Source organism: Mesorhizobium sp. M7A.F.Ca.US.005.03.1.1, from assembly GCF_003997975.1.
GTDB lineage: Bacteria > Pseudomonadota > Alphaproteobacteria > Rhizobiales > Rhizobiaceae > Mesorhizobium > Mesorhizobium ciceri.
Genome location: NZ_RZRO01000058.1, coordinates 1 through 44,388, shown reverse-complemented (window position 1 = coordinate 44,388; position 44,388 = coordinate 1). Strand labels below are relative to the sequence as shown.

The 44,388-nt window shown below is 58.2% G+C and carries 34 protein-coding genes and 3 pseudogenes; 27 read left to right on the top strand and 10 right to left on the bottom strand.

Annotated features, from left to right (window positions below; genetic code table 11):
• The 6 genes and pseudogenes from EN990_RS36260 to EN990_RS22300 form a co-directional block, all read right to left on the bottom strand.
• A pseudogene (locus EN990_RS36260) lies at window positions 1-110 on the bottom strand (adenosine kinase); the annotation flags it as partial.
• A 100-nt stretch (window positions 111-210) separates the two neighbouring features.
• Window positions 211-1,386, bottom strand: coding sequence for a methionine adenosyltransferase (gene metK / locus EN990_RS22320; RefSeq protein WP_063169265.1), 1,176 nt, complete (start codon window positions 1,384-1,386; stop codon window positions 211-213).
• A gap of 57 nt (window positions 1,387-1,443) precedes the next feature.
• The gene (gene glyA / locus EN990_RS22315) at window positions 1,444-2,781 is read right to left on the bottom strand and encodes a serine hydroxymethyltransferase (protein WP_063169266.1); all 1,338 of its coding nucleotides are present in this window, start codon (window positions 2,779-2,781) and stop codon (window positions 1,444-1,446) included.
• 37 nt (window positions 2,782-2,818) lie between these two features.
• Window positions 2,819-3,163, bottom strand: a complete 345-nt coding sequence (locus tag EN990_RS22310) for a helix-turn-helix domain-containing protein (protein WP_082826567.1) — start codon at window positions 3,161-3,163, stop codon at window positions 2,819-2,821.
• Window positions 3,164-4,219: 1,056 nt separating this feature from the next.
• On the bottom strand, window positions 4,220-6,154 hold the full coding sequence (locus EN990_RS22305) for an HrpF/NolX family T3SS translocon protein (RefSeq protein ID WP_024505366.1): 1,935 nt from the start codon (window positions 6,152-6,154) through the stop codon (window positions 4,220-4,222).
• Window positions 6,155-6,455: 301 nt separating this feature from the next.
• Window positions 6,456-7,154, bottom strand: a complete 699-nt coding sequence (locus tag EN990_RS22300; RefSeq protein WP_024505367.1) for a secretin N-terminal domain-containing protein — start codon at window positions 7,152-7,154, stop codon at window positions 6,456-6,458.
• A gap of 187 nt (window positions 7,155-7,341) precedes the next feature.
• Between EN990_RS22300 and EN990_RS22295 the strand changes: the two genes are divergently transcribed.
• From EN990_RS22295 to EN990_RS22240, 12 genes are all read left to right on the top strand, one after another.
• Window positions 7,342-7,851 carry a nodulation protein NolB gene (locus EN990_RS22295; protein WP_024505368.1) on the top strand — a complete coding sequence of 170 codons (510 nt, stop codon included), beginning with the start codon at window positions 7,342-7,344 and terminating at the stop codon, window positions 7,849-7,851.
• A 9-nt stretch (window positions 7,852-7,860) separates the two neighbouring features.
• The gene (gene sctJ, locus EN990_RS22290; protein ID WP_024505369.1) at window positions 7,861-8,724 is read left to right on the top strand and encodes a type III secretion inner membrane ring lipoprotein SctJ; all 864 of its coding nucleotides are present in this window, start codon (window positions 7,861-7,863) and stop codon (window positions 8,722-8,724) included.
• Window positions 8,669-9,355: a nodulation protein NolU gene (locus EN990_RS22285; RefSeq protein WP_210326671.1), complete on the top strand. Its 687-nt coding sequence runs from the start codon at window positions 8,669-8,671 to the stop codon at window positions 9,353-9,355. Before sctJ ends, EN990_RS22285 begins: the two co-directional genes overlap by 56 nt.
• Window positions 9,352-9,975 carry a type III secretion system stator protein SctL gene (gene sctL, locus EN990_RS22280; protein ID WP_024505371.1) on the top strand — a complete coding sequence of 208 codons (624 nt, stop codon included), beginning with the start codon at window positions 9,352-9,354 and terminating at the stop codon, window positions 9,973-9,975. Before EN990_RS22285 ends, sctL begins: the two co-directional genes overlap by 4 nt.
• Window positions 9,972-11,330, top strand: coding sequence for a type III secretion system ATPase SctN (gene sctN, locus EN990_RS22275; protein WP_063169268.1), 1,359 nt, complete (start codon window positions 9,972-9,974; stop codon window positions 11,328-11,330). The genes sctL and sctN overlap by 4 nt, the downstream gene beginning before the upstream one ends.
• On the top strand, window positions 11,306-11,818 hold the full coding sequence (locus EN990_RS22270; protein ID WP_063169269.1) for a hypothetical protein: 513 nt from the start codon (window positions 11,306-11,308) through the stop codon (window positions 11,816-11,818). The genes sctN and EN990_RS22270 overlap by 25 nt, the downstream gene beginning before the upstream one ends.
• Before the next feature lie 89 nt (window positions 11,819-11,907).
• Window positions 11,908-12,936, top strand: a complete 1,029-nt coding sequence (gene sctQ / locus EN990_RS22265; protein ID WP_095769044.1) for a type III secretion system cytoplasmic ring protein SctQ — start codon at window positions 11,908-11,910, stop codon at window positions 12,934-12,936.
• On the top strand, window positions 12,929-13,594 hold the full coding sequence (gene sctR, locus EN990_RS22260) for a type III secretion system export apparatus subunit SctR (protein WP_029354851.1): 666 nt from the start codon (window positions 12,929-12,931) through the stop codon (window positions 13,592-13,594). Before sctQ ends, sctR begins: the two co-directional genes overlap by 8 nt.
• A 2-nt stretch (window positions 13,595-13,596) precedes the next feature.
• A complete protein-coding gene (locus EN990_RS22255) occupies window positions 13,597-13,872 on the top strand; it encodes an EscS/YscS/HrcS family type III secretion system export apparatus protein (protein ID WP_024505375.1) in 276 nt (91 codons plus the stop codon).
• 8 nt (window positions 13,873-13,880) lie between these two features.
• Complete coding sequence (gene sctT / locus EN990_RS22250; protein ID WP_063169270.1) at window positions 13,881-14,699, top strand: type III secretion system export apparatus subunit SctT; 819 nt, start codon at window positions 13,881-13,883, stop codon at window positions 14,697-14,699.
• Window positions 14,696-15,733 carry an EscU/YscU/HrcU family type III secretion system export apparatus switch protein gene (locus EN990_RS22245; protein WP_024505377.1) on the top strand — a complete coding sequence of 346 codons (1,038 nt, stop codon included), beginning with the start codon at window positions 14,696-14,698 and terminating at the stop codon, window positions 15,731-15,733. Before sctT ends, EN990_RS22245 begins: the two co-directional genes overlap by 4 nt.
• A gap of 355 nt (window positions 15,734-16,088) precedes the next feature.
• Window positions 16,089-16,892, top strand: a complete 804-nt coding sequence (locus tag EN990_RS22240; RefSeq protein WP_024505378.1) for a hypothetical protein — start codon at window positions 16,089-16,091, stop codon at window positions 16,890-16,892.
• 525 nt (window positions 16,893-17,417) lie between these two features.
• On the opposite strand, the gene EN990_RS22235 is transcribed toward EN990_RS22240, so the two are convergent.
• Window positions 17,418-19,532 (bottom strand): hypothetical protein, encoded by a 2,115-nt coding sequence (locus EN990_RS22235; protein ID WP_224570035.1) that lies wholly within the window; start codon window positions 19,530-19,532, stop codon window positions 17,418-17,420.
• 1,348 nt (window positions 19,533-20,880) lie between these two features.
• On the opposite strand from EN990_RS22235, the gene EN990_RS22230 reads away from it, so the two are divergent.
• From EN990_RS22230 to EN990_RS22205, 6 genes are all read left to right on the top strand, one after another.
• The gene (locus EN990_RS22230; RefSeq protein WP_081714433.1) at window positions 20,881-21,210 is read left to right on the top strand and encodes a hypothetical protein; all 330 of its coding nucleotides are present in this window, start codon (window positions 20,881-20,883) and stop codon (window positions 21,208-21,210) included.
• A gap of 71 nt (window positions 21,211-21,281) precedes the next feature.
• Window positions 21,282-21,524, top strand: coding sequence for a nodulation protein NopA (locus EN990_RS36255; RefSeq protein WP_224570034.1), 243 nt, complete (start codon window positions 21,282-21,284; stop codon window positions 21,522-21,524).
• Between the two features lie 117 nt (window positions 21,525-21,641).
• The gene (locus tag EN990_RS22220; RefSeq protein WP_024505382.1) at window positions 21,642-22,532 is read left to right on the top strand and encodes a hypothetical protein; all 891 of its coding nucleotides are present in this window, start codon (window positions 21,642-21,644) and stop codon (window positions 22,530-22,532) included.
• A 232-nt stretch (window positions 22,533-22,764) separates the two neighbouring features.
• Entirely contained in the window at window positions 22,765-24,828 is a 2,064-nt protein-coding gene (gene sctV / locus EN990_RS22215) for a type III secretion system export apparatus subunit SctV (protein WP_063169272.1), read from the top strand.
• 53 nt (window positions 24,829-24,881) lie between these two features.
• Complete coding sequence (locus tag EN990_RS22210) at window positions 24,882-25,424, top strand: tetratricopeptide repeat protein (RefSeq protein WP_082826568.1); 543 nt, start codon at window positions 24,882-24,884, stop codon at window positions 25,422-25,424.
• An 894-nt stretch (window positions 25,425-26,318) separates the two neighbouring features.
• On the top strand, window positions 26,319-26,789 hold the full coding sequence (locus EN990_RS22205) for a MucR family transcriptional regulator (RefSeq protein WP_024505385.1): 471 nt from the start codon (window positions 26,319-26,321) through the stop codon (window positions 26,787-26,789).
• Between the two features lie 228 nt (window positions 26,790-27,017).
• On the opposite strand, the gene EN990_RS22200 is transcribed toward EN990_RS22205, so the two are convergent.
• A complete protein-coding gene (locus tag EN990_RS22200) occupies window positions 27,018-27,230 on the bottom strand; it encodes a cold-shock protein (protein WP_008874821.1) in 213 nt (70 codons plus the stop codon).
• Between the two features lie 1,543 nt (window positions 27,231-28,773).
• Window positions 28,774-29,895 (bottom strand): DUF418 domain-containing protein, encoded by a 1,122-nt coding sequence (locus EN990_RS22195; protein WP_063169274.1) that lies wholly within the window; start codon window positions 29,893-29,895, stop codon window positions 28,774-28,776.
• A 751-nt stretch (window positions 29,896-30,646) separates the two neighbouring features.
• On the opposite strand from EN990_RS22195, the gene EN990_RS22190 reads away from it, so the two are divergent.
• The 7 genes and pseudogenes from EN990_RS22190 to EN990_RS22160 all read left to right on the top strand — a co-directional run bounded on the left by EN990_RS22190 (window position 30,647) and on the right by EN990_RS22160 (window position 40,807).
• On the top strand, window positions 30,647-31,105 hold the full coding sequence (locus EN990_RS22190; protein WP_224570033.1) for a response regulator transcription factor: 459 nt from the start codon (window positions 30,647-30,649) through the stop codon (window positions 31,103-31,105).
• Between the two features lie 244 nt (window positions 31,106-31,349).
• Window positions 31,350-31,782 (top strand): annotated as a pseudogene (locus EN990_RS22185) (helix-turn-helix domain-containing protein); the annotation flags it as partial.
• 619 nt (window positions 31,783-32,401) lie between these two features.
• Entirely contained in the window at window positions 32,402-33,061 is a 660-nt protein-coding gene (locus EN990_RS22180) for a response regulator transcription factor (protein WP_024505389.1), read from the top strand.
• On the top strand, window positions 33,058-34,386 hold the full coding sequence (locus EN990_RS22175) for a HAMP domain-containing sensor histidine kinase (protein WP_063169275.1): 1,329 nt from the start codon (window positions 33,058-33,060) through the stop codon (window positions 34,384-34,386). The genes EN990_RS22180 and EN990_RS22175 overlap by 4 nt, the downstream gene beginning before the upstream one ends.
• Window positions 34,387-36,336: 1,950 nt before the next feature.
• Window positions 36,337-37,641 (top strand): annotated as a pseudogene (locus EN990_RS22170) (pitrilysin family protein); the annotation flags it as partial.
• Window positions 37,642-37,650: 9 nt separating this feature from the next.
• Window positions 37,651-38,916, top strand: a complete 1,266-nt coding sequence (locus EN990_RS22165; protein WP_128311092.1) for a pitrilysin family protein — start codon at window positions 37,651-37,653, stop codon at window positions 38,914-38,916.
• Between the two features lie 415 nt (window positions 38,917-39,331).
• Complete coding sequence (locus tag EN990_RS22160) at window positions 39,332-40,807, top strand: NAD-dependent succinate-semialdehyde dehydrogenase (protein ID WP_095769043.1); 1,476 nt, start codon at window positions 39,332-39,334, stop codon at window positions 40,805-40,807.
• Window positions 40,808-41,591: 784 nt separating this feature from the next.
• On the opposite strand, the gene EN990_RS22155 is transcribed toward EN990_RS22160, so the two are convergent.
• Entirely contained in the window at window positions 41,592-42,107 is a 516-nt protein-coding gene (locus EN990_RS22155) for a DUF2285 domain-containing protein (RefSeq protein ID WP_224570032.1), read from the bottom strand.
• A gap of 793 nt (window positions 42,108-42,900) precedes the next feature.
• On the opposite strand from EN990_RS22155, the gene EN990_RS22145 reads away from it, so the two are divergent.
• Together EN990_RS22145 and EN990_RS36720 are read left to right on the top strand one after the other, a co-directional pair.
• The gene (locus tag EN990_RS22145) at window positions 42,901-43,356 is read left to right on the top strand and encodes a transposase (RefSeq protein WP_256748481.1); all 456 of its coding nucleotides are present in this window, start codon (window positions 42,901-42,903) and stop codon (window positions 43,354-43,356) included.
• 880 nt (window positions 43,357-44,236) lie between these two features.
• Window positions 44,237-44,365 (top strand): hypothetical protein, encoded by a 129-nt coding sequence (locus tag EN990_RS36720; protein ID WP_135907184.1) that lies wholly within the window; start codon window positions 44,237-44,239, stop codon window positions 44,363-44,365.
• The last annotated feature ends 23 nt before the right edge of the window (window positions 44,366-44,388 follow it).

Here is a 44,388-nt window from a genome sequence, read left to right as displayed (position 1 = left end):
AGGTTCATCGCGCCCTTGATGATGCCGTTGGTCTCGAGGAATTCCTCGTCGCACTGGGCGATGATGTCGACAATGGCATTGCCGATGCAAAGCACGTCATAATCCGGCATCAAAATCTCCGCCAAAACCCGAGCCGGCTTCTTGCCACGCCGGCCGGGCGTGGTCTCGCGAGTTGAAATGGGTTGCCGCATGCGCTTGATCCAGCCGCCCTCACGCAGCTGCCGGTCCGGCTTCACGCAGCAAATCGTCAGCTTTGTCCGTCTTCTCCCAAGTGAACTCAGGCTCTTCACGCCCGAAGTGTCCGTATGTCGCCGTCTTGCGGTATATCGGCCGTAAGAGATCAAGCATCTTGATGATGCCTTTCGGTCGGAGATTGAAAACCTCGAGAACAAGGCGCTCGATCCTTTTTTCCTCGATCCTTGCGGTTCCGAAGGTATTGACCATGACAGAAACCGGACTGGCCACGCCGATCGCGTAGGCAAGCTGAACCTCGCAGACCTCCGCAAGGCCGCTGGCAACGATGTTCTTCGCGACATACCGGGCGGCATAGGCCGCCGAGCGGTCAACCTTGGATGGGTCCTTGCCCGAAAAGGCACCGCCGCCGTGACGCCCGGTCCCACCGTAGGAATCGACGATGATCTTCCGTCCTGTGAGGCCGCAGTCGCCGGCAGGCCCACCGACCACGAACCGCCCTGTTGGGTTGACCAGAAATCTGATCCCCGAAGTATCCAGGTGGGCCGGCAGGACCGGTTTTATGATCTCCTCAATGACGCCTTCGCGGACCGTGGCTTGTGAGACCGCTTCGTCATGCTGCGTTGACAGGACTATGGTATCCAGCGCCACCGGGCGGAGCCCTTCGTAGCGTACCGACACTTGAGATTTCACGTCCGGACGCAGCCAGCCAAGCTGTCCCGCTTTCCGGACCTCGGCCTGTCTTTTCGTCAAATGGTGAGCGAGTTGGATCGGCAGGGGCATCAATGTATCCGTCTCGTTGCATGCGAATCCAAACATGATGCCCTGATCCCCTGCCCCTTGCCCGAGATCCTGCCCTCGTCCTTCATCAACGCCCTGGCTTATGTCGGGCGACTGCTCGGTGAGGGCCAGAACGACGGCGCAACGTCGACCATCAAAGCCAATCGCATCATCGTCGTAGCCAATATCGAGTATCGTATCGCGGGCGACTTGGCTGTAATCGATGTGGGCATGGCTGGTGATCTCGCCAGCCACAACGACCATCCCCGTCTTCACCAACACTTCACAGGCGACGCGCGCCTTCGGATCGGTGCGCAGGACCGCATCGAGAATGGCATCGGAGATGTTGTCTGCCATCTTATCGGGGTGTCCCGCGCCGACGGATTCGGAAGAGAACACGAACTGCCTGGTCATAAAAATGCCCTCGCTTCAAGTGCTGGAGTTAGTGAGGAGTTTCTGGATTGGGGTGGCTTATCGGTCGGGGATGCCGGGAACATCGAACGCAGTGCAGAAGTCGGCAACGTCTCTTCGTACGCTCGCATGAACTTCCTGGTCATCGGGCTGGCGGCAGACCGAGTCGATGAAAGCGGCGATCTGCACCATCTCCGTTTCGCGCATGCCCATGGACGTCACCGCTGGTGTCCCTAAGCGGATGCCGCTTGTCAGCGCCGGATGCCGCCGGTCGCCCGGGACCATATTGAAATTCGCAATGATGCCTGCACGCGATAAGCGCTCCGCATAGGCTTTGCCTGACAGCGACCGGTCCCGAAGATCAAGGATCAGCATGTGATTGTCAGTGCCCCCGGTGACGAGTTCATAACCTCGCTCCAGAAGTGCCTGGGCCAGAGCCTTGGCGTTGTGGACGATCTGCTGACCGTAGACACGAAAGGACGAGTTCGCTGCTTCCTGCAAAGCGACGGCAAGCGCGGCGATAGTATTCATATGCGGTCCGCCTTGCAGAAGAGGGAACACGGCGCGGTCTATACGTTTGGCCAGATTGTGTTTGCTCTTCGGATGATGGAGGGGCTGATAACGGTCTTCATTCCTTGATAAAATGAAGCCACCCCGGGGACCGCGGATCGACTTGTGAGAGGTGCTGGTGACCACATCGCAATGGGACACGGGGTTCGGATGCACTCCTGCGACAACCAGGCCGCAGATGTGGGCGATGTCAGCCACCAGATACGAGTTCACCTCCGAAGCAATTTCGGCCATTGCCGCGTAGTCAAAAATACGCGGATAAGCAGTTCCGCCGACCCAAATTAGCTTCGGGCGTTCCCGCTTGGCGGTCTCGCGCAAGTGGTCATAGTCAATTTGCTGTGTCTTTTCGTGCAGCCTGTACGGGACGCGCTGATAATCGCTGCCGGAAAAATTGACGGACCAACCGTGAGTCAGATGGCCGCCTTCGGGTAAAGGCAAGCCCATGACTTTGTCACGGGGGCTCAAAAGCGCGCGATAGACAGCCTGGTTGGCTGGCGAGCCTGAATAAGGCTGGACGTTGGCATGTTCACTGCCAAATAGCGCTTTCAGGCGCTCGATCGCGAGGGTCTCAAGCTCATCGACGATCTCGTTTCCGGCGTAGTAGCGCGCACCGGGGTATCCCTCGGCATACTTGTTGGTGAAAATCGACCCGGTCGCTTCCAACACCGCCGAGGAGGCAAAGTTCTCGGAGGCGATCAGTTTGAGAGTTGTCCGCTCCTGACGCTCCTGTCTTAGAAGCAGTTCGTGAACGCGGGAGTCGACGGCGGCTAAGTGAGGCCGCCCGTAAGTGTCGGGCTGCGCGATGGCGCCGCCGGCGGAGTTATCCATGGTAGTCGCGCTCCATTTGGACTGATCTATTTCACGATCAAGCAGGCGGTCCCTTCAACCGCGCGTCTTGTATTGCTTCCAGGCGTTGTAGGTCTCTTTTATGATGGCCATCATCGTGGGGCAGGAGATCGACCACCAATTGAGCCAGCTCGCCATCCTTGCCTCCTGCTTGCATATGGTACGAAGACTGCGGACGTTGTTCGTTGCAGCAAAGAAAGTTGGCTCTGACCAGCCGCCGAACGTGGCGTCGAACCTGCTCGCGAGGCAGACCGGTAATATCGGCCAGCTCGCCGACGGTTAGATCCGCATGCGCGCAAAGGCCCAGGATTCGAAGGCGATCAAGATGCGCTGCCGTCCTTAGGCGATTTACCAGTGTCAACATTGGTTAGCATCAACCCGGACGGGATGCAGCAAGCCGCTAGCCCTTCTATCCCCATCAATCCGCATGAGACCTCTCTCGTCATTTGCTGTAAATCCGCTGGTATGGATGCTAATGGAAGATAGATCACAGTCCTTTCTACGACTAAGACGCCAGATATTGGGGCTAATGTACCACCTGACAGGAGACTACACTCACGAACATTATGTGAATTTTTTTTAACGTTGCTGAGAATCAAGGGGGAGGTTTGGCGAATGTCTCGCCGTCGACTGTCGAATCCTGCCCGACGGGATTATAGGGTGCGTAGCCTGCTTGTCCTTTCCACATGACCAGCGACGATGGGGCGAAGGCGGCAGACATAGCTCTGGAGCATGCTGCGGTATCTTTGGCCTGAAGCCGAGGAAGGCGGACCGTGGCTTCCGCGCCGCTGCCGGGAGCCCGCGAACAGGCCAAGTGGATCAGCCGGGTGTTGCCGTCATAGAGCGTGAGACCCAAAGCTGGCCAGCCGCGCCCTGAGGCTGACGCACCGCTCAGCGTCCACCTTGCTCTCGAAGCCCATCGGCATAGCGCCGATAACGACTTGACCGCGTGCGTGTCGACGAGCGATCGGTGAGCGCAAGGATCGAGGGTGCAGTGCAGGATAATGCTGTTTTAAATCAGCGCTGTTTTCAGCCGACTGCCTTGAGCGTGGCACGAGGATATAGGCCCAAGGCAGGAGATCATCGTCTGCTGTTCGGGAGGCCGCCCTGGGCGCGCGACAGCCGTTCCTTCGGCTGCGCCGCTCCGCCACCATCCGCGCCGTGCCTTCCGGAGACCATTCCCGCTACCGGCCGGCGCCCGTGAAAACCTCGACCCGGCGCACCGGCTCGAGATGGCTGGGCTCAGCGTAACTCTGAAGTCGTCATATACCGAAGTCTTCACAGACTTCGGACATCCCCCTCACAGTCCGATCCAGATGGCGTCAGGAACACCGCTTGCGTTGATGCGGATGAACCCCTGCTTGTGCCACAATGACCCTTATGTCAGCGCGCGAGCCAAAGCTTCCGCGCAAGGCGACGGCTAGGATAAGGCAATGCCGACGAAGGGCACATTGCTTGCCACACTCTGGAATGATGGCATGCTCGGAAGGCCTAGGCTTTGCTCAGGGCCGCCTGCAAGGCGCGCTTTGAGGTTATTCACATAGCCTTCTGCGTAGTCCTGCGCCGTCGAGACCGAAAGATCAATGCCTGCCGCCAAGGCCTCTTCCATCAGGTGCTTTACGAGCCCATTTCGAATGGCCAGCTTGACCTCGGGGCCTGCGATAAGGCCGATCGCCTGCGCGGCCATATTGAGGCCAGCTTCCTCCAGCGCTCGCTTCATATCGCCTCCGTTAATGGCCGTACGCAGGAGATTGGCTGCTTGCGACTCAGCCTCGAGAACCATCGAGGCAAGATCGGCTACTTGTCCGAGGCCCGGAATGAAGCTGAGCAGTCCCACCGCCGTTGCCGCCAAGTCGAGCACTTTCGTCTCGATTTTGAGCACGGAGTCGACGACGTGCATGACGGCCCCGCCGTTCTTTTTGGCTGACTTAATGTCAGGCTGGTCCATCAGGCCCATCTTCATGTCCGCGACGGCATTCTGCTCTTCTGCGGTTTGGGCGCCGTGGGTGATTGGCTGCTGAACGTTGCGGTTCGCAGACGACATGTTTGTGCAAAAATGGGCAAAGTCTTTTTTGCTGATATTGCCGGAATCAACCGTATGCCCGCCGCCAAAGTCGAAGAATTTATGATGGGTCTTATAGCCCGTGATCGAATTGTTCAGGAGGCCAAACAAAAGAGGATCTGAAAGGAGCTGAGAGGCTGCTTCCCGCACTTTCGGATCAAGGCTCTTGTCGTCTTTCATTTTCGCCAGTTTGTCGCGAGTCAGAACACCGCTTCCAAAGAACGTGTCCTGATGGTCCTTGATCATCTCGACCGTATTCAGCTCAGTTTGCGTGAGGCTCATCGACGATGAGGCGACTTGCAGGAAATCCTCTTTGTGCATCTTCCCTTTCGAGCCACCGCACAACTGGTTCCAAGCATCGGGGTGATCGAGGAAATATTGCGCCGCCGCAATGACCTGGGGCGGAAATTTGCCGTTTTTCGATTCGCCGCCGACCATTTTCTTGAACTCATCCAGACTCAGGTCCTTGGACAGATTTTCGGAGTACCGGTAAAACTCCCGCAAGGCATCGCTCAAGGTCATGACCGAAGGCTGCAAACCTCCGCTGCCGTCGGATGGTATGTAGTTCTGCTCGTAGCTTCGCGCTTGGGCTTCCTGAAATGCAGCAACTTGTGGGTGGTGGTTTGAAAATCCGGCCAAGTCCTTGGCGTTGATCTTGCCTCCACAGCGGCCGTCGCCCTGCGAGCCAATCGCATAAAAAAGTCCCGAATCCTGCTGCAGTCCCTGGATCGCCGCTTTCAGATCCGGTGGCGTAGAGGGATCATTGGCTTTGTCGGTCAACGACTTCCAAGTAAGCGGGCATTGGTCCTTGTGACGGTTGAGTACCGCAACAATCTGCAACTCAGCCGTGGTCAGCGACCCACCGTTCCACGTGATTCCGGGGCTCGGCCTGGGAGCCGGCTCGATCTTCGGAGTGACGCCGAGCAGATGTTGGGCTTCAGTCGCCTTGGAGCGTTGCGATTGGTCCTCCTTGAGAGCCGCCCTCATATTTGGCGGCAGCAGATCCAGTGGGTGTTGCTCCAAGCCATTCAATGTCAAGACATCCGGTGCCAGATGGCCCAAAGGGTCCTGCCGCAATTTATCCATTGTCGAATCAAGATTCGACGCTGGCAGATCCCCTTGCGCGAAAGAGCCGGGCTTGTCTGCCAGCACACAAGTGGACAGCATCGCTTCGAAGCACGATGCACTTTGCTGATGCTGGGTCGCAAAATGGGAAACTTTCAGGCCCGGCCAACCCCTTGCGGACTGTAGCGAATTTGAGCGGTAGAAAGTTGAAAGATTACTGGCCGACATTATGCATCCTCAGACGTGACGTTGAAATCCCCACAAGAGACCCCGACAGAAGATCCCTTGCGTTTCACAAAATTCGACAATTCCAAGCGTCGGCAGGTCACGAATGCGCCTGCCCTGCCTTCAATTGCTGTGTTCCGGGCCGGCTCCAAGGTTCGGTCCAACACAATGGCCGGAGTCACCGCGAGAGCTGCCGGGACTCATCATGAGCGGATTAGCTTTCGAGAAACTGACGAGTTTGCGAAGAGTTCACAAAGGGGTAGCCGCAGTCATGTTCTTCAGAGCTGCGGGAAATCCTCAATGTTCATTTCTTGCCCAGCTCAGGCTTCCCGCCAACGCTATCCTGTTGTGGGATGTCAGAAGAATAAGAAGCATCCGGTCGTCCGTCGCGAACGACCGTAGTGGAGGAGCCGCGAAACAAGATCAGCACTGATTCCTTTGGCGTTGCCGCTATGTGAGTCTGCGCCTGCGCCTGCGCCACCAAGCCGTTAAAGGTCTGCTCCACGAGTGCGACGAAGCGCGGTGGACCGGAAACGAAGACGAGGCCATTGCCTGGCACGGGTTTGACCACATAGCGCTCGTCGGAGATATCAAGCTTGTCGAGAGCCCCCTTGAACGCATCGAAGCGAATCGACGTCATCAAAAGCATTCGAGTTTGCGATTCTTGTGCAGCAGACACATAGAGCACAAGGCCGTCATAGTACCATTGTAGACCGTAAAGGTTCGTCAAGCGGTCGAGGAACGCGCGCGGTGGCAAATCAGGCATACGTCCGCGAATTCGCCCCTTCACCGCAGGACTGATGTTGACCCTGATATTCAGGTTGTTGCCGAATTCCTGCAACGCTGCAGCGAGCTCCTGATCCAGAACCGTGTATCTATAGGGTGTCGCCGGAAGGGACAGCGGGACTGCATGCGCCGGGTGAATCCCGGTGGACAGAAAAAACCCGGCACAAAGAAGTCTCAAAACATGCAGGGTGACGGGTTGGATAAGCGTTCTCGGCATGTCGCACTGATAAACCAAACGCTGAAATCATCACAAGTGACTAAATTGCCGAAGAGATTTTAGATTGTCGAAATGACGCCGCCGTTAGTCAGCTTGTTGTCAGCTTGCCCCCCTAGGAGTGTTGCGCCGACACCGGGTGATGAATGGGCGGGGCTCGCCCGGTCAGAGAGAGCAACCGAGTCCTTACATGATGATGCCTGTCACGTCGATCTCTGCCACTCTAACGGCTGGCCTCCCCAGGGTCGGATCACCGTCGATTGTCGAGCAGGCCCAGTTTGAGCGCGCCTTAGGGCATGCAGCCGACTCGCTGAAAAACGATGCCGCCGCGGGGCCAGCGAGTGCGGCGCCAGTTGCTGCGGCGATGGATGTTCAGCGCGCGGCTGCGCCGACGAGCGGCATGGGCGATCGCGTGTTGCAGACGATTTCCTCCCTATATCCACACAACACTGTTTCCTTCCCCGCGCTCGACCATGACATAGCCCTTTCGAAGGGCGCTCTACCGGGACCGGCGCAGAAGCTTCCCGTTCCAGGTGAGGCGGGAACCGGAATCTCGGGCATTCCCCAACAAGGGCAAGACTTCGAAACGATGATGGCTGGTCTTCGGGATGTTTACAACGGCGTCACCCAGGTGGCGCTTATCTCCAAAGGCGTCAGCGGCGTCACATCATCCGTGAATAAACTTTTGAAGGAAGGCTGAACCGCGCGCATGATTGGCTTGGCCGAGGGCGAAATCATGCGTGGCCTGTCAGGGTGGCGGTCGGTTAGACTTGTCATGCTGCCAGTTCTCGTCGCCCTCACTGCTTGCAAAGCCGACCTCTACACGCAATTGCAAGAGCGTGAGGCAAATGAAATGCTCGCACTTCTTGAAGACAACGGGGTCGCCGCGATCCGGGTGGTCGCCAAGGATGGAACCAGCACGATCCAGGTTGACGAAAAGCTGCTCGCCTTCTCAATCAACCTTCTGAACGCCAAGGGGCTGCCGCGCCAATCCTTCAAGAACCTCGGTGAGATATTCCAAGGATCAGGCCTGATTGCCTCGCCGACCGAAGAGCGTGCCCGTTACGTGTATGCCCTGAGCGAAGAGTTGTCGCGGACGATCAGCGATATCGATGGCGTTTTTTCTGTACGTGTTCACGTCGTGCTGCCGCATAACGACCTTGTGCGAGCCGGTGCCACGCCATCCTCGGCCTCGGTGTTTATCAGGCACGACGCAAAAACAAATGTCGCGGCTCTGCTGCCAAAGATAAAGATGCTTGTAGCCGACAGCATCGAAGGCCTGTCCTACGATAAGGTGGAAGTGGTTTTGGTGCCGGTAGAACGTTCCGCACACGAGCAACGGCCCGATCCGACTGCTGTTTTGCCACAAGCATCACTACCTCTTCCTGCGCCACTTCTGGCGACCGTAACAGGTTTTGCCGCAGCCGTATTCGCCGTGGCCTGTTATCTCTTGATCGGCGTTGTTACGCGTCGGCGCAAGCAATCAACCGGCGTTTCCAAGGTCGAGGGGCGCCGGGATGCTTCTGCTGTCGAGGCCATTCGCAAAAGAATGCCTGCAATTGGACGTGGGTGACATCTCATTGCCAATGCCTATACAGACCGCCCGACCTGATGGTCCGCACTTTCCGGGCGCGAGCGAGCTTGCGGCTTCGGCCCATCCAACCCGTCTTGCGGCGCGTCTTGATCCAGCGTTATCGGCCGAAACGTTAGTGAAGTTGCAGAAGTGTTCCAGACTGCATCCAAGGCTGGCAGAATTGCTGGGCAACGATGACGTGGATCTGAACCACATCGGCTGCAGGCCGGACCTTCTACGCGGGCATGATCCATATCGAGCGACCCTTCTTGCTGGTAGTATCTGGCATGCCCGTTCGCTGGTCGCGTTTGTCTCTCAGCCTGAGCTTGCCATCCTTGTTAAACGCATCGGCGTGGATGCACACGCATTCGGAATCCGACACCTGCTGCATGCTGTTGACAAAAGACTGATCTCGGACCCAGAAAAACTCGCTCAGCAAATCGAATACGATGGACACGCATGTCTTGGAGCTTGGCTCCAGGACAGTTCAGCGACCGAGCGTAACCGCGTGCTTCTTCGATTGCCCGAGGGGACTGCCGCGGAGACTCCAGCACATGAGCATTGGACCGCCGCCGGCCAATTGCTTTCACTTGTAGTAGCTCATTTTGAGACAGAGACCCCGGTGAAATGACAGTCGAACTTTCCGAGGGGCCAATAGCGCCGCAGATGCGTCCAGTCGGACCACTGATACCCGCGAGCGAGCTCGAAACCTGGCACAGCGCCGCGCAAGCCCTTGCCGCGGCAGAACGGCATCGGCAGCGCGTTCGAAACTGGGCACGCGCGGTTTACCAGCGGGCGTGGGCGCGCGGCCACATGGAGGGCTCGAATGCAGGCACCGAGGAGATGGCAGGGTTGATTGCGGAGACAATCTCCGAAATCGCGCGACGAAAGGCGGCTCTGGAGCAGGAATTGCCGCAGCTCGTGATGGAAATATTGAGCGATCTTATCGGCGCTTTCGATCCGGGCGAGCTATTGGTGAGGGCTGTTCGTCACGCCATAGAGTGTCAATACAGCGGCGCCGACGTTTGCCTTCATGTTTCTCCCATGCAAGTCGACATGCTTGCACGAGAGTTTGCTCGATGCGACGGCCAGGATGGTCGACCAAGGGTGCGGATCGAGCCCGACCCGACATTGTCGCCGCAACGCTGCGTGCTGTGGAGCGAGTACGGCAATGTTGACCTTGGACTTGACGCCCAGATGCGCGCGCTGCGCCTTGGTTTCGGGACGCTCTGTGAGAAAGGCGAGCTATGAGAAAGCCCGTCCCAGAACATAACGCTGACGCCCACACTCGAGCTCTCGTTCCAGCAATCTCGTCTTTGAGGGCTGCGGCCAAGCGAATTGACACGCGTGCGGTGCGCGGTCGGATCACGCGGGCTATCGGCACACTGGTTCATGCCGTCTTGCCAGACACTCGTATTGGGGAACTTTGCCTCCTAGAGGACCCGCGAACCGGGCTGTCGCTCGAGGCCGAGGTGATCGGCCTGTCGGGTGATGGTGTATTGCTGACACCGATCGGGGACTTGGTGGGCCTATCCAGCCGCGCAGAGGTCGTGGCCACTGGCCGAATGCGTGAGGTGCCCGTCGGCGGCGATTTGCTCGGTCGCGTGATCGACAGTCGTTGCCGCCCATTGGACGGCAAAGGCGAAATCAAGACCGTCGAAACTCGGCCCCTGCATGGCAGAGCCCCCAATCCGATGACGAGGCGCATGATTGAGCGGCCATTCCCGCTTGGGGTCCGTGTCCTCGATGGTCTGCTGACGTGCGGCGAGGGCCAGCGGATCGGGATTTATGGCGAGCCAGGTGGTGGCAAGTCGACGCTGTTGTCACAGATCGTAAAGGGTGCCGCCGCTGACGTCGTCATAGTGGCGCTCATAGGCGAACGTGGACGGGAAGTTCGTGAATTCATCGAAAGGAATCTTGGTGAAGAGGGCCTTCTCCGTACGGTCGTCGTGGTTGAAACATCCGACCGCTCGGCGGTAGAGCGTGCGCAATGCGCTCCAATGGCGACTGCGCTCGCGGAATATTTCCGCGATCAAGGCCTACGCGTTGCTCTCATGCTGGATTCGCTGACGCGCTTCTGCCGCGCTATGCGCGAAATAGGCCTTGCTGCGGGTGAGCCGCCGACGCGACGGGGCTTTCCTCCTTCCGTTTTTGGCATGCTGCCAGGCCTGCTCGAGCGCGCCGGCATGGGTGAGCGGGGCTCAATCACGGCCTTCTATACGGTGCTTGTAGAGGGTGATGGCACGGGTGATCCAATCGCCGAGGAATCGCGTGGTATTCTCGATGGCCATGTCATCCTCTCACGCGCTATTGCGGCGCGATCGCATTTCCCCGCTATTGATGTGCTGCAGAGTCGCAGCCGCGTCATGGATGCAGTCGTTTCGGGGACACATCGCAAGGCAGCATCCATTTTCCGCGAGCTCCTGTCGCGCTATGCCGAGACCGAGTTCTTGATCAATGTTGGCGAATACAAGCCAGGTGGAGATCCCCTGACTGACCGGGCTGTCGCGTCAATCGACGAACTGAGGGAGTTTCTGCGCCAGAGCGAAGATGACGCGTCAGATTTCGAGGAGACGGTCGCATGGATGTCGCGTCTGACCGCGTAAACTGGATTCAGTCTTCGAGTATACGGCTTCTGAAGGAAATGCAAGAGCGTCGTGCCCTTGGCGAGCTGTCCAAGAAGGAAGCCCAGCGCGATGTGGCCGCCTCAGCCGTACAAAATGCCTCTAGGGAGCTTGCAATGATACAGCAACATTGTTCAAGAAAAGAAGCAGCGCTCTATCAGCATCTGATGTCACTCGACAACTTGTCTAGCGCAGCGCTCGACCGTCACCGCCTTCACACTGAACAACTTGCCGCTGAGATCAATTCCAGACGGCAGATGCTTGATGATACCCAAATCGCTCAAGAGGAGGCTGAGATGGCGGCGTCCAGGACGAGGGAGCTATGGGTCATATGTTCGGCGGCAAGGGACAAATGGCAACAAATCGAGGACGACGTGCGGCGCGCCGTCGAGACTCATTCGGAGGCCGCAGCCGAGATCGAGGCCGACGATGAGATACTGCTGAAATATGCGAGGGGGTCGCTTGCCTAAATGCCGCGCAACCGGATCCGACGGTCGCAAGAGGTCGTCCGAATGACACGACCGTGCAGTCTTTGATAGGCGCTGCGGTCACACCCGCCATGTTCGAACCAGTTCTGAAACTGTCCCACACGGTTGTCTCGTGGCTCAATGATACAGCAGCGCCGCGCACGCCGTTTCAAAGCCGGATCAACGAGGTGCCGCTATCGGTGCGAACGGCAGGGCTTGTCTGGCAGCAGGAACCTGCTGCCATTCCGATGCTTGACTGCGTCTGGAGAGTGGGAGCCGAAACGGTCATCTTGTCACTGTCGCGCCCGCTCGTAGAGGAGTTCATCACGACAGTGCAGAACGGCTTGGCCTTCCCTTCCGAGCCAACTGCTTCGCTAATTCTCGAACTCGCTCTGGAGCCGCTTGTCACTCGACTGGAGGAGACGACGCGTCTGAACGTGCAACTCGTGCGGGTATGCGAAGCCACGATGCTGGCTCCTCATCTTGAACTCGACATCATTTTCGGCGCGGTCAAGGGCAAGGGCCGTCTATTCCTGTTCACGCCACTTGACGGCTTAGTACCGCCTGCGTTTCGCGCGCTAGGCGAACTGCTTGCCCAGTTGCCGCGGCAGCTGGGCGGGCTGCCTCCAGAGCTCCCGCTCATTGTTGCAGGAGAGGTCGGCACGCTTCGCCTTCCTGCGGCGCTTCTTCGAAGCGCATGTGTCGGTGATGCATTGTTGCCCGATATTGCGCCGTTCGGCCGCGGCCAGATCACCCTAGCTGTCGGCCAGTTGTGCGCCGAGGCGGATCTTGACGGCGATGAATTAATCTTGCGGGGGCCTTTCCGCCCGCGACCGTGTCCTTTGGAGAGTGCGCATATGACACAACCCGGATCGCAACTGGAGCTTACTAAGGATCTCGACGATGTCGAGATCGTGCTTGTCTTTGAATGCGGCCGCTGGCCTATTTCTCTTGGGGAATTAAGAAGTGCCGGCGAAGGGCATATTTTTGAACTTGGATGGCCGATCGACGGCCCGGTCGACATAGTGGCCAATGGTCAGCGTATCGGGCGTGGCGACATTGTCCGCATCGGAGAAGAGCTGGGCATCAGGCTCCGTGGCGGGTTTGCATGCAATGAGTGAAGCTCAGCCGACAATCCTGGCGCTTCTTGCGGTTACCGCCGGACTCGGTCTGCTGGTTTTAGCAGTTGCCACGACAACGGCCTTTGTAAAGGTATCAATTGTTCTTTTCCTCGTCCGCAATGCGCTCGGGACCCAGACCATACCACCCAATGTGGTGCTGTACGCCGCGGCGATGATCCTCACTATGTTCGTTAGTGCGCCCGTTGCTGAGCAGACCTATGACCGCATGTCGGATCCCAAGCTCCACTATCAGACATTCGACGACTGGGTAAGCGCCGCTAAAGCCGGAAGTGAGCCCTTGCGCGAGCATCTCAAGAAATTCACAAATGAAGAGCAGCGGCGATTTTTCCTATCTTCGACAGAAAAGGTCTGGCCAGAGGAAATGCACGCTGCAGCCACGCCTGATGACTTTGCAATACTTGTACCATCTTTCTTGCTATCAGAATTGAAGCGCGGATTTGAGATAGGATTTCTACTTTATCTGCCTTTTATTGTTATAGATCTGATAGTGACAACTATCTTGATGGCAATGGGTATGTCGATGGTCTCACCAACTGTTATATCTGTTCCGTTCAAGATCTTCTTGTTTGTTGCCATTGATGGTTGGTCAAAATTGATGCATGGGCTTGTGCTGAGTTATACGTTACCGGGAGGCTGATCATCACTGAATCCAGCATCATTACTCTTATGAGCCAATCACTGGTGGTTTTCATGATCTGGATTCTACCGCCGCTCATTGCATCAGTGGTTGTCGGCCTCGTCATCGGCATCCTCCAGGCGGCGACGCAGATCCAGGATGAAAGCTTGCCGCTCACCGTGAAGCTTCTGGTCGTTGTCGCGGTGATTGGGCTGTTTGCTCCTGTGCTAAGCGCCCCGCTCATAGAGCTAGCCGATCAGATCTTCACCGAGTTTCCCGCAATGACACTTAGCTACTAGTCCGCCCCATGGACGCGCCATCGGCCGATATTCAAATTCTGATCCAGACGGCTTTCGAACTCGTCGTTGCGGCAGGTCTTGGGGCAGCCCGCGCGATGGGCATCATGCTGATCTTTCCCGTATTCACACGCTCGCAGATCAGTGGGCTGATCCGGGGCTGTTTGGCTGTTGGCTTCGCACTACCATGCCTGGCACACGTCAGCGGCGGATTGCCGGCGCTGGATCCTGATACGCGCCTGATCCAGCTAACCCTGCTCGGATTCAAGGAAGTTTTTGTCGGTGTACTCCTTGGCACTTTTCTTGGCATTCCGCTTTGGGGCCTTCAGGCTGCCGGGGAGCTTATCGACAACCAACGCGGCATCAGCAGCCCGACCGCTTCGGCCGATCCCGCGACGAACAGTCAGGCTTCCGCGATGGGCGTTTTTCTGGGGATCACTGCGATTGCCATATTCGTCGGATCAGGAGGCCTGGAAACTTTGATCAGTGTCCTGTACCGCAGCTACTTGATCTGGCCGGTGTATCAGTTTCACCCGACACTGAGCGGGCCAGGAGCAATGGAGTTGTTGGGGCTTCTCGACAGCATAATGCGCACGGCATTATTGGTTTCGGGGCCTGTCGTGTTCTTCCTGATACTGATTGATATATCGATGATGCTGCTGCGTCGCTTTGCCCCGCAATTTAAGGCGAGCCAACTGTCTCCGGCAATCAAGAACATTGTCTTTCCAGTTCTCATGGTCACCTACGCTGCCTATCTGGTGGAGAGCATGAAACTGGAGGTCACACGTGCCAACGGCGTGCTGGAGTGGTTCGACAAATTGCTGCCATGAGCGACACAAGTGAAGAGAAGACACACGCCGCCAGCCCGAAGAAGTTAAGTGAAGCGCGCAAAAAAGGACAGCTGCCACGTAGCTCCGATTTCGTCCGCGCGGTCGGGACTTGCGCTGGGCTCGGCTACCTTTGGCTAAGAGGCAGCGTGATCGAGGACAAATGCCGGGAAGCGCTCCTATTAGCCACCAAGTTGCAGAGCCTACCTTTCGATACCGCGGTGCCGCAGGCATTGGTTGTGCTCGTCCAACTCACAGTCGCGGCTGTTGGCCCGCTGCTTGGAACCCTTGTCGCCGCGGTGATTTTGGCCAGCCTGCTAGCCAATGGTGGATTTGTCTTCTCTCTGGAGCCGATGAAGCTCAGCTTTAAGAAAATTGACCCCTTTGAAGGGCTGAAGCGCTTGGGGTCTGCTCGTTCCATGGTCGAAGTCTGCAAGACCATGTTCAAGGTATTGGTTCTCAGCGCAACCTTTTCCATTGTCCTTCTCGGGATGTGGAAGACAATGGTCCCTCTGCCGATCTGCGGCATGGGCTGTGTTGGCCTCATCTTTATGGAGACAAAATTGCTGATGGGAATTGGCGCCGGCGCACTGCTGGTCGGCGGACTGATCGATCTTCTGCTCCAGCGCGCGTTGTATCTGCGCGAAATGCGCATGACCAATACCGAAGTGACGCGCGAGTCGAAGGATCAGCAAGGAGCGCCAGAGTTGAAAGGTGAACAGCGTCGCATCCGCGAGGAGGCGGCCGACGAGCCTGCGCTTGGCGTGCATCGCGCCACGCTGGTCTTAACAGGAAGGGCGGTCCTGATCGGTCTGCGTTACGTTCGCGGTGAAACCGGGGTGCCGTTCTTAGTTTGCCGTGCCGAAGGTGAGCGCGTTTCACATGTGTTGAGCGAGGCGCGGGCACTACGCCTGACGATCGTCCATGACCATGTCTTAGCGCGTCAGCTGATAGGCACTACAAAACTCGGCCACGCGGTTCCTATGCAATATTTCCAGCCTGTCGCGAAAGCATTCTTTGCCGCAGGCTTGGCCTAGTCATGGAAGTCCACGACTGCCCAGTTCAAAACTGACCTGGCTCCATGCTAGTGGCAAATGTCGGCTGGCCATCCGTGCCCCAGTGTCTCTGTCAGGCCAACCGCGCAACCGCGGGCCTGGGGCAATCACTCCCCTCGGATCTGCCACCCAGCAACTACGGCAAGTCCTCCGGGCATGACCTTGCAGCCTCTGCTGGCCGGTGCGTGGCGCAGTCCGAGGTTTTGAGGCCGGCAGTGCGGATTTGATTGGTGCAGCCGTTGGAATGCCCTCGTCAGCTAGTCGTCAACTAAGCGCCCTATGTTGAACAGCCGTGCTAACTTGAGCTCGGTTGCGAAACATAGGAGTACGAATCGTCATGTATGGTCGAATTGGTGGCTCATCCGATAGTTACCGCGCGCATAATGCCGGCGAGCAATCGGATGCAGGAAGCGAAGGGTTCGCGGACACATTTGCCCGAATGCACTTATCCGGATCGGAAGGTAGCGGCGCCTCATCATCGGCGGCTCCCCAAGCATACTCCCTCAATTCCCGACCTCCTGTGGTGGAGATCAACAGGACTTCCTTCAGGAGACAGGTGAGGCAATTTCATGGTGATGAAATCACGCACATCGCCGACAATCCTCAAGAGTATTCGGAGTTCGTATCGTCACGAGCCAGGCGCACCGCGGACGTTGCTCAGCAATATGGCATCCGTCGAGATACGGAGCACGCGCGATATTTCAGTTACCAATTGGGAGACCGGAGTGCCGGACTGCTGAGAATGGAAGGCGGATTCAGCATGAACGAGTTCGAATCGGAAAGTTGGCGGGAACAATTTCCTGGTCGAACTGAGGTCACTTCCATAGTGGATCTTCAAGTCGCCCATCCGCTCGTCGAAAATGCGGGCGATATTCTGCTGGAGCATCAACTTCGGATAGACGGCGACCGACCGTTGCTGAATTGGCGTGCGGCTAATCCGGAAGCACAAGCGCGCGCGCAGACGATGGGGTTTGTTGAAGTGGATCATGGCGACCTGGTGCTTGACCCTACGCAGCATCCCGACAAATGGACGAAGAACAGTGCCGGTGAGTGGCAGCGTGCAGGCAAACCTCCACTCTATCTCCACAAAACCGAGGATAGCGACAGCAGCGATAGCGGGTCCGACGACGATTTCATGTGATTTGTCGACCCGCCGCCGAGCCTTGCAACTGGTGACGGTTGCAAGGCTGTTGGCAGTGAATGCTAATTGTCCGGCGACAGCCCCGCCTTAGCGCCAGCGCCGCCGAGCAATCCAGCCCATCTCCCAGACAATAAACTGCGGATGCGCATCGTGGGTGCTTGCGAGCGGATTGTATTCGGGCCGGAACTCCGCCTCTTGGAACCGAGCTCTCCCGAATCCAATTTTCTCCACCACACCGTTGGGTCGTTGCGATGCGCCGATCCCGATCGGATCGGCTATGCCTGCTCCGCGCTCGCAGGAAGACCTTCCGCCTCGATCTTGGCGGCGCGATCTCGGCGATAAGTTGGATGGGAGGCAAGATACGCCGCCACGTCAACAGCCGGTAACGCGACATCGCAAATCGGCCCTGACGGTAGCCGATCGACTCCAATCGCCGGACCGCAACTCGCGCAGCGGCATTCGCGGTTTGGCCAGGAGAAATGCTCGCTGACTCACAGCGTGGCCGGCCGCATTCTGAGTGCCCTGTCATGCAGCCTGCGCCGACGGGAGCTCGGCACGCGAATGGCGTGGTTGGCGGCCAAGCCCTGAGGTCAACAAGGACTTACAGAAAGCGGGGGTGAGTTTGCCGCGATGAATTATGACCTTCTCGCGACCGGACCTAGCATCGGCTTCCTCTCGCTCTCGATTGTAGCCGCGCTGTTCGTTGGATTTAACGTGGCAAGCGGTGAATTCGGAATCAGCCAGCCCTTCCAAGTTTCTGGCCATGACGGGGCGACTCGTGTGGATGTGCACCCACATCGGGCTCGGCATCGCACCATTGACCAGCATCTTGGGCTGCAGCTTCATCTCAAACAGCTTTCCTGGCTCGCCACGCAGCGCGACCGGTGCCTCCGGCGGCATCAATTCGTCGGCATTGCACAAATGTTCCAGGTATTTTTGCGCCGGAAATGCGTAGGTCTTCATGCAATCAGTCGTAATGCCGGCTTTTCCTTCATTCAATGCGTTGGCCTGTCCCAGCACCATGTTCAGCAACCCTTTGAGCTGGTCTGTGCGTTCGTGCACTTTGGGTAGCTGGGTGGAGGTGAGTAGCAGGCGTACATTACGCCCCTGCAACCCGGCGAGACAGGTTTGCATCTCAATGGCCTGGGCTCGCAGGTACTGGGCCACATCGTCCACGACCTTACCGGCCTCCTCAGGCTTCATCTGGCGCACTTGGGAGACGACGCTTTGCTGACCGGCCAGATCGAACTGCAAAAGTTCGTCCAATCGTTTGAGCCGCTCCGTCAATACCTCCATTGACAACGCGGCGCCCCCGATTGTCGAGCCTGCCCCCGACGAACTCGCAGCCACCTCTTGCGCTCTCACCTGTGTACTCGCAACTTGATCCGAGCGCGCGAGAACCTTGGCTGCTGGCACTGTGCCGGCGTTCGCAGCGACTGGTGTTGATGGCTGCCCGGCGGCAGAAGTCCCGGCGCGAGCTGCCGACTTATGCTTTGACTTCCCTTTCCTTCGCGCTGTAGTGCCTTCTGACACTGCAGCCGTACCAGCAGTGTCAGCCGGTATCGCAGCGCCTGCCCTGGCCGGCATCGCAGCGCCCGCCTGGGCCTGTGGCGCCATGATGGCTGACGGCGGAGACTGCAGGTTCAACAAGTGCATGGCATCGTGCGCAGTGATCCATGCATCGTCCACGATCCGTTCGAACAGTTTCAATGGGAGGCCGGCATCTGGGTAGGTATGGCTTAGCTTGGTATGCACCTCGTGCAACGCCAATCCAAAATCCGAAAGCCGCTCCATGATTTTTTCTACAACCGCGCAATCATGAGCGTTGAGTGTTTTGCCATCATCCATTATGCCCTTCGCCAAAGAGAGGGCGCGAAGAGCTTCTTGAGCGGCGCTTGCCATCAGCTGCACCACTCCATTTCGACCGACGAGGAGTTCCTTCAAATCTGGCTCGAACCTGCTCGCCCGCAGTTCAATCTTGGCCCGCGCAAGACCGATCCGCTCACGGACCAGCCAGATCCTGACACTCAGTACCGAGCCGGCACGCAGCCGCAGTGCGCACCGCTCGGCTTCCCGCATCACGGGCGTTCCACTGGATAGGCTAGCGGTGGCAGCGCAGGCGGATCGCTGCCGTTCGGAGCGCCATGCCTTTTTTTCCCACCACTTAATTGCCGCCGTATGGTGGTTCTCCACATTTAAAATCAACAGCTCCTGCCGGTCCGCCTGGGAGTAGGAGTAGAGTTTATCGACCATACCTGCCGCTTTCTTGGTCTTTTTGTCCAATTTCGTGATCGTCGACAGGCCAAGTTTGTCTACTTCATTCGCGGCGTCGCACACGATCTGGCAACATCTACGCACCTTGTCGTCTGGCATAATTGTCTGCGCCTCAGCCGCAGGCAGGCTAGCGCGGTACTCCAGAATTGCTGAGGCTGCATCGACGACCCCACTGATCAGCTCCACCGCCTCCTCGGGGACGTCGGTTTTCCTGGCCGCAGCCTCGCAATCAGTCAGTTGTTGAACAAGACTGTTCATTCTGAGCTGTGTCGGACTGATATCTTTATTTGACGATGAGCTGGTGCCTTCCACCTGCGCGGTTGATAGTTGGCTACCGACCGGCGCCATGGCTTCGCCCTCAGACATGGAGGGAGAACCGCGCCGCCTTGCGGCTGCGCCACGTGGCGCTACGGTTCCGCGTGGTGGCGCAGCGGCTCCACGTGGCGGTGTGTTCAGGATTTGATCTTCGCCAATCGAGGCGCCTGGCAGACTTTCGCGGGCATCGCCTGGACCGCGCGCAACTGGAAGGGAGGAGGGCCTCCTATCGGCGTCCCCAGAGCGCATCTGCTCCACAACGGAATCGAATGACTGTCCACCTTCTCCCGCAGCAAGACTTGATTGCGAAAGGGAACTGCTCGCCCGCCCCGCGCGGCTGGCTCCAGTTTCAGCCTGCGATTTCCGTGGTCGGCCAATGCCCTTCATATTGCGTCTCCGTAGTAGGCGAGAATGTGCTGCTATTGTGCTGGCGGCTGACGAGACCAGCGGCATCTTTCGGTTAACGTCACGGTCAGCCAGACCCGCGACGGCGTAATGTTCCCGCCAAAGTGCTTCTCAGTAGCAGGCCAAGATTGGCCCGAGCTCACAGGACTTTCGCAACGTTGCCATCGATGTCCTGAGATTATCAGCGCTTCAGTCCGCCGATTTCCAGGAACAGCGAATGAAATCAGACCAACTCGGCTAGCTCCCCTTCCTAGACACGTGCCTGACGATTTTATTGATGCGTCACTCCTCTCGTTCGCCACCGACAAAGTCACACATTTGCTTCAGAGAAGCGTGTGCGTTGCGTATCACGCGGACCATTTCGATCTATAGTTACAAAAAGTGTCGAGACGGGACCTTTGGATCCGAAGGTCAGGCACGGCCGGCCTAGATAGACCGCTTGGCTGACGATTAGCTGACGATGGGAGTTCTCACGAACAGGGCAAGAAAATCCGACCGCTTCAAGCTTTCGATATGGTGAGAAGAGGATCCGCACCGGCCTCCCAAAGCCGGCAGACCATCCCATGTTCGTACGGTCGCCGACCTTCTCGAAGCCAATGAGCTCACCGCGCCGGGCCGTGATGTGCAGGCGAGAGAATGGTGATGCAAAGACCGAGTTCCTGCTCGTTGCGTGCGCCCGTGGAGCCAGCAAGAATACGGTCATTGCGGTCATGCAGCACGTGGACCGTGTCTCCTGTTCGACACCACAGCATCGAGGATGCAAACGAGCTGCTGCGGCTGCCATTCGGTCGCGGCATGCGTGGACGGCGGGATTGGCCGAACAGCCGAGATCGTGGTCGACTGTTCGATGCGAGAGCAACATCCTGCAGAGCATACGTTTTTGCGCTGGCCGGTTTTTGTCAAAAGCCGTCAGGTTCTCGAAAGCTCCCGCCCTTAGCTTGATCGAGGCTAACCTTTAACACGTCGCCGCCAATGGCAAATGCCGGAGTACCTGATGATAGCAGCAATTGGGAGTGGAGTTGGCAACCTCGGGACTTCCTTGATCCGAAAGGGCCATGGGGATTCGAAATCCGAGCATTCTGGTGATGGCAAGCCGGCTGATGGCAATGATGGCAAGCCAGCTGGTGGGAATGATGGCAAGGCAGCTGGCGGGAACGATCGGGCGGATAACCGGACCGTTTCAAATGATCAACTTCAAGACAACTCACAGTCTGCAGCACAAAGTGAAGCCTTCCAAAGTATCCTGCGATCGTTCGCGTTCCAATTCGCGAACGATGCGATGGCTGAGGCCGATGAAGCTTTGGATGACACAGAAGATGCCTGACGCGGGAAATCCGGCGTGAGGTCATACAGGCCGTTATTGACGGCACAACTCCAACAGAAAAAGGAATGATCATGGCTGCAGTTGATAATAATAAAAAATCAGGCAATACCAATACCAGTAGCGCCGGCAATACCGATAAAACTAACAGTGGCACTCCCGGCAATACAAGCGGAGCTGATGCTACTGCTTTTCAGGCGCAAGTGCAGGAACTAACCAATGTTAGCTTGGAGGCGACGAAAAGGAGTGTCCAGTTGCGCACTCTAACGACCAATCTCCAGACCATCAAGAAGGCCGCCGACGAACGCGTTTCGTAATGTCGGAAGCGGGTTTTAGACTGCCCCCTAGCGCGTCTCCTTATTGACGCGACGTAGTCCCGAAATGAGCCGCATGGCAATTGCCATGCGGCTTCTATCCTGTTTGAGAGATGCTCTGTGGATGACGCCGTTTCCCTCCGTTTCGAAGTGCGTTCGGGGCACTATTGCGGTCTGACCGGCAAGACGGATCTTCAAAAGTGTTTAATCGGCAGCGGCTTCGATGCCGATTTGGTCTTTGTCGAGCAGGGACTGGCACCGCATCACCTTCGTGTAACTCTTCTTGGCAAGTCGATCGAACTGGAGGCGCTTGCACCCGGACTCAGTATCGAGGGCAACCGGAATATCGCCGCAGGCCAGTCCGTTGTTGTGCCCCTTCCTGTCGTCCTGCTCGTAGGCGAGATGTCCATTGCTTTGTCCGTGCAGGATGCAGAGCCGCCTGGTTCGACCGGCATACCGCGCCTACCGATCGGTGTGCTCGCCATGGTCATAATCAGCTCACTCGGGATCGGCGCGCTTTCAGGCACGATCTCCTATCTTGGCAATGCAAGTGGATCGAGCCCCAATTCACTTCGGGCTGAAGTCGCGTCCAGAACGATCAGTCACCGCGCTGACAATGAACTTACGGAGGCAGCGGCCCAAGAGCTGCAGGAGGAAGTCGATCGAGCGGGTCTTCTCGACGTCAAGATTGGGTCGGCAAAGGGTGTTGTGACCGCCGAAGGCACCGTCACGTCTGAATCGGTCATCAGTTGGCAGAAGCTTCAGCAATCGTTCGATCGTCGCACCAAGGGTACTCTAACACTGGTGAACGGAGTGCTCATCAAAGAGGAGAAGGCGCCATCCGCAATCGCGGTCGAAGCTGTGTGGCATGGGGTCCAACCATATATTGTCATCGACAGCGAGAAGTATTTTGTCGGCGCCATTTTGGCTGATGGATGGGTGGTCGAACGTATTGAGGACAGCCGTGTGCTGCTGAGCAGGAATGGCCGCATTGCTGCTCTCCAATATTGAAAGCTCGCAGGCCCCATCAAGCAGCACTCTATGGCCAGCCAAACATCCTGTCGCGCTCGGTGCTGACAAGCTGGCTGCGTTGGAAACATTTGCTGCCCAGCCATTTCGCGCCTGCTTGTGGCTCTCATGCAGGGTCACGCGCTGGCCAAGGCTGAGGCGCCTTCGGAGTTCGAAAGCCACGTTTCATGGCGTAACAGCAGAGTAAGTCTCAACCGATTGCAAAGGTGTCTCGATGGCCAACGTCCTGCGTGACTTCATCAAGCGTGCGCCGGCCAGCCCGGATTTAATGGTTGCGTTGATGCTGCTTCTGGCTGTCGCGATGATGGTCATGCCTATCCCGGTCGTGGTGGTCGACGCCCTGATAGGATTCAATATGGGGTTGGCCATACTGCTGATGATGGTTGCCCTGTATGTCAGTACTCCACTTGATTTTTCCTCTTTGCCCGGCGTTATTTTGATTTCCACTGTATTCCGTCTCGCGCTCACGGTCGCAACGACGCGACTGATCCTGGCCGAGGGGGAGGCCGGCAGCATTATTCATACTTTTGGCGATTTCGTCATTTCAGGCAATATCGTGGTGGGTTTCGTCATATTTCTGGTCGTCACCATGGTGCAATTCATGGTCCTCGCGAAGGGTGCCGAACGGGTGGCAGAAGTGGCGGCGCGTTTCACGCTGGATGCTCTGCCGGGCAAGCAAATGGCGGTCGACGCAGAGCTACGCAACGGCCACATCGATGCCAACGAATCCCGCCGGCGGCGCGCCGAATTGGAGAAGGAAAGCCAACTCTATGGCGCGATGGACGGCGCGATGAAATTTGTGAAGGGCGATTCCATCGCCGGGCTGGTGGTTATCTGCATCAACATGCTGGGTGGAATTTCGATCGGCCTGCTCTCCAAGGGCATGTCCTTCGGCGAGGTACTGCATCACTACACTCTGCTGACGATAGGCGATGCATTGATATCGCAGATTCCGGCCCTTCTGCTCTCCATTACTGCGGCGACCATCGTCACCCGTGTGACTGGGACGGCGAGGATCAACCTCGGTACAGAAATGGTCAGTCAGCTCACGGCCAGCACTCGAGCCTTGCGACTGGCGGCCGGCGTCCTGGTTGTAATGGGGTTCGTTCCTGGGTTTCCCCTCCCCGTCTTTCTGATGCTGGCCGCAGTGTTCGCTGCGGTAAGCATTGTCAAGGCTGATGTGCTGGGCGCCGGCACTGCCGATGCGAAAGGTGGAACTGCAGCGGAGCCTAAGCAAGCCGCGCCTGCGAAGGAATTCCCGATCGCATTTTTTCTAGCGCCAGATCTTATGCAGGCGGTCGATCAAGCCGAATTGCAAAAACATATTGGGCGCGTTTCGCTCCTGGTCACAGCCGATCTGGGCATTATCGTTCCTCGCATCCCTGTCTTGGTTGACGAGCAGCTGCCTGAATCGCAATTCCGAATTGATGTCGAGGGCGTGCCAGTCGAACAGGACGCCTTAGATCCAAACCAGATGGCGCTCCGAGCCGATGTAGCGCACGTCGACTCGAGCGGTGTCCCCCTTAGACGTGAGCCGAAAACGGACAGACTCCCGGTTGAACATACCCCTGCAAAGGCCCTTACGGGCGCCGGCACGGAGCATAGGGCTCCCGGCGAACTCCTCGCCTTGCGCGTCCATGCAGCGTTGACCCGCTACGCACCGCGATTGGTGGGCATCCAAGAGACCCGACATTTCCTGGGCCGAATGGAGCAGGAATATTCTGAGCTTGTGAAAGAGGTGCTACGCACGACGCCGATTCCTCGGATTGCCGATGTTCTGCGCCGCCTCCTGGAGGAAGGTATCCCAATCCGCCACACCCGTCTCGTGTTGGAGGCATTGGCCGAATGGAGCGAGCGTGAGCAGAACGTTGCCCTGCTGACGGAATATGTCCGTTCTGGTTTGAAGCGACAGATCTGCCACCGCCATGCCAACACGGAGGGCATCGTGTCCGCCCTGGTCGTCGAGCGCGAGAGCGAGGATGTGATGCGTGGCGCGGTTCGAGATTCGGATGCAGGCCCCTATCTCGCACTGGAGGATCGGCAAAGCGAAGCGATGCTATCACAGATACGTCAGGTCCTTTCGAACGCAGAACCGGGTCAAACCCGCCCTATTCTGTTGACGTCGATGGATGTCCGACGTTTCGTCCGCGGCTTTCTGACGCGAAACGGGGTTGATCTCGCCGTGCTGTCTTATCAAGACCTCGCCTCCGACTTTACAATTCGCCCCGCAGGATCCGTCACACTCCCGCACGGATCGAACAGCGGATTGTTAGAGTAGTCCCACCTTTCCTAACTGAACGCCACGCGCCTCCCCGATAACTGAGAGATAACATGAATAGTAATACAGTTTCTCCATCGCCTATGTTTCTGCGCCGGAACTCACTTCTTTTTGCCGTACTCGCCATTCTGCCTTTGGGCGGTTGCGCCAGCTGGCAAAAGCCGGCTCTTTCCGTGCAGGAGACATCTTCCCCCGAGTTGCTCAGCGCCGATCAAATCGATCCGGCTATGCGCGAACGCATTTTGCGCGAAGTTGGTCAGGATGTTCAAGAGCGGGCTTTGCGGGATGAGGTGAAGCAGCACCCGGACAATGTTGATGCGGCGATACGACTTACAAATGCCTTGGTGGGCCAGAAGCGCCCGCACGAAGCGGTTGAGGTGCTCGACAGCGTCTTGGTTGCAGCCCCAGGAAACGTACGTGCATTGAATGCGAAGGGCGTGATTTTGGACATTGAGGGGCGGCATGACGCGGCACAGGCCCTGTATCGGCGAGCTCTCGAAAACGAGCCAGGCAATCAGATGGTGCAGCATAACTTCAATCTGTCGCTTGCCTTTAACGGCAAGTCCGAACAACCAAGGTTAGCACGATCGCAATAGGTGGGCACAGTGCATGCGCAGCCTGTTCCCCGGCTCGAACACGCGCTCGGCTCCCATCATAGATGGCCCCCTGAAGAGAGCCATATCTATGCAAAACAGTTGCTCCAGATCTGGCCGGCAGAGATCGGCAGGAGAGCCGGATGACATCACGCGGCCACCCGCAAGGCCACCCGCCTCGCTTCGTTGCCAGAGCGCCCTCTCCCTCGCCGGTCACCGTCTCGCAATGCGGCGACCTGGCTTAAGGCGGTCGACCGAGCGCCCGATGCAGTAGCCATGAATACGTAACGCAGCGATGGACCCGCCGGATCGTGTCGCGCTTGTGCTGGCCGTCCCTGCCATTACAGCACGGTGATTGTAGCTGGATCATATTCTAGAGGCATCGATGGTGTGGATGCCTTCGATCCAAACAATCGATTTGTTGAATTCGTCCGCCTGAGGAAATTAGCTGCGGCGATCCGACTTCCGACGCCTGCAGGCGCAAAACCAACAGCGTGAGCGCTGCGGGTCCGGAGGCAGGCTGCAAAGTGCAATCACCAGCGCTGATAAGCGGCAAGTGAAGAATGTATCGCTCGGGCAACTCCTGTGTTGTGCACGGTTGCCCCGCGAGGTGAACTGTAGCAGCTTGGCAGCTCAGCGTTCACGAAAGGAGAAAAGATTTGGGGCCAAGCAAAGACCGGCTTTTTTGATTGTCTTGCTGTATCGCTATGGTGGGGCGGGCGCGACCGCTCCCATAATTCAATACGCTGCCTTTAGCGATGGACGATGACGGGATGCGTCGCCGAGACTTCAATGGTGGAGGAGCAGCGCACCCGTCGATCCATTTGCTTTCAGCGGCAACCGCCACTATGAAGCGACACTTCGCCCAACTGTGTTTCAAGCTGCCCGGAGAAGTTTATGACAGAAGAACCCCACAAGACCGACATCCTCATCGAGCTCACTGCCGATGTTGTATCAGCCTACGTCTCCAACAACCCCGTCCCGGCGGGGGAGCTTCCTGCCCTGATCGCCCAAGTGCACGGGGCTCTAAACGGCACGGCTGGACTCATACCGGCAGAAGAGCCTGTGCCTGTAAAAAAACCTGCTGTCCCGATCAAAAAGTCGATCGAACCGGACTACATCATTAGCCTTGAAGACGGCAAGAAATTCAAATCGCTAAAGCGCCATCTGGCGACGCACTATGGTCTGACCCCAGACGAATATCGCGCCAAATGGGGTCTGCCGTCGGATTATCCCATGGTGGCGCCGAATTACGCCGCTGCGCGCTCCGCCTTGGCCAAGACCATGGGACTCGGCCGCAAACCGAAAGAGCCGGAAGCCCCAGCCACGGCGCCGGCGAAACGGACCCGCAAGAAGGTCGCAGCCTAAATCCGTATCAACAGTCGTTCGGACGCGCAGCAGCCGTTGGCCCAATCTGCGCGGAATCAAAGGGCGGGGATGAGCCCCGCCTTTCCCGTCCAAGAGCCTCATTTCCAGAGTAATTCATGATGGCTCCAGCAATCCCTGCCGCGGCATTAACTTGCATGCTCCGGCCCGGGTTTCGAGCCGTCAATGCGTTCCGGCGATGACGAACCTTGCCAAGGCTTTCCCGGACCGTTAGCCAGCCTTGCTGAGGCTGCCTGCAGAGGACTTTCCCGTGCGGCGATCCTGTTCCACCTCGTAGTTGATCTTCTGGCCCTCATTAAGGGTCGACAGGCCCGCTCGTTCAACAGCGGAAATGTGGACAAAGACATCCTGACCGCCGTTGTCAGGCTGAATAAAACCAAAACCCTTCGTGCTGTTGAACCACTTCACCGTTCCAGTCGCCATATCCATTCCTTTGTAATAAGTCGCAACTTAGGCAGGCCATTCACGCCAGCCTGATTTGTACACGAGACTTTAGGCGCATCAAAATCGGAAAATTGCAAGGCCCACTCGATCGCCTGATCTCCAGCAGCAACTGCAACATATGCGAGGCGCGTGCCAGACGAGGCGTATGCCAGACGTTTCGTCGTGCGCTGTCGCTCGAACGTTGACAGAAACAATGACACACCTTGCAAACTCGGCACATCTTGTGGACGTGCTCGGGTCGCTTCTCGACTGCGATACCCGCTCCTGACCGGGTATCGTCGGCCAAAATGAGAGTTTTTGTCATGTGCCGCCAGACCGAAAGATCAGGCGCGCAGCGACCTGCACATTCAAACCGGAACCCGCGAACCTCGATTAGCTTCTGCCTGCTCCGAAGGGCGGTAGCCTGCTCTGAGGCGGGCCACTGTCGGGTTGAAAACCAACTGTCGGGTTCGGAACCCCAGATTGTCGGCAAGGTACGCGCCGCCCACTGGTTGGCCAAAGGGGCACTGGCTCCTGATCCTGCCGCCATGCTCGCCCGATCTCAACCCGATCAAGACAGGTCTGCTCAAAACTCAAGGCGCGGCTGCGGAAGAAGGCGGCCAAAACTTTCGACGCTCTCTGCGGAACTCTCGGCGATATCTGCCAGCTGTAGGAGCCAAATCAAAAACCATTAATTGCGACAGGTGATTTTATGACATTCATTGCGAAGAGGCCAGAATGAACAGCGGAAGAGAGTAGCAGCTCTCTGGTCGCGGCGAGGTGGATCGTCGACACGATCGGCACCTGGCCCGTGCGGGGATCGCACCGCAGCCAGCACCAGAGCCAGACCTTGACCGCTTGCCTTGCTCAGGCGCCACAACAACGAGTGGCTGGAAGCAGATCCACGTGAACTCAGCGATATCGATCAGACGATGCTTACCCTCATGAAAGCCGATCCCGACGCTGTCCAGCGCCGCGAAATCCTGACCAGCATATGGCGCATCGGATGCCACCGCCTGCACACTCACCATCGACATGCCGGAACTCGGAACCAAAGGCCGCAAGCCTCGCCGGCCTCGGCAAAATGGAGCGGCCGCGCCTTCATCCGGGGCGGCCGGGCCAATGTTCGCCAGGCCCTCTACATGCCCGGCCCTTCGCCCTGCGCTTCAACCCCGACCTCAAGGCAAAATACCAGGCGCTAAAGGCGGCAGGCAAACCCGCAAAGGTCATCATCTTGTTGCGAAAGCTCCTCATCCTAGCAAACGCTCTCCTCAAGGCGCAGCGAAAATGGCCCCTAAAACCCTTGACCGAAACGGATACCTTAGCCTTTCAGGTGAGGCGGGCCGAGATAGACCAACCGCGGGTTTAACTTCGCGAGTTTAAGCTGATTATGCCGATGCAACTCTAGCGCCTGCGCGACCGTTTTAGCTTCCATCAACAAGGCGGCAGGCTGGGAGGAAGTACCCTCCCCTGCCGCGAACAAGCTTTGGACAAAGCCCCACCTTGTCCGTAATGTGATCGGGAGGCCGGGGCGCGGCGGTGCTCAGCGGATGTGACGCGCGAGATCTGCGACCCTACCCATCAGCACTTCCATCGGTCCTCGCTGGAAGATGCGCAGCCAAAGCACCGCAAAAGTGCTGATAACCACAACGAAGCCAAAGAGCGTGGACAGGCTCTCGTCTTTGAAAATGTTTATCTTCATAAGATAGGCTATTCCCGCAATGTGCAGCACATAGGCCGTCAAAGACATCGAGCCGACTGCGATTATTGGCCAGACCAGCTTTCGCAGACGCGGGAGCGCATCCACAGCGAGCATGCAAGCCGCCAAGATGATCATTGCGCAACCGGTGCTGCCCACGATCGAAAGCGTCGTTTCGCTATGAGGTGCGGCTATCCATGACGACTTGACTATAAATGACGACTTGGAAGGCTCAAAAGCGCCGTCAACGTCAGACCACCACAAGGAGGTTTCAGTCAAAGCGCGGGAACTCAGCGCGAGCAAGGATCCCCCATGGCCCAACACGGCCAGCGCGACCCCCGCCAGACCAAGGCGCCAATGCGCTGCTAGCGTATTAAGATTAAGGCGCGCGATGGCCATGCCAGCGATGAGGAAAGGAACCCAGGTCACCGCGGGATAGTAGCCGTTGACCATGAGGTTGAAGACCGGGTCGAGGAGGTTGGGGGCAACCGACAGAAGGGAGGAACGGACTTGCGGGAGAACTAATGCCGTAGCGGCAGCGATCAAGCCCAGCTGATATGCGCTGAGCCGATGGAGCGGCAATACCAACAAGAAGCAAATTCCGTAGTATTCTAGGATGACTTCGACCTGGGTACCGAGGCAGCCCAGGATTGAGCCAAGCGCGAGCAAAACAAGGGCACGAATTGCGACTCTGGCGATGGCCTGTCTACCGGCTATCCCCGACTTCGGCGCCTTGCGACCTGTAATCAGGAGGATTGAAAAACCGGCCAATACGGCAAACAGGGCCGACGGCCGCCCATGGGTTAGTTCCATCAGAAACCCGACTAGTCCTCCTTCGCCGGGGTCGGGACCGAGATGGGCGGCATACATCCCGAAGACAGCCAGGCCCCGAGCGAGGTCGATGCCGACCAGCCGATCTACTACCGACCCATTCCTAGCGTCGGCAACCGGTGCCTTCATTACCATGGTAGATTCCCTTGTTGGGTGTGTGGATCGCGGGAGCCGCGATAGGAGAGCCGGTCGGCTGCTGCCGTCGCCTCGTGAAAGGGTTCAAAACATCGCGCCATCTGGCGCATCGAGCCGGCGACAGAGCTGTTCAGCCATTAGCCTGGGGTAAGAACAACAGATCGGCTCACAAAGCCTGTGTCACGGACCTGAAAAGTGGTGTCGCGGAACCGTCGTTTTTTGCATGATGGCTAAGCCGAGAGATCCACTGCACCGACGAGAGACTCAGCGACGTTAGATATCCGATCAGTACGCCGCGGCTCCGCCGGTGACGATCACCCCGGGTGTCAAGGCCAGGGCGTAAACCTGCCATAATCTGTGGTAGTGCGCCCGCGACCAATCCGTTCGACAAAGCTCGGCGCATGGTCGAGCCAATCATATTCTTCCATGTGGCTGTTGCCTGAAAAACCGAAGACGCCGTTCGCTGGTCCAGCTCCAGACCTCGGCCTGCGTCGGTCATTAGAACCGGCGCGCCTGTTTCCCAAATCAATTTGCTGATGCAGCCGCCGGGGGTCACATTGAGCAAAAGTGCCGAGTTCAGGACGGGTTTCATAGGGGCTCTTCGTTTGGCTTTGTTAACGACCCCTTTCTTGCAAGTTGTAGCTGACAGCAGCCTGAAAGCTCCCCAAATAATTCGCTGCCGCCGGTTCAGCCTATTGTCAGCTTCGACCAATAAGATGGGAGCCTTGCCCTCATACCGGAGCTCGGCAGCATGATGCGAATACTGCTCACTGAAGACGATAAGGACCTTGGAAGTGCTATGCACGATCATTTGGTGGCTGGTGGCCACGCGGTCGACTGGGCCAAGAACCTGTCCGAAGCGCGCGATTATGCAGCTGTGGTCGGCTACGACCTTATTTTGCTCGACGTTCACCTGCCGGACGGCAATGGGATCGACTATCTGCGGGAGCTGATCAAGGAACTTGAATCGGCACCGGTCATCATTCTGACAGCCTGCGATCGGATTTCGCATCGCATCGAGGGCTTCAACGCTGGAGCCGACGACTATTTGGTCAAGCCGTTCGATCTGGGGGAACTCTCAGCGCGTATCCATGCAGTGGCACGTCGCCATGGGCATTTTCCGGAGCCGCAATTTTCGGTTGGGACGCTTTCCATACAGGCAGCCGAGCGACGCCTCTTCCGCGACGGGCAGGAGGTCTACCTGACTTGACGCGGATGGGCGGTGCTCGACTACCGTCTGCCCCAGCCCTGCACGGTCGTTTCAAAAGGGAAGATCGTGGACGCGCTTTTCGGCAGACGGCGCTGATTCATACTCTAAAAGAAAATTCGGCTTCCAGTTGCCTTGGCCATGACTTTCCTTCCCGAGAGATGGGTGACAGTTCATTCCGGATAGATGGGTTACACTTTCGGCCCTTTGCAAGGAGAGCAAGGTGCCTTGGAAGGAGTGTAACGTCATGGAAGAGCGGCTGAAGTTCGTCGCCCGGCTGCTGGACGCGAGAAGATGGCGGTGCTTTGCCGGGAGTTCGATATCTCGCGCAAGACCGGCTACAAGATCCTCACGCGCTACAACGACAGCGGCCTGGAGGGCTGACGGACCGATCGCGGCGGCCCTATCGCCACGCCAATCAGCTTCCGTTTCAAATCGAGAAGCTGATTGTGCGCCTCAAGCAAGACAAGCCGACATGGGGTGCGCCGAAGATACGCGAGCGGCTGGCCCGGCTGTATCCGGATGTGCACCGGCCCGCGATCTCGGCCGTGCATGCCGTGCTCGACCGCCACGGCATGGTCGAGCGCCGCAAGCGCAGGCGCAACAGGGCGACGGGGACACCACTTTCAAACGGCTGTCGCCCTAACGATCTTTGGTGTGCCGACTACAAGGGCGAGTTCGGCAGAGAACACGGCCGGGACAGGGGATCACAAACACTTGACCGTTCCAGACCCTGGCAGTGGCGCATCGATTGACCGTTGGCTCTGTTCGTGGGCACCGAAAATAGGGCCTTCTTGGTCCTCGGCAGAGAATATGGCCCGGACGGGGGATAACAAACACTTGACCGTTCCAGACTCTGGCAGTGGCGCATCGATTGACCGTCGACTCTGTTCGCGAGCGCCGAAAATACGGACGACCCCTATGGTCAAAGTGCACTTCTGACCTGCTAGGCACTGTTCGATAACTGGAGGCACCCGCTACGGTGCCCTCGTATTTAAGACACCTGTCAGTTTCAAGCCTGGACATTGACGCGTGGCGCGGCTGCCATTCGTTGACCGCCACGTCGAATTGCCCGCCAACCAGTGTACAGCCGCCGGTGGTCACATTGAGCAAAAGTGCCGAGATCAGGAGGGGTTTCATAAGGCCTCTTCGTTTGGCTTTGTTAACGACCCCTTTCTTGCAATTGTAGCTGACAGCAGCCTGAAAGCCCCCAGATATTCGCTGGCGCCGGTTCAGCCTACTGTCAGCTTCGATCAATAAGGCAGGAGCCTTGCCCTCATACCGGAGCTCGGCAGCCTGATGCGAATACTGCTCATTGAAGACGACGACGACCTTAGAAGTGCTGTGCACGATCATTTGGTGGCTGGTGGCCACGCGGTCGACTGGGCCGAGGGCCTGTCCGGAGCGCGCGGTCATGCAGCTGTGGCCGGCTACGACGTTATTTTGCTCGACGTTCACCTGCCGGACGGCAATGGCATCGACTATCTGCGGGAGCTGATCAAGGGGCTTGATACAACGCCGGTCATCATTCTGACAGCCCGCGATCGGATTTCGCATCGCATCGAGGGGCTCAACGCTGGCGCCGACGACTATTTGGTCAAGCCGTTCGATCTGGGGGAACTCTCGGCACGCATCCGTGCAGTGGCACGTCGCCAAGGGCATTTTCCGGAGCCGCAATTTTCGGTTGGGACGCTTTCCATACAGGCAGCCGAGCGACGCCTCTTCCGCGACGGGCAGGAGGTCCACCTGTCTGGACGCGAATGGGCGGTGCTCGACTGCCTTCTACGCCGGCCCGGTTCGGTCGTTTCAAAGGGGAGGATCGAGCACGCGCTTTATTCATTCAATTCGGAGTTCGAGAGCAACACAGTGGAGGTTTATGTCAGCCGGCTCCGCAAGAAGATCGGCGGGGATAGAATAGCAACCGTGCGTGGCTCCGGATACAGGCTCGTGGTCACATGACGAACTCGAACAGCATGACGAGAAAGCTGATATCGTGGTTAGGCGGGGCAACGCTCCTGGTTTGGATCGCCGCCCCAACCATTGCTGCGTTCATTTTTTGCAATAATGTAAACGAAAGTTCGGATGACTTGCTCCAGGGGAGCGCAGAGTACAGAGAACCAGAGCTGATCAAGGTCTTGAATGGAAAACACGTTGATCAATACAATAACCACTTGCCAACTTATGAAAAGTACTGGACCTATCGTGAGCAGGTTATTAATAAGTACGGGGTAGTGCTTATTTCTGAACCGGAAGAGGGTCAGCAGCCCTTCCCTGATGCTCCCCTGAGTAACGGCTTTTGGCGAAACGCTGATTACCGCGTCTACACAGAGGAGATCCAAGACGGCGTGTATCATCAGTTGGCCGAACCGCTTGATGGCCGCCGTACCACAATCGCGAAGGGCGCACTTTTTGTCTTCCTTCCGACACTCGTGCTCCTGCCCTTTAGCTTAGCTGTTTGGTGGATCGTGATCCGGCGCTCGCTGCGGCCAATCGAGGTACTGCGACAGCAGATCGGATCGCGCGACGGCGGCAATCTGTCACCAATGGACTTGGGCGATTTCCCGGCAGAGTTGGCTCCAATCGCGGCATCCGTCAATCGGCTTCTCGATCGTCTGCGGGCGGCTCTCGAGGCCGAACGCGAGTTCGCCGCAAACAGTGCGCATGAACTGCGCACGCCGATCGCAGGTTCAATCGCTCAGATGCAGAGATTAGTGGCCGAGCTTCCCAATGGGTCGGCCAAAATGCGTGCGCGCGGCATCGAGCAAGCGCTGTCGAGCCTTGGCCGCCTTGTCGAAAAAGTGCTTCAGCTCGCTCAAGCCGAATCGGGGGTTGGCATGGCGGATCACGCGATCGATCTTGTCCGATCGGTTCGGCTGGAAATCGATGACCTGAGGAAAAAGCCGCAATATGCCGGACGCCTGCATCTTAACGTCGACGGCTGCCCCACTTTGATGCGCAAAGTGGATGTCGATGCGTTTGGGATCCTCCTTCGTAACCTGATCGAGAATGCGCTGATACATGGACTGCCCACTGTTCCGACAACAGTTTCCGTCCAAACTGATGGAACCATCGCTATTGCAAACGCCGGACCGGTGGTGCCCCTCCCCGACCTCGAAGGGCTTACAAAGCGATTTAGTCGTGGTGCTACTCCTGCTGCGGGCTCAGGCCTTGGTCTACATATCGCTAACATGGTTATCCAGCGGATCGGTGGCAGTCTAGAGCTTGCGTCGCCCGCCCGCGGTCGCAATGATGGTTTCGAGGCGATCATACGAATTCCTCAATGACACCGGTGAATTCGACGACAGTTGGACACAGGGCGGATTGCTGGCAAGGCTGCTGACAGGGCGAACTGTACGGCAGTATGTATACGGCGTAGAAATCGTACTTCACACAACGCATTTCGGCCGCGGCAATCAATGCCGCTATCATCGTCTGAGCAGTTCGATCGAAGCGACACGACATGATCGGCAAAATCGAAGGCTCCGCCTCACCGCTCGCTCGATTTCGCCCGGGGAGAAAAAAGGCCATCCGAGAAAGTGCAAGCCGCCGCGCAAAGGCGACGTGTCCAATTGTCTGGGTGCCCCTGTGCGCCGGCCCGATCGGGTTGGCGCAGGTCCAGTAAGGACCCGGACCAACCATTCCATTTAGACGACCGGCAGGTTTTAATCGGCGTCCGGATCGCCGTCCCAAAATGCCCCAAGTATACGGCTAGAAAGGCTGCCAACGATCGAGCTTTGGTCGGAGGCGTGCTTGTCAGCGTCTTGGGTGCTTGACCGGCCTTTGCAATGGCCATCGCCATCGCAAGTATCGTGCGTGGCCAGTGAGACCGCAATTTCATCAGCCTGGAGCCGACCGTATCGGTGCTTTTTTATGATTTAGGGATTTTTCGTTTTCCTCTTGGATCATCACGGGTTTGGAGAGGATCTGGTGTTAAGTGCCATTCGGAGCGCCGGCGAACGGCCCGAAATTAATGTGGTCGAGTGATGAAGCCTCCCGAATGCGTTAAACGAGACCCTTTATGGCGGCCCTGGCTGACAACAGTCTGAAAGCTGCAAGCGGCATGCGAAAATGGGGCGATCCTGAATGACGACAGATGCTATCAACATGAAAGAGGCTCGCCCTGAAAGCTGAGCACGCTTTATGCTCAGGCTGCTGACAAGGCCAAAGCAGCGTAAGTGCGTAGTGAAATCCAAGGTCCACATGGGTCGTCGCGCGTCCCATGCGCCTGGGAAGGCGCCGGCCCGGCCAAGCTTTCCCAGCTCGTCCGCATGATGCTTCGCTGAGCGTCAATGGACGTTGGCGCGAGACCAAGGCGTCGTGCGTTGCAATCCGGACGGTCCAGGGTATCAGGAGTTTCACGGCCTCGGCCCGCTTGGCTGGCCACAGTTGAAGCTCCAACGTACCGGCTGGCACCGGGAAATTGGGCTCTGCGCTGCCTCAACGCTGATGGCACGGTCAATGCTTGCCTACCGATGGGGCCGCCCATGCCGTGATGCTGTCGGTCGACGTTCGCAAACCAGACCCTCGCGAGACCCAGCGAAGGGGCTCGCCGGTACGACGAGGGACCTTACCTCTTTATGCGCGGCATCATTATCGAGGATGACATGTTGCCTTACACGTCGTCCCTCGCGCTCGGGTCTTTGTGGGGCGGATGAAGTCCTGATCGCGGTGGCACTGCTGCATGTTTGCGTAAGACCCATCCAGTCACGATCGCGCTGTCCTTCGATGTCGCGGTGCTGATAGGCGGGCAGATCGGTGTGCGCGGCGCCCGCCAAAGGATCGTCGTCACGCCGGAGGAGGCGAGCGTCATAGCCGGCGCGCCGGCGAAAGGCGCTTTCTGTCGGATGCCCGACAATGTCGGATATCGCAAGTATCAAGGTTGGATCAAACCTTGCGAATCGGGGCTTTCTTACTTGGCACGGGGCATGCTCAGGTATCCGCAAACACCCAATGGATAACGAGCAGACTTCCCATGGCCTCACCATGCCGAAAGTTTCCCGGACGCATCCAAAGATGAGGCTCGCGTCAGGCCCAGCAACACGCTGACGGCTCATGTGGCTCGGCGTCGCGTGCCGATCCACTTTCTCCCAATAGGCGTTCGGGAGACATAGATCCTTCAAAATGAGGAACAGATCACTTTGCCAGGAACGCAGCCCATAACCCCACTCTCCCTACCAGAACTACCAAGCAAGCCCCGCACTCATGGGCTTCGCAGGACGTCCGTTGCGTCCGAGTTGGTCGGCGCGGGGCCGGCTCCGATCCCCGTCGCATGGGAGGACGGCAAGGCGAGGGATTTCGTGCTCGACAACGGCATGGAGGTGGTCGTCATTCCCAACCACCGGGCGCCGATCGTCACCCACATGGTGTGGTACAAGATCGGCAGCGCCGACGAGCCGCCGGGCAAATCCGGCATCGCCCATTTCTTCGAGCATCTGATGTTCAAGGCGACGACCAACCATGCGGGCGGCGAATTCGACCGCGCAGTGTTCGAGATCGGCGGCTCCAACAACGCCTTCACCTCCTCCGACTACACCGCCTTCTATCAGACAGTGGCGCCGTCGGCGCTCGAGCTGATGATGAGCTTCGAGGCCGACCGAATGCGAAACCTCATCCTGACCGACGATGTCGTCAAGACCGAGCGCGATGTGGTCATCGAGGAGCGCCGCTCAAGCACCGACACCAACCCGCAGGACGTTCTCCATGAGGAGATCGACGCGACGCTGTGGCAGAACCACCCCTATCGCATCCCGATCATCGGCTGGATGCAGGAGATCGAGCAGCTGAACCGCGTCGACGCCACCGTCTTCTATGAAAAGTACTACTGGCCCAACAACTCCGTGCTGATCGTGGCCGGCGATGTCGAACCGGACACGGTGCGGGCGCTGGCCGAAAAGACCTATGGCAAGGTGGCGCGCGGACCTGACCTGCCGCCGCGCATCCGGCCGGTTGAGCCCGAGCAGAACACCAGGCGCACCGTCACGCTCTCAGACGCCCGCGTCAGCGTGCCCAGTTTTTCGACGCAGTGGGTGGTGCCGTCCTACCACACCGCCAAGCCGGGCGAGGCCGAAGCGCTCGACCTGCTGGCCGAAATTCTCGGCGGCGGTAACCGCGGCCGGCTCTACCAGGCGCTCGCTGTCCAGCAAGGTATCGCTTCCAGCGCCCGCGTCTATTTCCAGGGCACTATGCTCGACGACACCAAGTTCGCCATCTATGGCGCACCGCGCGGCGATGCCAAGCTGGCTGATCTCGAAGCGGCGGCCGCTGCCGAAGTTGCCCGCATTGCCGAGGATGGTGTCAGCAACGAGGAACTAGGCAAGGCCAAGGACCACTATTTGCTCAATATGATCTTTGCGGAAGACAACCTGGACTGGCTCGCCAGCATCTACGGCTCGACGCTGGCCACCGGCGGTACCGTGAAGGATGTCGAGGAACGGCCGAATCGCATCCGCAAGGTTACCCCCGAGCAAATCAAAGCAGTTGCCGCCCGCTATCTCGCGTTCGACCGTTCGACCACGGGCTATCTCTTGCCCAAGACGGAGAATCAAGAGATGACGCTCGGCGCTCGGCCCCATGCTGCGATGAACATCCAGGAGGTGAAGTCCGAAAAGGGCATCATCGCCTGGCTGGTGGAGGACCACACAGTGGAAATCGTCAACATCGGCTTTGCCTTCAAGGGCGGCACCAAGCAGGACCCGGTCGGGAAGGAGGGGATGGCCAAACTGATGGCCGGCCTGTTCATCGAAGGCGCTGGCCATTACGACAGCGGTGCCTTCCAGGTGAAGCTCGACCATGCCGGCGCCGAAATGAGTTTGGACGCGCAAAGCGACGACATCTACGGATCGATGTGCATGCTTTCCAAAAAGCAGGACGCGGCGTTCGGCCTGCTTCGGCTCGCGCTGAACGCGCCGCGCTTCGAGCAGGGGCCGATCGATCGCGTCCGCGCCGAGATTGTCTCCCGCATCGTCGGCAGCGAGCGAGACCCTAACGCCATCGCTCAGCGCAAATGGCTGCGCGCGATCTATGGCGCGCATCCTTGTTCAAGGCTGGGAGAAGGCACAAAAGAGAGCCTGCCCGGCATCACGCCGTCCGACCTCCGCGCCTTCCACCAGGCCATTTTCGCTCGCGACGGGCTCCATATTGCCGTGGTGGGTGACATTGACGCGAACACGTTGAGGGAAAGGCTTGACCAGCTGTTTGGTGATTTGCCTGAGCAACAAACCCTCGTCCCCGTCTACGATGTCGCGCCGAAACTCGGTCAACTGGTGGAGGAGAACTACGACCTGCCGCAGACTTCGCTGACGTTGGCCTGGCCTGGCGTGAAGCCTAGCGCGCCGGATTTCTACGCGGCCGTGCTGCTGAACGACATCCTTGGCGGCTCATACTTGACTTCCCGCCTTTACGAGGAGGTACGTCAAAAACGCGGCCTTGCCTATCACGTCAGCTCTGAACTAACCCTTGACTCGCTTCTGGTTACGACAGAGACACGCTCGGACTGCGCTGCCCAAACACTGAGCATCGTGCGAGATGTGGTAAAGCAGATGGCGCAGCAAGGACCGACCGGGGCCGAGCTCAAGGCGTCGAAGAAGCACCTGATCGGCGCCTATGCCATCGACCAACTGGGCTCGACCCGCTCGATTGCAGACCGGCTCCTGGATTTGCAGATTCACAAGGCCGACGTCGACTACAACCAGCGTCGCGCCCGCAGCATCGGTCGGGTGACGCTCAAACAGGTCAAGGCGGCGGCCAAAAAGCTGCTTTCGGCCGAGCCCGCCATTTTGGTGGTCGGCCCGCCGCTGGGCGGCAAGGATGAGTAAAGAAACTCATCTCACCTTCCTTCTTCATCGGGGCTTCTCGTGGGAAGAGCGAATGTGGAGGCCCGTGGGCCAAGCAGATCATGCAGACGCGCGGAGTCGTTTTCGCCGACCTTGCGCGGCATTGGCGGTCCGGCGGCCTCTCGCCGAAATGGCGCTCCTCAGCATGTATGCCGCCTTTTTGCAGAATTCAGTCGCATGCCACCAGCAGGCATGGTGGATGAAGCAAACATCCGACTGCTTAATCCATCAATTGATGAACCGCGGGCACTCAAACTAACGAAACTGCTGTCTTTTCATCGGGCTAGCGTGGTCTACCAGCTGCTTTGCCGAGGCCCTACGACGAACCCACTGGTGCAGAATACACACTGACGGCCTGTCGACCTGGATGTTCGCTGCGTTGAGGAGGAATCCGGTATTGCCCCTGTGCCTGCCGATGATCCGCCGTCTGAAATCCCCGCACCTGTTTGGAGCCATCGACCGCCTGCCGGCACTCGGCAGACCAGTTGGCAATAAGACGTTCGAGGTCGTCAATCCGTCGACCGGCGAAGTTTTGGCAGAGCTTCCCGATATGGGCGTGGAGGAGACACGTGCTGCGGTAGACAAGGCCTATGTTGCGCAGTCGGGATGGGCCGCGTTGACGGCCCGAGAACGTAGCGACGTTCTTTGGCGATGGCATCAGCTGATCATCGACCATGCAGGCGATCTCGCCGCGATTCTGACTGCGGAAATGGGCAAGCCGCTTGCCGAAGCCATTTCAGAGGTATCGCATGCGGCGGCGTATCTGCAATGGTATGCCGAGGAGGCCAATCGCGTCTATGGCGAGACGATCTCGGCACCCTCGACAGACCGCCGAATGCTAGTGATCAAGCAGCCCATCGGCGTTGTTGGCACGATCACGCCATGGAATTTCCCGGCCTCCATGGTGGCGCGCAAAATCTCGCCGGCCTTGGCTGCGGGCTGCACAATCGTGCTCAAGCCCGCTGAACAGACGCCGCTCGTGGCTGGCGCAATGTTCGCCCTCGCCCATCAGGCCGGCTTTCCCGATGGCGTGGTCAACCTGATCTATGCGTCCGAAGGTGATCGCGTGGGCCGTGAACTCTGCACCAATTCCAAGATTCGAAAGATCAGCTTCACCGGTTCGACCGAGGTCGGACGGCTGCTGATGCGTCAGTGCTCTGACCAGATCAAGAAGGTCAGCCTTGAACTCGGCGGCAATGCACCTTTCATCATCTTCGATGATGCCGACATTGACGGTGCTGTTGACGGTGCGGTCCAGGCGAAGTTCCGCAATGCCGGCCAGACCTGCGTTTCCGCGAACCGCATTTACGTCCAATCGAGCGTTCACGATGAGTTCGTCAAGAAATTCGTGGAAAGAATCCGGCACTTGTCGGTTGGCGACGGATTCGATGCCGGAGTGGACATCGGACCGCTCATCGACAAGCATGCTCTGGCCAAGATCGAGTCTCACGTCGCAGATGCCATTGCGAAAGGCGGCACAATACGATGCGGGGGCCAGCGTATCGGCAAGAATGGCACGTTTTTCGAACCCACGGTCCTCACCGAGATTTCCAGCGTCATGGCAGTCGCGCAAGAGGAGACATTCGGGCCGCTCGCGCCGATCATTCGCTTCAACGATGCGGATCAGGTCGTGCGCGAGGCCAATGACACGATATACGGCCTCGCCGCATACTTCTATGCCTCAAACCTGAAGCGGGTCTGGCGTGTGGCAGAGGCTCTGGAATATGGCATGGTTGGCATCAACACGGGACGCATGTCCTCGGAGGCGGCACCGTTTGGCGGGATCAAACAATCCGGCATCGGGCGGGAGGGTTCCCGTCATGGCCTCGAGGACTATCTGGAAATGAAATATCTTTGCATGGGCGGGATTTGAAACCTGCTGCACTGTCTCTCCGCCCCACCGGGGGGCGGCCTGCGGTCAATGCCGCCACCTAATTGGAAGTTCCAAACGCCGTTGACCTGAAACACGGATGCCCGGCAGGAGACTGAGCTCGCTGTCGGGCCGGACATGCCTTGGGAGGGCATAAGTCAGCGCTCCTAGGGCCGATGGGCCACTCAGTTCGTGCGCCTTTTGCCGATTGCGTTGCATGTGCCGTGCCAAGCCAAAAAGCATTGATAAACCGCCGATGGATCAGCTTTTGCCCTGTTGCGCATTCTACATTGTGGGATATGCGACAATGCCCAAGCGGTTGAATCGTCGTGTTGCAGAACCCCAGACGGGTCATGACTGCTATTCTTAGGACAGTGCGCAGCAAGCCGCTACTCGCTGCACTCCAGGCACACCATTTCCATAATCAAGCGGTGGGTGCTATGTTGACCGAGCTGTCGACCAGGGAACGGTGTGAGGCCTCAGATCCCTCCATATTGTTGCACCCGCCGGTCCAACAGGACTGCAGGTCCGGCCTCAAAGGATCTTGGCTGCTATGGCGACATTGCGGTGCACGCCGCTTTCCGACCAATGATGTGCGTCCAGGTCGAGGCCGGCCCTAATGAACCACCGCCTTGGCACCCTCGCCCATCTCATTTCGGCATCGACAAGCTAGACCAGAGCGCACTTGCAAGGCGCCATGCAGTCCTGTCGGCGGGCGAACTGTTGGTGACGGGTACAGCTGCGAGCGAACGTTCATCCACCGACGCACAGCGCGGACTGTCGCTTTTCAAATTAGGAAATCTCTGTAGCCACCATTCATGAGCGCGCGGCCACGCGAGACGGCCCGACGGATGCGGTCGCGCAGATGATCGCGAGGATCCGCCCAGTCGGCATGGACGCGCCGTTGACCGATGAGAACTTCGGCGAGCTCGCGATGAGGTGCTCCGGCGAGCGAACCGTCGAGCGCACGAAGAACGAAGGACAAACGAACGCCGCGCTTTTCCGGCGCAAACAAGCGGGGGGGCAACTGTTGCCCTAGACTGAGAGCATTGAGGCACTCCAGTCCCCTCAGTCGATGCTTTAAAAGCACCGCGGGCCAGATGGCTTGCGTATGCAGGCAAACAGGGTGGAGGATATTCGCGCCCGAGACGGCGAGCTGCAGCGCGTGGTCCGCATTGCGAAGAAGAACATGCTGGCTCTTGTCGGGCGCCAGCAGGACGATTGCACGACAGGGCAATGCCGAGAGTTCGAACGGCGGTGTCGGCGACGAGGCAGGCAACCGTTCCGCAATGACCGGCAGCACATGGACGCACCAGAGCGGACACCAGAATACGACCGAAGCGCGGCCACAAGACTCCGCGAAACAGAACACCCCAGCGTGACAGGTCGCCGGCCGACGCGACCATATCGAGAAAGGATTGGAGAGACCAAGTCTTGCAATGCTGGCGCGCAGCGGTCAGATCGCGCTGGAACGCTGGATTGCGGCGTAAGAACTCCCAAGCCCACTCCCGCAGCGTCAGGCCAGCGGTGTAGTCGTATGATCTTTCATCCCGCCAATCGGCCTGATCCGCGCCAGTCAGGAGATTCATGACTGACATCCCCTGCCCGCGCCTGCGTGCGTCGAAACATTATGCCACTTCGCAAAGCATCGGCGAAGGCAGCAGACGTCGAAGACCCCGTTTCGTTGAAGCGTCAGCCATCGCCACTGTCGGCGACAGAAGATGTGCCCAAATTGCCACCAGACCGTCGAACTGGCACAGCGACGGCCAGCGCGACCTGGAATTGATCCCGTAACGGTCATCGGCTCCTGCGTCGCGATCCAGACGTCCCTTGAAGGCGCAGTAGCGCGGCAGTGGATCGCACGCTGCTTGTCGGCAAGTTGTCGTAGCGGCGGCGCCATAGGCACGGTCATCGGAGGGTCTCCTGCGGCAAGCTTTCGCCATTGGAGGCCAATCTCCCCGCTAGGGCAGCCTGTGCAGTTGCACAGGTGAAGCGGATCAATCAGGGGGAGCCATGGCGGAAACTGGATGATGGCGGCTTGAGGAGAGCGGCGTATCGAGGCGGGTGATGAAGCCTGCCAGTACCTCTCAAGGAGAGTGATACGCCATGAACGAGACTATCAACACATTGTTCGCCTTCGTCAGCCCGACGAAATCGATGATACCCTGACGGATGTACTTCGCAGCGGCGCGCGCAAATTGCTTGCGCATGCGATCGAGATGGAGGCCGAGGCGTATGCCAAGGCGGTCGACTGCCTGACGAAAGATCATATTGCGTCGCTGGCGCTCTACGATTTCCCCGCCCAACACTGGGATCATCTGCGAACGTCCAATCCCATCGAAAGCGTCTTTGCAACCGTTCGCTATCGCACGGTGCGTACCAAGGGCTCGCTATCCTCGAAAACCGCCCAGCTGATGGTCTTCAAGCTGTTGGCCGCGGCCAGGAAGTGGCGACGATTGAAAGGACAAAATCAGTTGCCGAAACTCATCGCAGGTGCCAGGTTCCTGGACGGAATCCAGGTCATCGAAACGAAGCCGCAGAGCGCCGCTTGATCAGCCTCGTCACCCAAATTCCAGCATAGCTCCATCGGAACTGCCAGCCTTCCTTGCCGATCAGGCGCATATCAGCGCTGACGATACCGAGGACGGCGATGGCGGTCACCTCCAGGCCGCCGAGTAACGACCCTCAAAACACCGCACTGGTCGAGGCCAGCCTGAACCGGTATCTTGTGCCTGCCCTCGGGAGTCGCTCTATCCACCATGTGATCGACACCGACATTGCTAACATCACCAAGAAGATCGTCGCCGGGGGTCACCCGCAAGCGGCTAACACGGCCTTCTGGTGTATGCGGGCATTTTTCAACTGGTGTCGCAAACCGCCGCAACGGCTCATCCGCGGTTTCCCCGCGAGGGATTGGAAAATCCGGATCCGGCCCCGATCGTCAAGCGCAAGCGAGTGGTGAACGATGCCGAACTGGCGGCTATATGAACGGGCTGTGAGCCCGAACCGGGCGATATCGGCTATTCGTTCGGCTCCATCGTCAAGCTGCTCATTCTGACCGGACAGAGGCGTACGGAAGTTGCCGCGATGCGTTGGTCCTCAACCTTGAAGCCGGAACATGGAACTATCGGGTGACCGCACGAAGAACGAAGAGCCTACGCTTATTCCGCTGTCCACACTGGCGGTGTCGGTCCCCCAGACGGTACCGAAGACCAATGACACGTTTTTTTCCCTGCGAGGGGCAACGAAAGAAGCCACTTCTCAGGCTACGCGAAGGGCAAGAAGGCTCTAGACGGCAAGGTCAATACTGACGGGGTGGCTTTGGAGAACTGGACCCTTCACGATCTGCGCAGGACGCTCGCGACAAATCTCGGCAGGCGGCAGGTATTGCCACACGTCATCGAGCACATACTGAATCACAAGGCGGCGTCCTTGACAGACATTGGCGAAATCTACAATCTCTATAGCAACGTCAAGGAGAAGCGCGAGGTGTTGCAGATGTGGTCAAATCACATCGAATGGCTGATCAAGCAGGCTGCGGATGACGCTCTGGCGGCGTAGCTGCTGGCATGGGCGGAAGATGC

Excerpts from the sequence above, each read along its gene's own strand:
- EN990_RS22235 (WP_224570035.1), bottom strand. The coding sequence starts at position 19,532 with ATGTCTGAGGGCGAAGCCATGGCGCCGGTCGGTAGCCAACTATCAACC.
- EN990_RS22200 (WP_008874821.1), bottom strand. The coding sequence starts at position 27,230 with ATGGCGACTGGAACGGTGAAGTGGTTCAACAGCACGAAGGGTTTTGGT.
- EN990_RS22245 (WP_024505377.1), top strand. The coding sequence starts at position 14,696 with ATGAGCGACACAAGTGAAGAGAAGACACACGCCGCCAGCCCGAAGAAG.
- EN990_RS22300 (WP_024505367.1), bottom strand. The coding sequence starts at position 7,154 with ATGCCGAGAACGCTTATCCAACCCGTCACCCTGCATGTTTTGAGACTT.
- EN990_RS22295 (WP_024505368.1), top strand. The coding sequence starts at position 7,342 with ATGATGATGCCTGTCACGTCGATCTCTGCCACTCTAACGGCTGGCCTC.
- EN990_RS22210 (WP_082826568.1), top strand. The coding sequence starts at position 24,882 with ATGAATAGTAATACAGTTTCTCCATCGCCTATGTTTCTGCGCCGGAAC.
- sctQ (WP_095769044.1), top strand. The coding sequence starts at position 11,908 with ATGTTCGAACCAGTTCTGAAACTGTCCCACACGGTTGTCTCGTGGCTC.
- EN990_RS22270 (WP_063169269.1), top strand. The coding sequence starts at position 11,306 with ATGGATGTCGCGTCTGACCGCGTAAACTGGATTCAGTCTTCGAGTATA.
- sctN (WP_063169268.1), top strand. The coding sequence starts at position 9,972 with ATGAGAAAGCCCGTCCCAGAACATAACGCTGACGCCCACACTCGAGCT.
- glyA (WP_063169266.1), bottom strand. The coding sequence starts at position 2,781 with ATGGATAACTCCGCCGGCGGCGCCATCGCGCAGCCCGACACTTACGGG.
- sctT (WP_063169270.1), top strand. The coding sequence starts at position 13,881 with ATGGACGCGCCATCGGCCGATATTCAAATTCTGATCCAGACGGCTTTC.
- sctR (WP_029354851.1), top strand. The coding sequence starts at position 12,929 with ATGAGTGAAGCTCAGCCGACAATCCTGGCGCTTCTTGCGGTTACCGCC.
- EN990_RS22195 (WP_063169274.1), bottom strand. The coding sequence starts at position 29,895 with ATGGTAATGAAGGCACCGGTTGCCGACGCTAGGAATGGGTCGGTAGTA.
- EN990_RS22240 (WP_024505378.1), top strand. The coding sequence starts at position 16,089 with ATGTATGGTCGAATTGGTGGCTCATCCGATAGTTACCGCGCGCATAAT.
- metK (WP_063169265.1), bottom strand. The coding sequence starts at position 1,386 with ATGACCAGGCAGTTCGTGTTCTCTTCCGAATCCGTCGGCGCGGGACAC.
- EN990_RS22205 (WP_024505385.1), top strand. The coding sequence starts at position 26,319 with ATGACAGAAGAACCCCACAAGACCGACATCCTCATCGAGCTCACTGCC.
- sctL (WP_024505371.1), top strand. The coding sequence starts at position 9,352 with ATGACAGTCGAACTTTCCGAGGGGCCAATAGCGCCGCAGATGCGTCCA.
- sctV (WP_063169272.1), top strand. The coding sequence starts at position 22,765 with ATGGCCAACGTCCTGCGTGACTTCATCAAGCGTGCGCCGGCCAGCCCG.
- EN990_RS36255 (WP_224570034.1), top strand. The coding sequence starts at position 21,282 with ATGGCTGCAGTTGATAATAATAAAAAATCAGGCAATACCAATACCAGT.
- EN990_RS22190 (WP_224570033.1), top strand. The coding sequence starts at position 30,647 with ATGATGCGAATACTGCTCACTGAAGACGATAAGGACCTTGGAAGTGCT.
- sctJ (WP_024505369.1), top strand. The coding sequence starts at position 7,861 with ATGATTGGCTTGGCCGAGGGCGAAATCATGCGTGGCCTGTCAGGGTGG.
- EN990_RS22165 (WP_128311092.1), top strand. The coding sequence starts at position 37,651 with ATGACGCTCGGCGCTCGGCCCCATGCTGCGATGAACATCCAGGAGGTG.
- EN990_RS22230 (WP_081714433.1), top strand. The coding sequence starts at position 20,881 with ATGATAGCAGCAATTGGGAGTGGAGTTGGCAACCTCGGGACTTCCTTG.
- EN990_RS22175 (WP_063169275.1), top strand. The coding sequence starts at position 33,058 with ATGACGAACTCGAACAGCATGACGAGAAAGCTGATATCGTGGTTAGGC.
- EN990_RS22310 (WP_082826567.1), bottom strand. The coding sequence starts at position 3,163 with ATGTTGACACTGGTAAATCGCCTAAGGACGGCAGCGCATCTTGATCGC.
- EN990_RS22305 (WP_024505366.1), bottom strand. The coding sequence starts at position 6,154 with ATGTCGGCCAGTAATCTTTCAACTTTCTACCGCTCAAATTCGCTACAG.
- EN990_RS22285 (WP_210326671.1), top strand. The coding sequence starts at position 8,669 with ATGCTTCTGCTGTCGAGGCCATTCGCAAAAGAATGCCTGCAATTGGAC.
- EN990_RS22180 (WP_024505389.1), top strand. The coding sequence starts at position 32,402 with ATGCGAATACTGCTCATTGAAGACGACGACGACCTTAGAAGTGCTGTG.